Raw genomic sequence first — 57,671 nt, 5'->3', positions numbered from 1 at the left:
GTTCCGGATCGCCGAGGAGAGCCCCGACCTCACCGGCGTTCCGGCGCCGCTGCACCAGCTGATAACGAGTTGCCTGGCCAAGGAGCCCGAGGAGCGCATCACCGTCGAGCAGCTGCTGTCGGCGACCCAGCCCGAGGCCGCCTCGCGCGACCCGTGGCTGCCCGGCGCGCTGGTGGCCCAGCTGGGCCGGCACGCGGTCCAGCTGCTGGACTCGGAGAACCCGCTCAGCCGGGTGGACAACCCGGTGCTGCCCGGCCAGCCGAGGACCAACCCGAGCACCCCGCACCCGCCGGTGGCCCCCAGCCAGGACCGCACCCCGCAGCCCTCGCCCGGCGAACGGCCGTCCTCCGGCGGCTCGGTGCCGCCGCCGCCCGGGCCGCCCGGCGCGCCGTCCCAGCCGTCCTGGCCCGGGGCCAGGCCGGCGCCCCGGCCGACGCCGATCCCCTCCCCCTACTCCCAGCCCAACGGCAGCTACCAGCCGCCGAGCGGCGGCTGGTCCCCGCCCGGGACGCCCAACGCCCCCTACTCCGGCGCCGGGCCGGCCCGTTCCGGCGGCTGGCGCGACCGCAAGGGCCCGTTGACCGCTTTGCTCGCCGCCGGGCTGGCGCTGGTGGTGCTGGCCGTGGTGTTGGTCACCCAGCTCTCGGGCGGCTCGGGGGACACGATCGACGAGGCGTATGTGGGCGTCTGGCAGGGCGAGTACACCACCGCCAGCGACGAGGTCAGGGAGCTGCGCTTCGAGATCGTCGAGGGCGACGCGGGCGAACTCGTGGGTAACGCCCTCACGCTCACCCCCGTGATTCTGTGCGCCTATGATGTGCGGCTCGACTCCTTTGACGGCGAGGGTCTGCACTTCACCGAGGAGTCGAACTGGAGCGTTCCCGAGGACCAGACCACCGAGGCCTGCCGGGACAACAGCACGGTACAGACGCTGCGGATCTCGGAGAACGGTGAGGAGATGGTGTGGACGTACGAGGACCAGGAGGCGACCCTGCACCGGGGCCCGGGCCGCACGGACACCGCCGTTCCCGAGGACCTGGTGGCCGACTGGGAGCAGGAGTTCACGGATCGCGACGACAATGACTGGTCGGACGTGATCACCATCGAACAGGGCGCGGTCGGTGACCAGCTGATGCGGTACGAGAGACGCGAGCAGGACAGCGGCGAGATCGAGTGCGTCTGGGAGAACCGGCTGGTCAGGGTCGAGGGCGGGCAACTCACCTTCGGTCCGGACCAGTTGGTGGAGACCGGTGACGACGCCACCTGCAGCGTCTACGCGGCCATCCACATCAGGCTCAAGGAGGGTGATCGGGACACGATCCAGATCACCTGGCTCAACCGCCTGGAGGACGAGCCGGCCGAGCACACGCGCAACGATTAGATATGCCTCAGGTCACGAATTGACACGAGGGTGGGCCAACACGGCGGAAAGGGAACCGATCACGGTTCGGCTTCTGTCCTCATCCCTGTGCAGGGGCGACCGTATGCTCATGAGGCTTACCGGACCGAAGAGGAGTAAGACAGCATGAAACCGCTCGGGCCGACAGATCCCCAACGGGTGGGCCACTACCGGCTGCTGGGGAAATTGGGCGCCGGCGGAATGGGCAGTGTCTATCTCGCCCGCTCCGACCGCGGGCGCACGGTGGCCGTCAAGCTGGTGCAACCCGAACTCGCCCGCCAGCCGGAGTTCCGGCAGCGGTTCCAGCAGGAGGTGGATGCCGCCCGCCGCGTCGGCGGTGACTGGACCGCGCCGGTGCTGGACGGCGACACCGAGGCGGCGACGCCGTGGGTCGCCACCGGCTATGTGGCCGGCCCCTCGCTGCACGAGGTGGTCGCGCACACCTACGGCCGCCTGCCCGAGCGAACGCTGCGCATCCTGGCCAACGGCCTGGTGCGCGCGCTGCGGGACATCCACGCGGCCGGGCTGGTCCACCGGGACCTCAAGCCGTCGAACGTGATGATCACCATCGACGGCCCCCGGGTGATCGACTTCGGCATCGCGCGCGCCCTGGAGGCGACCAGCGAGGGCCTGACGAGGACCGGCGCCGCCGTGGGTTCGCCCGGCTTCATGTCGCCCGAGCAGTGCCGGGGCGAGACGCTCTCGGCCGCGAGCGACATCTTCTGCCTGGGTTCGGTGCTCACCTTCGCCGCCACCGGGCGCACCCCGTTCGGCGACGCCAACAGCGCGATGACCGCGCTGATGCTGCGGATCGTGCAGGGCCAGCAGGACCTGACCGAGGTGCCCGAGGGCATCCGGCCGCTGATCGAGGCGTGCCTGGCCGGCCACCCGGCCGAACGGCCCACGCTCGACCAGCTGTTGGAGGCCACCGAGGTCCCCGAGGACGACGACGAGCCCTGGCTGCCCGGCGCGCTGGTCGCCAAGCTGGGCCGGCACGCCGTGGAGCTGCTCGACTCGGAGGACCCGCTCCAGGCCCCGCCGCTGCCGGCCGGCTCCCCGCCGCCGGCGATGCCGGCCGCGCCGCCCACCCCGGCACCGCCGTCGGCCGCGCCGCCCACGCCCACCCAGCTGAGCGTGCCGGCGACGCCGCCGCCGAGCCCGGCGCCGAACGGCCCGGTCGACGCGATGGCGACGATGACCTCGGCCGCGCCGCCCCCCGGCTACGGCCCGCCGCCCGGTCAGGGCGGTCAGGGTGGCCAGGGGTACGGCTACCCGCAGCAGGCGCAGGGCACCCCGGCCTACGGCTATCCGCAGCAGGGCGACCCGAACAACCCCTACGGCGGCGGCTACGGCGGCCCGGGTGGCCCGGGCGGCTACGGCCCGCCGGGACCGGGCGGCCCCGGGGGTCGGAAGAACAACCAGACGCTGTGGATCGTGGTCGCCGCCGTGGTGGTGCTGGCCCTGGGCATCGGCGTCGCGGTCTTCGCCATGGGCGGGGACGACAACGACAAGGCCGGCGGGGGCGGCGGTACCGAGACCCCGACGTCGGAGCAGCCGACCGACGACCCGACCCCGACCCCGACCGAGGACCCCACGCCCACGGAGGACCCCACCGACATCGGTGGCGGCGGTCAGATACCGACGGAGATGGTCGGCGCCTGGGAAGGCGAGATGACCAGCAGCGGGGGCGACACCTGGTTCCAGCGGATCGAGATCTCCGAGGGCTACACCGGCGACATCGTCACCACCCAGTACACGGTGCTGGCCGGGACGCTCTGCATGGAGTCCTCGGTGCTGGAGAGCTACGACACGGTCGCGACGCTCAACAGCGACAGCATCGACGACCAGTGGCCGAGCGGCGCGAGTTGCAGCCCGTGGGGCGAGCAGACCCTCCAGTACAGCGGCGGCTCGCTGGTGTGGACCGCGCCGAGCTTCGGCGTCGAGTCGACCATGACGATGGCGGAGGCCGGCGCCGGCAACGACGCCATGCCGTACGACATCTACAGCAAGACCTGGGTCGGCCCCGACCTGACGGCGGAGACCGAGACCACCGCCTCGGCCGGCGAGTTGGGCGTGACGTTCAGCAACGGCACCTGCACCTGGGAGTCGACGATGGTCGCGGGCGGCCTCCAGTCCCAGCAGGTCATCATCGGCCCGGGCGACGCCACCGCCGGCGGCTGTGACCCGTTGCCCAGCTACCGCATCCACTGGTCGGTCGAGGACCCGGAGACGATCACCTTCTCGCCGATGGACGGCGGCGAGGGCGAGTTCAACGCCAACCTGTCGGACTGACGGCGGGGCGCGGGGCGCCAGACGCGTGGGCCGGGTGGTGGTCGTCACGACCACCACCCGGCCCACGGGCGTTCGGAGGGCTCCCCCGCAGGGGAACTCGGCGGAACCTCAGAGGAACGGGTGGACCTGGATGGTCTCGTCCCGGCCCGGGCCCACGCCGATCGCGGAGATCCGCGCGCCGGACATCTCCTCAAGCGCGGCCACATACGCCTGGGCGTTCTTCGGCAGGTCGGAGAGCGACCTGGCGTCCGAGATCGGCTCCTGCCAACCCGGCAGGTACTCGTAGACCGGCTCGGCGTGGTGGAAGTCGCTCTGGCTGTAGGGGAGTTCGCTGACCTCGCGGCCCTCGATCCGGTAGCCGACGCAGACCGGGACGCGCTCCCAGCCGCTGAGCACGTCCAGCTTGGTCAGGAAGAAGTCGGTGATCCCGTTGACCCGCACCGCGTAGCGGGCGATGACCGCGTCGAACCAGCCACAGCGGCGGTCCCGGCCGGTGGTCACGCCGTACTCGTGGCCCTCGCTCCGCAGCCGGTCGCCGTCCGCGTCGAACAGCTCGGTGGGGAACGGACCGGCGCCGACCCGGGTCGTGTACGCCTTGAGGATGCCGATGACCCGGTCGATCCTGGTCGGCCCGACGCCGGTGCCGGTACAGGCGCCGCCGGCGGTCGGGTTGGACGAGGTGACGAACGGATAGGTGCCGTGGTCCACGTCGAGCAGGGTGCCCTGGCCGCCCTCGAAGAGCACCACCTTGCCCTCGTCGAGCGCCTGGTTGAGGACCAGGGTGGTGTCGCAGACGTAGGGGCGCAGCGGCTCGGCGAAGCTCAGCAGCTCCTCGACGGCCTGCTCGACCTCGATGGCGCGGCGATTGTAGATCTTGGCCAGCAGCTGGTTCTTGTGGTCGAGCGCGGCCTCGACCTTCTGCCGAAGAATCGATTCGTCGAACAGGTCCTGGACGCGCACCCCCTGCCGGTTGATCTTGTCGGCGTAGGCCGGGCCGATGCCGCGCCCGGTGGTGCCGATCTTCCGCTTGCCCAGGAAGCGTTCGGAGACCTTGTCGAGCGTCTGGTGGTAGCTGGTGATCAGATGGGCGTTGCCGCTGACCAGCAGGCGGGAGGTGTCGATGCCCCGCGCGTTCAGCTCGCTCACCTCGGAGAGCAGCTTGCTGGGGTCGACGACCACGCCGTTGCCGATCACCGGCGTGCACTCGGGGCTCAGCACGCCGGAGGGCAGCAGGTGGAGCGCGTACTTCTGGTCACCGACGACGACGGTGTGACCGGCGTTGTTGCCGCCCTGGTAGCGCGCCACATAGTCGACGGAGCCGCCGAGCAGGTCCGTGGCCTTGCCTTTGCCCTCGTCACCCCACTGAGCGCCGAGCAGCACAAGTGCGGGCACAGGCGTACACCCCTTTCGAGCGGGGCATCTACGCTGTGCTGCCCCGGATCGACGAAACCCCTGCGCAATCGCGACAGGGGCTCTTGCACAGAGAGCTTACGGGAGACGCAGCCGGGAGGCGAACAGTCAGGTGCTCATCGTCATCGACCCGACGGCCCGGCGCGTGGACGGGGAGTCGGTGCGCATCGCCAGGGACGTGTTGTGCGCGGGGGCCAGCGACGAGGTCCGGGTGTGCGTGCTCGACGGGCCGGAGGCCCTGCCCAGGGTGCTGGCCAGAAGGAAGGGTCGCCAGCTGGTGATCGTCGGCGACGACCGGGCGCTGCTGCGCGCGGTGCGGCTGCTGCATCGCGAAGGCGACCTGGCCGCCCGGCCGTTGGGGCTGGTGCCGGTCGGCAGCTCGGTCGCGGTGGCGCGGGCGCTGGGGGTGCCGACCGACGCGGTCACCGCCTCGCGCGCGGTGCTGACCGGGCACAGCCGCCGCCTCGACGTGCTGAGCGACGACGCGGGCGGGCTGGTGCTGGGCGGGCTCGGCATCCCGGCGCCGGCGGGACCCGCGCGGGCGAAGGGGTGGTGGCGCGGGGTGCCGATCCCCCGGCAGTCGCGGGGGGAACGGCGGTCCGGCCCCTCGCGCCCGGCGTGGCAGCCGCGCCAGCCGTGGGCGGCGGTGCCGCTGCGGCCGCGTGCGCGTTCGGAGCAGCGGCTCCGGGTCGAGGCGGACGGCCGGCTGCTGGCCGACCCCGAGCGGCCGGTGGCCGAGGTGTCGGTGCGGCCGGCCGGCGGGCTGGCCGACGTGGTGGTGCGGACGGGACCGAAGGGGAACGAGGTGCGGGCGCGGGCGAGTTCGGTGACGGTCTCCGGCTCCACGGGGTTCAGTTACCGGGCCAACGCGGTGGATCTGGGACCCACCCGCGCGCGGACCTGGACGGTGCTGCCGGGGGCGCTGCGGCTGACGGTCCCGGACCGGGCCTGACCGCCGCGCCTGGGCGGCCCCGCTCAGGCCGGCTCCTCGGGCTCTCTCGGGTCACTGTTGTCGCGAGGCTGCGGAGATCCGCAAGAGAGGGACTGCGGGCCGGTGGCCGGTGCGGGGCAGCCCGACTGGTCGTTTGTTGGTCGACGAGACGCGCCACGGGGTCGGAAGGCTCGGGCGCGGACCACGACGCGTGGCTTACATGGCGCACGATCGGCCGGGTGCGGGCGTAACGAATACCGGCAAGGGGCTGGCTGGGAGGGGGGGCGCGGCTTCCGGGAGGTGGGGTTCGTTGCCGCTGGGGTGGTGGGTGATGGCGACCGTGCCCTCCGGGCGCGGGGACCGCGCCGAGTTCGAGGGCCGGCCGGCCGCTGGGGGCGTGCGTGGCGCGCACCGGCTTCGCCGGCCTGCCCCGGCATGTCGCCCGTCTCGGACGTGACCGATCGTCGGGCGACTGAAGGGGGACGGCCCTCGCCACTCCACTCCGCTGGCAGGACGGGGCGTTCGGTCAACGACCACGCTGCCGCGCGAACATCGCCTGCCGGTGAGGTAGTCCGCACCTTGTCCGCTTCCGGGCAGGGGGGTGGGGGCCTCTTTCTGTAGGTGCCCGTCTAGAGTTGAACGATCTGTTCACTTCCAAACGGGCACCTATAAAAAAGGTCCCCCACCCCCCGCGCGCCCGCCTTCGGGAGTCGACGGCGCGCGGACTACCAAGACGGCAGACTATGTTCGCGCGGCAGCGTGGTCGTTGACCGAACTCGACGAAGCGCCGCACTTCGAAACGACGACCGGTACGGGCCCCTCCAGTCGTCCGACGATCGGCCACATCCGAGACGGGCGACATGCCGGGGCAGGCCGGCGAAGCCGGTGCGCGCTACGCACGCCCCCAGCCGCCGGCCGGCCCTCGAACTCGGCGCGGTCCCTGCGCCCGTAGGGCACGCACCGCACTCCTGACTACCCCGACGGCAACAAACCCCACCTCCCGGAAGCCGCGCCCCCCTTCCCAGCCAGCCTCCTGCCGGCATTCGTTACGCCCGCACCCGGCCGATCGTGCGCCATCTAGGCCCAGCGTCGTAGCCCGCGCCAGAACCCCAACCCCCCACAACAAGCCTCGTCGACCAACAAACGACCAGACGGGCTGCCCCGCACCGGCCACCGGCCCGCACCTACCACCCGCACCACCCCACCCCGTGCACCCCTCCCAGACACACGGAGATCCAAGAGAAAGACCTACGGCTCCTCGGGCTCCTGCTCGACCGGGTGCGCGCTGACCGCGCGGCGGGCGTGCCAGCGCTCCATGAGCTGGTTCATCTCCTCCTCCAGGAAGACCATGAACTCGGCCGTCTCGTTCAGCCGCCGCCCGGCCGGGGTGTCGGCGCCGACGATCTCGATGCCGCCGCGCACGGTCTTCTCCCAGCGCCGCAGATACGCGTCGCGCTGGGTCATCGCCTCGTACCACACGTTCTGGTGGAGGCGGTACCGCTCGCGGCGGGAGCCGGGCTCCCGTTCGCGGCTGATGAGATGGACCTGGCCGAGGTAGCGGACGGCGCCCGAGATGGCGGCGGGGGAGATCCGCAGGCGCTCGGCCAGTTCGGCGGAGCTGAGCGCGCCGTGCTCGGAGACGGTCAGGCAGGCGAAGACGCGGGCCGCCATCCGTTGGAAGCCGGCGGCCACCAGGTCGGCGGCGAACCGTTCCACGAACGCGGCGACCTCCGGGGGGAACGGGTCCCCGCGCTCGGTCCTCTCCCTCAACTCCCGGGGTTCCTCCCCGGGTTTCTCAGGCTCGGTCTCCCCGAGGCCGGTCTGGTCCATGGTCATCCCGCCATCCTGCCAGCCGTTAACAAGATTCTGACGATTTCCTAACTTCACAAATTTCTGAAAGAAGCGTAGCTTCCCGGGTATGAAGCGCTCAACCAACGCGATCGAGATCTCCGATCTGGTCAAGACCTTCGGCCGTACCCGGGCCCTGGACGGTCTCGACCTCACCGTGCGCGCGGGCGAGGTGCACGGGTTCCTCGGGCCCAACGGCGCGGGGAAGTCCACCACCATCCGCGTGCTGCTCGGCCTGCTGCGGGCCGACTCCGGCTCCGTGCGCCTGCTGGGCGGCGACCCCTGGAGCGAGGCCGTCGCCCTGCACCGGCGGCTGGCCTACGTTCCCGGCGACGTCGAGCTGTGGCCCAACCTCACCGGCGGGGAGGCCATCGACCTGCTGGCCCGGCTGCGCGGCGGTCTCGACCCGGAGCGCCGCGCGCTGCTGCTGGACCGCTTCGAGCTGGACCCGACCAAGAAGGGCCGCACCTACTCCAAGGGCAACCGGCAGAAGGTCGCGCTGGTCGCCGCGCTCGCCTCCCGCGCCGAACTGCTGCTGCTCGACGAGCCGACCGCCGGGCTCGACCCGCTGATGGAGGCGGTGTTCCAGGAACTGATCGGCGAGGCGAAGGAGAACGGTCAGACCGTGCTGCTCTCCAGCCACATCATGGCCCAGGTCGAAAAGCTCTGTGACCGGGTGAGCATCGTCCGGCAGGGGAAGGTCGTCCAGTCCGGCACGCTGGACGACCTGCGCCACCTGACCAGGACCTCCGTCGAGGCGACCACCAGCCGGCCGGTCGCCGGGCTCGACGCGCTGCCCGGCGTGTACGACGTGCGGATCGAGCCGGCCGGCGGCGAGGGCGGGGGCGTCACCTCGGTGCGGTTCTCCGTGGACCGGCCGGCCATGGACCGGGCGATCAGCGCCCTGGCCGAGTTCGGGGTGCGCACCCTGCTCAGCCACCCGCCCACCCTGGAGGAGCTGATGCTGCGCCACTACGGCGACCGCCACAACGGCGACCGCCACGGCGGCGCGCGTGAGGCGGCCGGGCGATGAACGGGACCGCCACCACCGCCACGCCCGCCGTGGCCGCCACCGCCGCCGCGCCCTCGGGCGAACCCGCCGGGCCGCTGGTCGGCACGGGCACCATGGTCCGCTTCGCGCTCCGCAGGGACCGGGTCCGACTCCCGGTCTGGCTGGGGCTGTTGACGCTGACGACGGCCGCCAGCGTCGCCAGCTTCCAGAGCAACTACCCCGAGCCGGAGGACCGCGCCGGCGCGGCCGAGACCCTCCGTTCCCCCGCCGGCATCGCCATGTCGGGCCCCGAGCACTACCTCGACGAGGGCTACGACATCGGCGCCATGACCGGCCACCAGCTGCTCGGCTTCTTCGCGCTGGCCGTCGGCCTGATGGTGGTGCTGACGGTGGTCCGCCACACCCGGGTGGAGGAGGAGACCGGCCGCGCCGAGCTGGTGCGGTCCGGAGTGCTCGGCCGGCACGCCCAGTTGGCGGCGGCGCTGACGGTGGCCGCCGCCGCCAGCCTGCTGCTGGGCGCGCTGCTCGCCGCGACGCTGGCGGCCGTCGACGCCGACGGGCTGACCGCAGGGGGCGCGCTGCTCTACGGCGCCGCCACCGCCGCCCTCGGCCTGGCCTTCGCCGGGACGGCCGGCGTCGCCGCCCAGATCACCGCGTTCTCAAGGGGCGCCACCGGTCTCGGCCTGGCCGTGGTCGGCGCCGCCTACGCGCTGCGCTCGGTCGGCGACGTCGGCCCGACCGCGCTGTCCTGGGCCTCGCCCGTCGGCTGGGCGCAGCGCAGCTACCCGTTCGTGGACAACCGCTGGTGGCCGCTGCTGCTCCTGCTGGCGCTGGCCGGCGTGACGGCGGCGCTCGCGTTCTGGCTGAGCACCCGCCGCGACCTGAACGCCGGCCTGCGCCCACCGCGCCCCGGCCGCCCGGGGGCCGCCGCCTCGCTGGCGACCCCGCTCGGCCTGGCCACCCGGCTGGGCCGGGGGACGGCGCTGGGCTTCGCCGCCGGCGCGCTGCTGCTGGGCGCGATGCTGGGCTCGGTCCTCTCCGACGCCGAGCAGATGCTGGAGGAGGTCGAGGAGATGGCCAGTCAGCTGGCCATCGCCGGCGCCTCGATCACCGACATCTTCACCTCGGTCTGCCTGAGCATCCTCGCCATCGTGGCGCTCGCCGCCGTGGTCGCGGCGCTGAACCGGGCGCGCGCCGAGGAGACGGACGGCCGCGCCGAGCCGCTGCTGGCCACGGCGCTCTCCCGAACGGCGTGGATCGGCGGCCAGTTGGTGTTCGCGCTGGGCGCGGGGACGCTGGTGCTGCTGGTCGCGGGGCTGGCGCTGGGCGCGGCGGGCGCCGCGTCGACCGGGGACGCCTCGCTGCTGCCCGAGCTGGCGTTGGCCTCGCTGGCGTATGCGCCGGCCGTGTGGTTCACCGGGGGCTTCGCGCTGGCGCTCTTCGGCTGGTTCCCCCGGGCGATGGCGGCGGCCTGGGCCATCCCGGCCTACGCCATGGGGGTCGTCTTCCTGGGCGAGATCGTGGACCTGCCGGACGCGCTGCGCGAGCTGTCTCCGCTGGGCCATGTGCCGAGCGTGCCGGCGGCCGGGCTGGAGTGGCCGCCGCTGCTGGTGCTCACCGCCCTTGCGGCGGGCCTGAGTTGGCTGGGCGTGCTGGGCGTGCGGCGCCGCGACTTCGAGCTGCCGTAGGGCGGGCGAACGGGTCCGACGCCGGGGAGGGAAACGGGGGCGGCGGCACTGACGGGCGTTCAGCCCGGCGGCGCCGCCGCCCCCCTGACGGCGGCGTCGATACACCCGCGAGGACCCACTCCGGATGCGGAGTCGGTCACGGACTGTTCGCATGGGTGACAGCTCGTCACGCACCCCGCGTGCGGCAGTCGCCCCGGAGGTCACCCGCTCATGAAGGCAAACCGTTCCCTCCCCTACGCCCCGCCGACCAGACCGCTGGCGCTGGCGGCCGTCACCGTCGCCCTCACCCTGGGCCTGTCGGGGCCGGCGCTGGCCCAGGACCAGGACCCGGGCCGGGCCACGGCCGAGGAGGTCACCGAGATCTCGGAGGCCGTGCCCCAGGAGGGCCTGGCCGTGCTGGAGGACGCCAAGCCCGCCTGGGACAACGTCGCCCCGCTCACCATCTCCCCCGCCTCCGGCGGCCCCGGCACCTCGGTGACGGTGCGCGCCAACTGCCGCCCGGACGGCCCGGCCCGTTCCGACGCCTTCAAGGAGCCGATCAACCTGCGCCGGGGCGACTCGGGGCAGTGGGTCGGCACCGGCAAGATCAAGCACGGCCTCAAGGTCGGCCGTGGCTACCCGGTCACCGTGAACTGCGCCGACGGGGTGCAGCTCACCGCCACGTTCACCGCGACCGCCGGCACCCCGAGCGGCGGCGCCTCGGCCGGCTTCGGCGGCGCGGGCGGCGCCGGCGAGTCCGGCGCCCAGGCGACGGCGCTGGCCGTCGGCGGCGGCGTGGCGGTGGCCGGCGCGGTGGGGTACGTCTTCCTCGCCAAGCGTCGCCGTTCCGGCACCCACTCCTACTAGAGGGAGCGGAGTGCCTAGGAAGCGGCGCGCGGCCGGCCGGCCGCGCCTTCCCCGACTGCCGGACGGGCTGCGCGCCTTCGGGCGGCCCGCGCTGCCGCGCCTGCCGGCGCGCGCCCGGCGGCGCACGGGCACGCCGGGGCGGCACGCGGCCGCCTCGGCCAGGCCGGGGCCGGCGCCCGAGCCGCCGCCGGAGCCGAGGCGCGGGCGCGAGCCGGCGCCGGAGCCGTCGGAAGCGGGGCCGGAACCGTCGGAGTCGGGTCGCGGGACGGAGTCGGGTCGCCGGTCGGCGCCGGCGCCGGCGTCGAGGACGGCGCGGCGCCCGGCATCGAGAACGGCGCGGCGCCCGGTGGTTCCCGCCGCGCTGGTGCGGCAACTGGCCGCCCGGTGGCGGACGTTGACCGCGCGTTGGGTGCCGGTCGCGCGGCGGCTGACGGGCGGGCTGCGCGACGCGGGGCCGGCGACGGTGCGGCTGGTGCGGGGCCGGGCGACCACGCTCGGCCAGGCCAGGGTCGCGGTGGCCACGGCGGTGCGCGGCGCCGCCGGGCCGCCGCCCCCGCCGCCCGGGACCCGCACCCGGCACCAGCGGCAGTCCTCGCGCACCCGCCGCCTGGAGACCACCGTCGCGGTGACGGTGGTGGTGATCGGGCTGCTGGTCGGGGTGTTCGCGCCGAGCGGCGGCGGCGCCTCGGTCCGGGAGGCGCGTGCCTCCAGCAGCATCGCGGAGGGGGTGTCCCGGCCGGACGCCGTTGACGCGCCGGCCGCCGCCCCCGACGCGGGCTCCACCGCGAACCTGTCCGGCTCGGGCGCCGAGGGCGAGGTGGCGGTGGCCCCGCCGCTGGAGCGCTCGGTGCCGATCCGGGTCCGCATCCCGTATCTGGCCACGGACGTCGAGGTGTTCGGCGCCGATCTGGCGCCGGACGGCGGCCCGCCCTCGCCGTCGGAGGAGGACGCCCAGCGCGCGGCCTGGTACGCCGGCGGCGTCTCCCCCGGCGAGCGCGGCGCCGCGATCCTGGTCGGCCACCTGGACACCTACGACGGGCCGGCCGCGTTCGCCGGCCTGGGCTCGCTCCAGCCGGGCGAGACCATCGAGATCGACCGGGCCAACGGGGACATCGCGATCTTCACGGTGGACTCGGTCGAGCAGTACCCCAAGTCCGACTTCCCGGACGAACGGGTCTACGGCTCGGTGACCTCGCCCCAACTCCGCCTGATCACCTGCGGCGGCCGGTGGACCGAGGACGGCGGCTACGACTCCAACATCGTCGCCTACGCCCGCCTCACCGACTCGGTGGCCTTCGCCGACGACGCCCAGGAGCCTTACCGGGAGCCGGTGCCGGAGCCGGCCCAGGAGCAGCCCCAGGACGTACCCCAGGACAACCCCGCCCCGGACCCGCCGTTGGACGCCGGCCTCGACCCGGCGTGGGACCCCGCCCTGGACCCTGCGTGGGACCCGGGCCTGGACCCGGCGCTCGACCCGGCCTGGAACGGCGGCTGACCGCCGCGCCCCCGCGCCGCTCGACGGCTCACCCCGCGGCCGCCTCGGCCAGGCGGTCCAGCAGCCAGGCCCCGGCCGGGAGGCCGGGGACCAGCGGCGCGTAGTGGCCGACGCCCGGCAGCGACTCCAGCCGGGCGCCGTGGCGTGCCGCGAAACGGCGGGAAAGGTCGGCCGGCACCTGCCCGTCCGCCGTGCCGTGCACCAGCGTCACCGGCACCGGCGGGCGCGGCCGCCGCGCCGGGTCCGCCGCGTCGAGCGCCGCCTCGACGGCGGGCCCGGACGCGCCGCCGAGCAGCGCCCGGACGGCGCCCCGGCCCAGGTCGAGCGCGAGCGCCCGGCCCAGATCGCTGACCGCCGCCACCCCGAACACCGCGCGCACCCGGGGATGGTCGGCCGCCCACAGCGCCAGCTGCCCGCCGGCCGAGTGGCCGACCAGCACCACGGAACGTTCCCCCGGCAGCGCGTCCAGCCCGGCCCGCACATCGCGCCCGGTCGCCGGCCAGCCCCCGCCCCCGCCGACCCTGCGGTACTCCGGCAGCGCGACCGACACCCCGCGCGCCACCAACGCCCGGGCGCACGGCGCCAGATGGCGGCGGTCGAACGCCTCCCGCCAGAACCCGCCGTGCAGCAGCGCCACCGCCGGCTCGCCAGGACCGTGCAGGTCCACCAGCTGCGCCGGGTGTCCGCCATAGCGCACCGTCCGCTCGGGCGCGGCCACGGCGGACGGCTCGGGCGGCGCCAGCAGCGCGGCCAACTCCGCCGCGTCCCGGCCGCGTTCCGGCGCCCCGCTCACCGCCCGCCGTTCCCCGCCGGTCCCCGGCGGGACGCACCCAGCAGCTCGCCCAGGGTCGCGGCGGCCCGCGCCGCCTCGGCAAAGCCGGTGTAGAGCGGCGCGAAGCCGAACCGCAGCACGTCGGGCGGCCGGTGGTCGGCGACCACGCCGCGCGCGACCAGCCGGCCCAGCAGCCCGGCCGCGTCCGGGCAGCGCAACGAGACCTGGCTGCCGCGCCGGGCGTGCTCGGCCGGGGTCAACGGCTCGGCCGCCCCCTCGGGCACCAGTTCGCCCACGCACTCCAGGAAGAAGTCCGTCAGCGCCAGGCTCTTGGCGCGCACCGCCGCCAACTCCACGCCGTCGAAGGCGTCGAGCGCGGCCTCCAGCGCCAGCATCGACAGGATGTCGGGCGTGCCGACCCGCAGCCGCCGCGCCCCGGCGTGCGGCGCGTAGTCGGCGCTCATGGCGAACGGGTCCCGGTGGCCCCACCAGCCGGGCAGCGGGCTGTCGAAGCGCGGCAGGTGTGCGGCCCGCACATAGGCGAAGGCGGGCGCGCCAGGGCCGCCGTTGAGGTACTTGTAGCCGCAGCCAACGGCGAGGTCGACGGCGTGCCGGTCGAGTTCGACGGGCAGCGCGCCCGCGCTGTGGCACAGGTCCCACAGCGCCAACGCGCCCGCCTCGTGCAGCGCCGCCGTCAGCGCGGGCAGGTCGCGCAACTCCCCGCTGCGGTAGTCGACATGGTTGACCAGCGCGACGGCCGTCCGCGCGCCGGCCTCGGCGGCGATCCCGGCCGGCGGCAGTGCGCGCAGCCGGCGGCCCGTCATCCGGGCGGCGGACTCCGCGACATAGCGGTCGGTGGGGAAGGTGTCGGCGTCCAGCAGGATCTCGTCCCGGCCGTCGCCGGCCAGCCGCACCGCGCCCACCAGCAGCTTGAACAGGTTGACGCTGGTGGAGTCGCCCACCACCACCTGACCCGGGGCGGCGCCCAGCAGCGGGGCCAGCCGGTCGCCGATCCGTTCCGGCGCGGAGTCCCAGCCGGACTCCGTCCAGGACCTGATCCGCAGCCGCCCCCACTCCTCGGCGACCACCTCCGCCACCCGGTCGGGAACCGAACGGGGCAGCGCGCCCAGCGAGTTGCCGTCCAGATAGACGGCCTCGTCGAGCACGAAGCGGTCCCGGACCCCGCGCAGCGGATCGGCCGCGTCGAGCGCCTCGGCGCGACGGGCCAGCCGCGTGGCGGCGTCGGAGGGTGCGGGCGGCACGGGTCTGTTCATGCTGGCGGCACTCCGTCTGCGGTCTCGATGCGCTCGGCACGGCGGACGGCCGGCCGGCCAACACCGGCGAGGGCGCCCCGCGCACAGGGCGCCTCGCCTGGGATCTGTCGGGCTCGCCTGGGATGGGTCAGGAGAGCGTGTCCGCCGCCGTCGGCGAGGAGTCCCGGAGAAACTGGGTGCAGCGCTCGTACTCCTCCTGCTCGCCGATGGCGCCGGCGGCCCGGGCCAGGGCGTGCAGGGCGCGCAGGAAGCCCCGGTTGGGCTCGTGCTCGAACGGCACCGGGCCGTGCCCGCGCCAGCCGCTGCGGCGCAACGCGTCCAGGCCCCGGTGGTAGCCGGTCCTGGCGTAGGCGTAGGACTCGATGACCCGGCCCTCGGCGAAGGCGTCGTCGGCGAGCTGCGCCCAGGCGAGCGAGGAGGTGGGGTACTTCGCCGCCACCTCGGCCGGCGCCGTGCCGGAAGCCAGCAGCTCGCGGGGCTCGGGATCGTCGGGCAGATGGGTCGGGGGCGGTCCCCCGAGCAGATTCTCGTGCGTGACCATGGGTCCAGTCTGCCTTCCCGCCACGGCCGCGCCCAGACGCATCCGGGCGCGGCCGTGATCGTCAGGCTGTGTCGCGTGCCTACTTCAGCTTGGTGCCGGTGGACCGCAGGTCGGCGCAGGCCCTGGTGACCCGCTCGGCCATGCCGCCCTCGGCGGACTTGCCCCAACTGCGCGGGTCGTAGGTCTTCTTGTTGCCGACCTCGCCGTCGACCTTGAGCACGCCGTCGTAGTTGCGGAAGACGTGGTCGACGATGGGCCGGGTGAAGGCGTACTGGGTGTCGGTGTCCAGGTTCATCTTCACCACGCCGTTCTCCAGCGCGGTGGCGATCTCCTCGGCGGTGGAGCCGGAGCCGCCGTGGAAGACGAAGTCGAACGGGTCCTGCTTGCCGGTCACCTCGGCGACGCCCCGTTGGAGGTCGCTGAGCAGCTCGGGGCGGAGCACCACGTTGCCCGGCTTGTAGACGCCGTGCACATTGCCGAAGGAGGCGGCCAGCAGGTAGCGGCCGCGCTCGCCGGTGCCCAGCGCCTCGGCGGTGCGGAGCGCGTCGTCAACGGTGGTGTACAGCTCGTCGTTGATCTCGTGGGAGACGCCGTCCTCCTCGCCGCCGGTGGGGGTGATCTCCACCTCCAGCACGATCTTGGCGGCGGCGGCCTGCGCCAGCAGCTCGGCGGCGATCTCCAGGTTGTCCTTCAGGGTCTCGGCCGAGCCGTCCCACATGTGCGACTGGAACAGCGGGTTGAGGCCCCGGTCCACGCGCTCCTTGGAGATCGCCAGCAGCGGGCGGACATAGCCGTCCAGCTTGTCCTTGGGACAGTGGTCGGTGTGGAGCGCCACGTTGACCGGGTACTTCTCGGCGACCACATGCGCGAACTCGGCCAGCGCGCGGGCGCCGGTGACCATGTCCTTGTTGTACTGGCCGCCCAGGAACTCGGCGCCACCGGTGGAGATCTGGACGATGCCGTCGCTCTCCGCCTCGGCGAAGCCCCGCAGCGCGGCGTGCAGGGTCTGCGTCGAGGTCACGTTGATGGCCGGGTAGGCGAACTTGCCGGCCTTCGCCCGGTCCAGCATCTCGTTGTAGACCTCGGGGGTCGCGATGGGCATCTGTGCGCTCCTTGAGTGTGCGATGGGCTGCTACTCGTCATCAGGGAACGTCTTCGTTGGCGTCCCGGGCATCATCGTCGGGCCCATCCTCCCAGACGGCGACGGGCGGCCGTGACGGCCCGCCTCGGTTTCACGTGAAACCGTGACGCTGTGTAGTCTCCGCAGCTCAGTCCCGGCGGCTGCGTTCAGGCCACTCGGGCCGGGCGGCTCAGTCCAGGCGGCTCAGTCCAACCCGAGGTCGGCCAGATCGAACGCCGCGTAGTACGGCAGCCCCGCCGCCTCGACCGCCGGCCCCGCGCCGCGCTCCACGACCACCGCCACCGCGACCACCTCGGCCCCGGCCTCGCGCAGTGCCTCGACGGCGGTGAGCACGGAGTTGCCGGTGGTCGAGGTGTCCTCCACGGCCAGCACCCGCCGGCCCGTCACATCAGGGCCCTCGATCCGCCGCTGAAGGCCGTGGGCCTTGCCGGCCTTCCGCACCACGAAGGCGTCCAGCCGCTCGCCCCGCGCCGCCGCCGCGTGCAGCATGGCGGCCGCGACCGGGTCGGCGCCCAGGGTCAGCCCGCCCACCGCGTCGTACTCCAGCTCGGCGGTGAGGTCCAGCATCGTCTGGCCGACCAACGGGCCCGCCTCGCCGTCCAGGGCGACCCGCCGCAGATCCAGGTACCGGTCGCTCTCCTGCCCCGAGGAGAGGATCACCCGGCCGTGGACGACGGCCTTGTCCTTGATCTGCTGAAGAAGCTGTGCACGCGCGCTCATGGCCCCGACCCTATGCCAGCCGCCACTCCCACCGGGTGGAGACCTCCAGCGGCTCCAGCTCGGTGACCAGGCGGGGATGCGTGTTGAGCCCGTTGGGCGGCCCGGACTGCGGCTCCACGCAGACCGCCTCCGGCAGTTCGTCGTAGACCACCGCCCACTCCGAGCGGCTGGTGACGGTCAACGCCAGCTGCTCCGGCCAGTTCAGCCGGACCTCGACGCCGTCCGGCATCCCGAAGCAGTCGTCCCACGGGCCCGGCTTGGGCGCGATCCGGTGGCCGGTCGGCAGATGGTCCTCGCCGCGCTCCTCCTGCCACTCGGCGGCGAAGTCGATCTCCACCGGCCTGCCCCCCTCGGTGAGTTGCCGAAGGAACCAGGGGTGCCAACCGGCCTGCGCGGGAAAGGAGTTGCCGGCCGTCTCCACGCCCAGCGTGAGGGTGACGGAACCGCCGTCCTCGGCCAGCTCCACCAGCTGGGTGACCCGGCCCGGGTAGGGCCAGGGCTCGATCAGATCGCAGTACAGGGCGGCGGACCGCTCGTCCGCCCGCGCGGTCGTCCACGCCCGGCGGCGCACCGTGCCATGGATGGCGTGCTCACCGGCGTCCACCGGAAGCTGGTGCTCGACCGCGCCGTTGCGGAACCGGCCCTGCCGCGTGCGGCCACACCAGGGCGCCATCACAAAGGAGCCGAACCGCTCGCCCTGGCGCAGCAGCTGGAACCCGCCAACCGTCAGCGAGGAGAGCCGCGCCCCCTGGTCGGGCCGGACGACCAACTCGGCATCGCCGGCGCGGAGTCGGATTCCACGTTCCGTGTCATCGATGGTCACCCCTCGACGATAACGATCTGATGTATGAAATGACTAATGGTGACCTCATGCTGGACGGCGCGTGGTGCCGGGGCGCTGCCGCGCGATTAAGGAACGGCGGCCAGGGCCGTCGGGGCACCGGCCCGGGGCCTGGGCTGCGGCGCATGGGGCGGCCGCGTCGGCGGCGGCGAGGCCGCACGGGGCGCTGCCGCGCATCCGGTGAACGGTGGCCGGGACGGGCGCACCAGCGGCGCCGAGGGGCAGCCGGGATACCGCCGCTCGCCCGGCGAACGCGCGCCTCAGCGGCAGCAAGGCCGCCCACGTCACCAGACCGCCGACCGGTGCGGCGCCCGGAGCACGCCGCTCGCTTGGAGAACACCGCCGGGGGCCGCCGCGTCAGCGGAGGCGAGGCCGCACGGGGCGCCGGGCCGTCGAGCGGGCTGCGGCGCCCGGGGCGCTGCCGCGCGCTCGGCGAACGGTGGCCGGGACGGCCGCACCAGCGGCACCGAGGGCAGCCGGGATACCGCCGCTCGGCCGGCGAACGTGGACGGGCCACCGCCTCAGCCGGGACAAGGCCGCCCGAGTCACCGGGACTTCGAGCGGGCTGCGGCGTCAACGGGCCCAGGGGCAGCCGAGGTCCCGGCCGGGCGCCGGGGCGTTGCCGCTCGTTCGGGGAACGCGGACGAGTCCCCGTCTCAGCGGCGCCGGGGCAGCCGGTCGGGCCCCGGCGTCAGCGGCGGCGAGGCAGCCCGGGTCACGGGGTCGCCGGCCGGGCGGCGGCATCGGCGGCGCGGGGCCGTCGAGCGGGTTGCGGCGCCGGGACTCCGGGGCGCCCGGGTACCGCGTCAGCGGCGGCGGGGCGCTGCCACTCACTCGGGCAACGCGACGGGCTACGGCGCCCGGGCCGCCGGCCGGCTGCGGCGCAGGGCCGACCGAGGCCGCCGACCCGGCTGCCGCGTCAGCGAGTTGTCGCTCCAGGGCAGCCGGGGCCGCCACCGCCTCAGCGGCGCCGGGGCGCTGCCGCGCGTTCGGAGAACGCGACCCGGGCCGCCGGCCGGCTGCGCCGCGCTCGGGGAACGGCCGCCGGGGCCGCCACATCAGCGACGGCAAGGCCGGCCGGGTCACCGGCCGCCGGCCCACCTGCGGCAACAGCGGCGCCGCTACGCACTCGGGCAACGCGACGGGCTATGGCATCAGCGGTGCCAAGGCGCAGCCGCGCACTCACGGAACGCGGTCGGGCCGCCGCGTCAGCGGCGCGGAGGCCGCCGAAAACCGCCGGCCGGGATGCCGCGACAGCGGGCCACCGCGTCAGGGGCGGCAAGGCCGCCCGGATCACCGGGCCGCCGGGCCGCCGGGTCAGCGCCTACGGCCACCTGGATCGCCGGGCCGCCGGCCGGGCTGGCGCAAGAGCGGCCACCGCGACAGCGGCCCGCCGGATCAGCGGCGGCGGAGGGCGCGGCGCAGCGCCACCGCCGAGGCCACCGCGAGGGCGGCGGCCGGCGCGGCCCAACGCAACAACGCGCCGGAGCGTCCGCCCTCCTCGGGCGCCGGCTCGGGGGCGTAACGCCCGCGCGGCGGGGCGTGATCGACCTCCTCCGCGCTCCTGCCGATCATCGTGCGCCGGGCGTGGTCGGCCTCGGGCGCGGGCAGCGAGGAAGGTTCGGAACGTTCCGGGTTCAACGCCGACGGGGTGCCCTCACCCCGCCCGGCCACCCTGCCCCCCAGCGAGCCCGGCTCCGCCGCCGGCTCGGAGGCCGCCGGCTCCACGGGGGCCGAGGCCTTGCCGGCCCGGCCAGCCCCCGAAGCGGAACCATCACCATCGGCCGAATCCTCATCATCGGAGGCCCCCCGGCCGGCGGCCGGACCCTCACCGGAGCCGTCGCCGTTCGCCACCCCCTCGGAGGCAGACTCGGAGGACACCGGGCCGTCGGAGGAATCTGCGCCGGAGGCCGGACCCTCACCGGACGCGTCACCGTTCACCGAACCCCCGCCGAAGGCGGAACCCGCCGCATCCCCGCCGGCGCCCGGGCCCCCGGGCCCCGCTCCTTCACCGCCCACATCCGCACCGTCGGAGGCGCCCTCGCCCGAGGCGGACCCGGAGGACACGGAACCGCCAGCAGCACCCCGGCCGGAGGCCGAACCCCCACCGGACGCCTCACCGTTCACCGAACCCTCGCCGGACGCGGACTCCGAAGCCGGCCCGCCGGAAGCACCCGGACCCCCGGCCCCGGCTCCGTCGCCGCCCACATCCGCACCGCCGGAGGCACCGCGCCCACCCGGCTCCGCACCTTCACCGTTCACAGCACCCCCGCCGGAGGCACCCCCGCCGGAGGCCGACCCGGTCGGCTCGTCCGCCGAGCGCCCCCTCGGCACCCCCGCTCCCGAAGCGCTGCCGCCGCCAGGCGGCGCCGGCGGCGCCGGCTCACCGTCCCGAGGCTCGCCGCCAGGCGAGGACGCCGTCGGAATGCCCGGGATCACCCGCTCGTTGTCGTCCGGTTCGCCGATGCCGCCCGAGGGCGGCATCGGCGCCGCGTTCTGGGACAGTTCGTCAGCCAGCGCGGCAGCGAAACGATCCAGCAGCCGACGCCCCGTCGACTCCCGTTGCTCGTCGGTGAGTTCGGCGACCCGGCCGGTCGCGGTCAGCCGCCCCTCGACGGTCAGCGCGCAGCCCGCGCCCTCGTCCACCGGGCGCGCGGTGACCGTCAACACCAGGCTGACGGTGCCCGATCCCCTGGCCTCCTCGCCCTCGGCGCGCACCACCACCCGGTCCGAGCCGTCGTCCGACCCCGTCGCCACAACCAGCGACCCGCGATACGTGATGCTGGAGGAGCCCACCCGCAGCCGCAGCCGGCCGCGCAACGCGTCGGGCCCGGCGTCCCGGTCGGCCGGCGTCCCCGGCTGGGCCGGCTGGAGCCCCGGCACACAACGCGCCACCCGCCGGGGCTCGGCGAAGGCGCTCAGGACGACAGCGGGGGCGTACGGGAGGTAGACCTCGTGCTCCATGGCGCGGAGCCTACCCACTGATCGGCGCATATGTTACTGGTCGGGCCAAACGCACCGCGCGCCGCCGAGGGGGCACAGGAGAACGTCGCCACCCGGTCCTCCGCCGTCCGTTGGCGCAGCAGCCGCTCCGCCCGTTCGCCCAGCGAGTCGACGGTGAGCGTGCAGGCCAGCAGCACCGCCGTCACGCCCAGCACGACCAGGGTCAGCCGCGCGAGCGTCGGCCGGCTGAGGTCGCCGCGGAAGAGCCAGAGCACGACGGCGCCGCCGGCCAGCGCGTTGACGACGCCGGTGAGCAGCGCCGCGTTGAGGTGGCCGAGCAGCGGCAGCAGGAGAAAGGGGAAGGCGAGGCCGCCGAGCAGCGCCCCCACGTAGTCGGCGGCCGACAGGTCGGCGACCGCCCGCCCGGCGTCCTGCCGTCTGATGCGCTGGATCAGGGTCATCAGCAGCGGCATCTCCGCGCCGATCAGCAGGCCGATGGTGAGCGAGAACGCGATCAGCGCCGGCCGCACCTCGCCCATCCACAGGAAGCACAGGTGCAGCACGGTCGCCGAGCAGCCGCCGACGAGCGCCAACAGGGCTTCGATCAGTGCGAAGTTGACGGAGGCGCGGGCGCGCAGCCGCTTGGCGCCCAGCGAGCCGATGCCCATCGCGAAGACCATCGAGGAGAGCACGAGGGAGGTGAGGGTGACCGTGTCCCCCACCAGGTAGTCGGCGAGGGCGATCAACTCCAGTTCGTAGACGAGTCCACAGGCCGCGCAGACGAAGACCGCGGCCAGCACCAGGGCCCGCCCCACCCCCGGCGACACCGGCAGCGCGGCGGTGGAGGAGGGGCCGCCCGCGCGCTCGGCTTCGGACGTCTCGATCATGAACCGAACGTTACGTCACACCTCGAACTCGCCCTGTCACCCACAGGAGTGGACTTCCCCGTCGTCTCCACGGCGCGCAGCGCGCCCACCACGCGGGTCCTGGTGGCCACCAGCCGGCGCTCCTGTGGATAGGAGTGCCAGGTGCGCCAGTGGACCTGGCCGCCCTGCCGTTGGGCGAGCAGCGCGGTGAACGCGTTGGGGTCGCCGGGGAACAACGCGGCGAGCCCGTGGGGGTGTTCGGCCACCAGCGCCAGCAGCTCCTGGGCGCGGCCGGCGAACGAGCCGGCGCTGAGCGTCTCCACATGCGCGGCGAACTCGTAGTCGTAGTCCCCGAGTCGGCGCGAGACCCCCAGCGGCAGCGGGGAGTTGTCGCCGGCCAGGCAGGCCACCGTCTCGGCGCAGCCGCCCCTGCTGCCGTTGAGCAGTACCTGGTGGGACGCGCCGAGGACGCGCAACTGGACGGAGGTGTCGGCCAGTTCCAGGTCGAGGGTGGCCAGCGCTGGCTGTGGCCCACGCTCCAGCGACCAGGTAAGGTCACCCGCCCGGGTGTCGGTGAAGGTGGTGTTGATGGTCGTCAGCATGGAACCGCCCCCGCATGACCCGCAGTTGAGGGTGGTGTGCCCGACCCTCCCAAGAGCAACGAATCCACCGAACCACGGAACTCCCCACGCCCACAGGCGTTTTACCCAACTCCGGCGGATTTCCCCCGTCGGGGGACAGGGTAGGTCAGGTGTCCACTAATCGACTGCCCGGATAGCGGACACCCGGGGGTGGTCAACGCGCGGAGACCGGAGCGAATCGCCCCCATGTGCCACCGATTGGGCCAACTCTCGGGTCACGGAGCGGCGTTCGTCACATCTCGGCTGCACAACGGTCACGGTGACGCACTTGTTAGGACCTCCATCTATGAGGAGGCTCACGACAACTTCACCCGAAGCCATTCACGCGTGGAAGGCCAGAGATGACGCGATTCGGCAGAACGTCGAGGCTCGTCGCGGCCATGTTGGGAGGGGCTCTCGTCCTCTCCGCATGTAGCGACGACGGCGAAGAGAGCAACGAGGAGTCGAACGCCGGGGGGAGCGGCGGCACTGTCACCTACGCGATGGCCCAGCCCTGGGACAGCTACAACGGCACCACGGCTGGCGCCAACTCGGCGGCCAACGGCCAGGTCATGGAGCAGGTGCTGTCCGGCTTCTGGCGCTTCGGCAACGAGGACGGTCAGCCCATACCGAACGAGGAGTTCGGTACGTTCGAGATGACCTCCGAGGACCCGCTGACCATCGAGTACAGCATCAACGAGAACGCGGTCTGGTCGGACGGCACGCCGATCGACTGCGACGACGTGCTGCTGTGGTGGACCGCGAAGAGCGGCCGGTGGGACAGCATGTTCTCGTCGCCGGGCATCACCGGCATCGAGGACACCGCGATGCCGGAGTGCGCCGACGGCGACAAGGCGTTCACGCTCGTCTACGACCAGCCCTACGCCGACTGGCTGACCGCCGGCCCCGGCCACGGCAACGTGGTGTTCATGCCGGCCCATGTGGTGGCCGAGCAGGCCGGGTTCACCCCGGAGGAGTTCCTGGCCGCCCTCCAGGCCGACGACCCGGCGCCCCTTGAGCCGGCCGCCGAGTTCTTCAACAACGGCTGGCTGATCGACGGCGCGCTGCCGGACGAGTCGATGATCCCCTCCTCCGGCCCGTACCGGATCACCGACTATGTGGCCGACCAGTACGTGACGCTGTCCCGGAACGAGGAGTACTGGGGCGAGCCCGGGACCGCCGAGACCATCATCATCCGGATGGTCGCCGAGCCGGAGCAGGTGCAGGCGCTCCAGAACGGCGACGCGGACATCATCGAGCCGCAGCCCACGGTGGACATGGCCCAGCAGATCGAGGCCGCCAGCGGCATCGAGTCCGTGGTGGGCGAGGAGTACGTCTACGAGCACCTGGACTTCAACTTCAACGACGGCCCGTTCGCCGACTCGCACGCGCTGCGCGAGGCGTTCGCGCTCTGCGTGCCGTACCAGACGCTGGTGGACAACCTGATCGCGCCGGTGGTCCCGGACGCGACCGTCAAGCAGGTCCGCAACGTGGCGCCCTGGGACGAGGGTTACCAGGAGGCCGTGGACGCCTCGGCCGAGTGGATCGAGCAGTACGGCACCACCGACATCGAGCGTTCCCGCCAGATCCTGGAGGAGGAGAACGCGGTCGGCACCGAGGTCGTCCTGGGCACCCTGGACAACCAGCGCCGCAACGACGCGGGTCTGCTGATCCAGAGCTCCTGCAACGAGGCCGGCTTCGAGGTGGACTTCCAGCCCGCCGCCGACTTCTTCGACACCACCGGGGCGCTCTCCGAGAACCGCTTCGACGTCGCGATGTTCGCCTGGTCGGGCTCGCCGGACCGCTCCGGCTGGAACTCCACCTACCGCACGGTGGCCGAGTGCAGCCCGGACGGCAAGGGCAACAACAACGGCTGCTACGGCAACGAGGAGTTGGACGAGCTGCTGGACCAGGTGCTGCGCACCTCGGACCTCGCCGAGGCGGTGGACCTGACCGCCCAGATCGAGGCGCACCTCTGGGAGGACCTGGTCACCATCCCGCTGTACCAGCACCCGGGCATCACCGCCTGGAACAGCCAGGTGGAGAACGTGGTCTCCAACCCGTCCCAGAACGGCATCGTCTGGAACGCCCAGACGTGGAGCAAGAGCTGACGGAGCCGACGGGATGTCACCGCGCGCCGCGCTGACCTCCCGCCGCTCGAACGGCGCCCGCGCGGCGCCGTGTTGAACGGGTGCGGGGCCGGGAACTGAGACTTCCCGGCCCCGCGTCCCGTATTCCGGGAACGCCCGTCACGCCCCCGACCCGCTCCCCGCTTCCTCCTCCCGTGGAACTCACCCCGTAGCACTCCCCCCGTAGCACTCACCTCGTAGAACTCACCCCGTGAACCTCAGGAGTCAGCGCCATGCTCGTCTTCATCGCGCGGCGGCTCTTCGTCTCGATCTGGGTCTTCCTCGCCTCCACGGTCGTGGTCTTCTTCCTGTCGACCCGCATCCGCGACCCGCTGGCCGAGGCCAGACAGTTGCCGGACGGCGCCCGTGAGGCGGCGATGGCCGAGATATCCGAGCGCATGGGCCTGGACGACCCGGTCCTCGTCCGCTACCTCAACTGGCTGACCGACGTCGTCACCGGCGACCTGGGCGTCGACCGGCAGGGCCAGAGCGTCAGCGCCGCCCTGGAGGGCGCGTTCACCGCGACCCTCCAACTGATCACCGGCGCCACCGTGTTGGCCATCGTCATCGGCATCGCCGTCGGCGTGATCTCGGCGCTGCGGCAGTACACGGCGCTGGACCAGACCGTCACGTTCGTCGCCTTCGTCTGTTTCTCGCTGCCGATGTTCTGGGTCGGTACCCTGCTCAAGCAGTTCCTCGCGCTGGACTTCAACGACTGGCTGGCCGATCCGACCATCTCGCCGATCTTCGTCGGCGGCATCTCCCTGATCGTCGGCCTGGCCTGCGGCTCGCTGGTCGTCGGCGACCGGCGCAGCCGGCTGACGGCGTTCGGCTCGGCGACGGCGGCGATGGCGGTGCTGCTGCTGGTGCTCTCCGCCACCGAGTGGTTCGCCGACCCGGGGCTCGGGCCCATCGTCATCGCGCTGTCCGCTCTCGGCGGGGCGCTGGGGTTCACCACCCTGGTCAGCGGCCTGGACTGGCAGCCGCCGCTGAAGGCCGCGCTGATCACCGCCGGCATCGGGGTGGTCGCCGCGCTGGCGCTCGGCCCGGTGCTGGAGGACCCCGAACTGCTGACCGTGGTGGGCCTCGCGCTGCTCACCGTGGCGATCAGCGGCGCCGTCGGCTGGTTCCTCGGCGGCGAGCTGTACCGGAGGGCGGCCGTTCCGGCGTCGATCCTCACCGGCGTCTTCACCGCCGCGGTGATCTTCACCGACCGGATGCTCCAGTCGTTCGCCGACTACAGCGAGTCGGTGAACGGCCGGCCGATCTCCACGATCGGCGCCGAGACCCCCAACTACTCGGGAACGTTCTGGGAGTCGGGCCTGGACTCGGTGGGCCACCTGGCGCTGCCGACGCTGGCCCTGGTCCTCATCTCGCTGGCGAGCTACACGCGTTACACCCGCGCCAGCATGTTGGAGGTCATGAACCAGGACTACGTCCGCACCGGCCGCGCCAAGGGCCTGAGCGAGCGGGCCGTGGTCACCCGGCACGTGCTGCGCAACGGCCTGATCCCCATCACCACGCTGGTCGCCTACGACATCGGCACCATCGTCGGCGGCGCGGTGCTGACCGAGGAGGTCTTCGGCTGGTCGGCGATGGGCTCCCTGCTCTTCCAGGGCATCGAACAGGGCGACCCCATGCCGATCATGGCGTTCTTCCTGGTGGCCGGCGGCGCGATCGTGGTCTTCAACATGATCGCCGACATCGTCTACGCCTTCCTCGACCCTCGCATCCGGTTGTCGTAAAGGAGATCGACCCATGACGCGAAACGCGGAGAGCGGGGCTCCCGAAAAAGAGCTGAACGCGGCCCACGGCATGACCGTGGTCGCCCGTTCCCAGGGGCAGTTGGTGCGCCGCCGGTTCTTCCGGCACCGGGGCGCGCTGGCCGGCATGGTGCTGTTCGGCCTGGTGGTGATCCTCGCGGTCACCAGCATCGGCGCCGGCCCGATACCCGGCTGGTGGGACAAGGACCCCACCACCACCGGCTCGGTCGTCGGCGAGGGCCGGCCCACCCTGTCGGTGCTGCCGGGCTTCCTCGGCGGCGGCGGGGTGCACCTGGGCGAGCACCCGTTCGGCCAGGACAACGTGGGGCGCGACTACTTCGCCCTCACCATGCGCGGCGCCCAGGTGTCGCTGCTGATCGCGGTGATCGTCGGCCTGGTCGCGACGCTGGTCGGGACCGTGGTCGGCGCGCTCGCCGGCTACTTCAGGGGCTGGACCGAGTCGGTGCTGATGCGGATCACCGACGTGGTGATCGCCGTTCCGACGCTGCTGCTGGCGGGCCTGATCGGGGTGATCGTGGCCGGCAAGGGCGTGCTGCTCTTCGCGTTCTTCCTCGGCCTGTGCATGTGGACGCAGATCGCCCGGTTGGTGCGCGGCGAGGTGCTGTCGCTGCGCGAGAAGGAGTATGTGGAGGCGGCCCGTTCGGTGGGCACCTCGGCCCGGCGGATCATCTTCAAGCACATCCTGCCCAACACGGTGGGCATCATCATCGTCTCGGCGACGCTGACCATCGCGACGGCGGTGCTCACCGAGTCGGCGCTGTCCTTCCTCAACCTGGGCGTGCGCCCGCCGGACACCTCGCTGGGGCGGCTGATCACCGACTACCGCACGGCGTTGAGCGTGCGGCCCTGGCTGTTCTACTGGCCCGGCGCGTTCATCATCGCCATCGCCCTGTCGGTGAACTTCATCGGCGACGGGCTGCGCGACGCCTTCGACCCCCGACAGACCCGGGTGCGTGACTGATGTCCCTGACTCCTCCCATCAACACACCGAAGGCCCCCACGCCGCCCGTCGAGGCGGCGGTCACGGAGGCGGCCGAAGAGGTCCACGCCGCCCACACGTTGGCCGACGCCAAACCGCCGTCGGACGAGGAGATCCTCACCGTCGAGAACCTGACGGTCGAGTTCCCCACCGACGACGGCGCCGTGCAGGCGGTGCGCGGCCTGAGCTACACGCTGCGGGCCCGCGAGGTGCTGGGCATCGTCGGCGAGTCGGGCTCCGGCAAGTCCGTCTCCTCGATGGCCATCATGGGCCTGCTGCCCAAGTCGGCCCGGGTGCGCGGCTCGATCCGCTACCGGGGCCAGGAGCTGCTGACGCTGCGGCCCAGGGAGCAACAGGCGCTGCGGGGGCGGAAGATTGCGATGATCTTCCAGGACCCGATGACCTCGCTCAACCCGGTGCGCAGCGTCGGCGACCAGCTGGCCGAGGCGGTGCTGGCGCACCATCTGGTGCCGCGCCGCCAGGCGTTGGCCCGGGCCGCCGAGATGCTGAACCTGGTCGGCATCCCGCAGGCGGAACGGCGGCTGCGCGCGTACCCGCACGAGTTCTCCGGCGGGATGCGGCAGCGGGTGATGATCGCGATGGCCATCATCAACGACCCCGACGTGATCATCGCGGACGAGCCGACCACCGCGCTCGACGTGACGGTTCAGGCGCAGATCCTGGAGAAGCTCCTGGAGGTCAAGGACACGGTCAACGCCGCGATCCTGATGATCACCCACGACCTGGGCGTGATCGCCGGCATGGCGCACCGCACGCTGGTGATGTACGCCGGCAAGCCGGTCGAGATCGCCGCCACCGACGACGTCTTCTACGAGCCCCGGATGCCGTACACGGCCGGGCTGTTGGGCTCGATCCCGGCGCTGGACGGGGAGCGCGACGAGCGGCTGCGGCCGATCGCCGGCAGCCCGCCCTCGCTGATCCGGCTCCCCGCCGGCTGCCCGTTCTCGCCGCGCTGCCCGCTGGCCACCGAGGTCTGCCGCACCGACGAACCCGAACTCGCCGACGTCGGCGAGGGACACCGGGCCGCCTGCCACCACAGCGAGCGACTGGCCGAGGCCGAGGACGCCACGGCGTTCTTCCGCACCCCGGAGGAGGGGCGATGACCGCGACGACCGACCTGGACAAGAGCCGGGAGAGGGGTGGCGGCGAGGAGCTGCTGCGGGTGCGGGACCTGGTGGTCAACTTCCCGGTGCGCGGCGGGGGTCTGGTGCGCCGGACGGTGGGCCAGGTCCAGGCCGTGAGCGGGGTGTCGTTCGCCGTGGACGAGGGCGAGACGCTGGGCGTGGTCGGCGAGTCCGGCTGCGGCAAGTCCACCACGGGCCGGGCCCTGCTCCAGCTGATCAGGCCGACCTCGGGCTCGGTCCGCTTCGACGGGCAGGAGATCACCGGGCTCAAGGCGGGCGAGCTGCGCCCGGTGCAGCGCAAGGCCGGCATGGTCTTCCAGGACCCGTACGCCTCGCTCAACCCGAAGCTGCCGGTGAACGACATCGTCGCCGAGCCGCTGAAGGTGCAGGGGCTGTGGCGGAAGGGCGGCCGGGCCAGGGTCGCCGAGCTGCTGGAGCTGGTCGGGCTCAGCCCGGAGCACGGCAACCGCTACCCGCACGAGTTCTCCGGCGGGCAGCGGCAGCGCATCGGCATCGCGCGGGCGCTGGCGCTCCAGCCGAAGCTGCTGGTGCTGGACGAGCCGGTCTCCGCGCTGGACGTGTCGGTCCAGGCCGGCGTGGTCAACCTGCTGGAGGACCTCCAGGAACGGCTGGGCGTGGCCTATGTGTTCATCGCCCACGACCTGTCGGTGGTGCGGCACATCTCGGACCGGGTGGCGGTGATGTACCTGGGCAAGGTCGTGGAGACCGGCACCAGGGACGAGGTGTACGAGCGCCCCTCGCACCCCTACACCCAGGCGCTGCTGTCGGCCGCGCCGCTGGCCGACCCGAGGCGCGAGCGGCAGCGGCGGCGCACGGTGTTGACGGGCGACGTGCCCAGCCCGCTGGACCCGCCGAGCGGCTGCCGGTTCCGCACCCGCTGCTGGAAGGCGCAGGACATCTGCGCGACGGAGGAGCCGGAGCTGCGCGACCGGGGCTCCGGCCACCCGGTGGCCTGCCACTTCGCGGAGGAGGTCGGGCCGGGCGTGGCCGCCGTGGACGCCCCGGTGCCGGGCGTGACGGCGGGGCCGTCGGCGGCTGCCTCGGAGGAGCCGGCGGCGTCCTCGGATGCGGAGACAGCGGGCTGAACGGCCGGGCGGGCGCCGGCCGTTGGTCGAGACGGCCGGGCGCCCGCCCGTGCGGCCGCTCGCGCGTTGGGTCAGTCCTCGGCGAGCAGCTCGTCGACGCGGCGCACCTTCGCCGTCAGGCCATCGGTGACGCCCCGCCGGATGTCGGCCTTGAGCACCAGGCTGACCCGCCCGGCCCTGGCCTCGACGGCGGCCACCGCGTCCCTGACCACCGCCATCACCTCGTCCCACTCGCCTTCGAGCGAGGTGAACATGGCGTCGGTGCGGTGCGGCAGCCCGCTGGCGCGCACCACCCGCACCGCCTCGGCGACCTCCTCGCCGACGTCCTCACCCGCGGCGATCGGGGTCACCGAGAACGCGACGATCACGCCGGGTCCCCGGGCGTCGCGTCGCCGTTCTCGCCGGCCGCACCGCCCTCGTCGGCGCTCCCGGCGTTCTCCACGTCCTTGGCCAGGCCGAGGCGTTCGACCAGCCACCGGTCGAACTCCATGCCGGCGCGCACCCAGCTGACGATGCTCGCCACGAAGTGGTCGAACGCGACCCCGGCGCCCAGCAGCATGTGCACGTCGCCGACGAGCCGCACGGTGCCGTCGTCGTTGGTGTGGGTGTAGACCTTGGGCCACAGGGTGGTGCGGTTCCACTCGTCGACGCTCTCCAGCAGCCGGGGCTTGTCGTCGATGGAGTGCGGCCTGGCGTAGAAGGTGCGCACCGAGATGACGCGCTGCTTCTCCTCGCCCCGGAACATGAAGTACGTGCGGTACTGCTTCCAGGGCGCCACCAGGTCGCCCTGCTTGTCCTCCACGTACTTCAGCTGCATCCGGTCGAGCAGCTGCTTGATCAGGTCCTGGTTCGGCATGATCGGGCCGGTCGGCTTGGTCGCCCTCTGCTGACCTTGCTGGCCCTGCTGGCCTTGCTGACCTTGCTGCTGGCCCTGGCCGCGCTGCTGCTCGGGCTTCTCGGGCCGCCCCCCGAAGTTCGGGATGGCGGACGGGTCAACGGACACGGGTGGTCCCTTCGTACGGATTAGCGGACTCCCCATCCTCCCCCACCACCGCCCCCGGCGGGCAACCAGCAGGAAGGGGGCATGTCCGCCCAAGGTCCGCGCCCCCGGGGACGCGGGGCGCCACCCGCGCCCCGCGCGCCCCGCGCACTGCCCGCGTCAGGCGGCGTCCGACGCGACGGCGCGACCGTCGTCGGCCCCGGTGGACTCCTCGCCCTCGGCCGGCTCCACCGGCTCCACGGTCAGCTCGCCGTCGAGGGCCGCGTCCACCCGGACCGTCCCGCCGTCCCGCACCTCACCGGAGAGGATCTTCCGCGCCAGCCGGTCGCCGATCGCCGTCTGCACCAGCCGCCGCAGCGGCCGCGCGCCATACGCCGGGTCGTGCCCCTGGAGCGCCAGCCACTCCAGCGCCAGCTCGCTGACGTCCAGGGTGAGCCGCCGGTCCGCCAGCCGCCGTTGCAGCGCGTCCACCTGGAGCCGCGCGATCCGCGTCAACTCGGCGCCGCCCAGCGCCTGGAAGACCACCAGGTCGTCCAGCCGGTTCAGGAACTCCGGCCGGAACGCGGCCCGCACCGCCGCCAGCACCTGCTCGCGCTGCTGCTCCGGCTTGGCGAGCGGGTCCATCAGATGCTGGCTGCCCAGGTTGGAGGTGAGGATCAGCAGCGTGTTGCGGAAGTCGACGGTGCGGCCCTGCCCGTCCGTCAACCGGCCGTCGTCCAGCACCTGGAGCAGCGTGTCGAAGACCTCCGGGTGCGCCTTCTCCACCTCGTCCAGCAGCACCACCGTGTACGGGCGGCGGCGCACCGCCTCGGTCAGCTGGCCGCCCTCCTCGTACCCGACATAGCCGGGCGGCGCGCCCACCAGCCGGGCCACCGAGTGCTTCTCGCCGTACTCGCTCATGTCGACGCGGACCATGGCCCGCTCGTCGTCGAAGAGGAAGTCGGCCAGCGCCTTCGCCAGCTCCGTCTTGCCGACGCCCGTCGGGCCGAGGAAGAGGAACGAACCCGTCGGCCGGTCCGGGTCGGCCACCCCGGCCCGCGCCCGGCGCACCGCGTCGGAGACCGCGCGGACCGCCTCCGTCTGCCCGATCAGCCGGCGGCCCAGCTCCTCCTCCATCCGCAGCAGCTTCTCGCTCTCGCCCTCCAGCAGCCGGCCGGCCGGGATGCCCGTCCAGGCGGAGACGACGTCGGCGATCTCGTCGGGGCCGACCTCCTCCTTGACCATGGTGTCCTTCTTGGCCTCCTCCTCGGCTTCCGAGGCGGCCGCCAACTCCCGCTCCAACGCCGGGATCTCGCCGTAGAGCAGCTTGGAAGCGGCCTCGAAGTCGCCCTCCCGCTGGGCCCGTTCGGCCACGCCCCGGGTCTCGTCCAGCCGTTCCTTCAGCTCGCCGACCCGGTTCAGGCCCTGCTTCTCCTTCTCCCAGCGGGCGGTCAGGCCGCGCAGCTCCTCCTCGCGGTCCGCCAGCTCGGCGCGCAGCCGGGCCAGCCGCTCCCGCGAGCCGACGTCCGACTCGTTGGCCAGCGCCAGCTCCTCCATCCGCAGCCGGTCCACGGCCCGCTGCAACTCGTCGATCTCCACCGGCGAGGAGTCGATCTCCATCCGCAGCCGGGACGCCGCCTCGTCCACCAGGTCGATCGCCTTGTCCGGCAGGAAGCGGGAGGTGATGTACCGGTCGGAGAGGGTGGCGGCGGCCACCAGCGCGCCGTCCGCGATCTGCACCTTGTGGTGCGCCTCGTAGCGGCCCTTGAGCCCGCGCAGGATCGCGATCGAGTCCGCCACGTCGGGCTCGGCGACCAGCACCTGCTGGAAGCGGCGCTCCAGCGCGGCGTCCTTCTCGATCCGCTCCCGGTACTCGTCCAGCGTCGTCGCGCCGACCATCCGCAGCTCGCCCCTGGCCAGCATCGGCTTGAGCATGTTCCCCGCGTCCATCGCGGAGTCGGCGCCGGCGCCCGCGCCGACCACGGTGTGCAGCTCGTCGATGAACGTGATGATCTGCCCGTCGCTCGACCTGATCTCGCCGAGCACGGACTTCAGCCGCTCCTCGAACTCGCCCCGGTACTTGGCGCCCGCCACCATGGCGCCCAGGTCGAGCGAGACCAGCCGCTTGTCCCGCAGCGACTCCGGCACGTCGCCCTTGATGATCCGCTGCGCCAGGCCCTCCACCACGGCGGTCTTGCCGACGCCCGGCTCGCCGATCAGCACCGGGTTGTTCTTGGTGCGGCGGGAGAGCACCTGCACCACGCGGCGGATCTCGTGGTCCCGCCCGATCACCGGGTCGAGCCGGCCCTCCCGCGCCGCCTCGGTGAGGTCGGTGCCGAACTTCTCCAGCGCCTTGTACGTCCCCTCGGGGTCGGCCGAGGTGACCCGCCGCTCGCCGCGCGCCTTCTGGAACGCCTCCTCCAGGCGGCGGTCGCTCGCGCCCTGCTCGCCGAGCAGCGCGCCGGCCTGCCCGCCCCTGGCGGCCAGCCCGATCAGCAGGTGCTCGGTGGAGACGAAGGTGTCCCCCAGCCGCCCGGCCCGCTGCTGGGCGTCGGCGAGCACGGCGAGCAGCTCCCGGTTGGGCTGCGGCCGGGCGACGGAGGCGCCCTGCACCCGGGGCAGCTGCCCGAGCAGCCGCTCGGCCCCGGCCCGCAGCGCGGCCTGGTCGGCCTCGACGGCGGCGAGCAGATCCTGGACGTTCTCGTTGTCCCGCCCGGTGAGCAGCGCCAACAGCAGATGCTCGGGGGTGATGTCCGGGTGCCCGTCGGTGAGCGCGCGCTGACTCGCCACGCTGATGGCGTCCCGACTCCTGTTCGTCAACTCGGCGTTCACTTCGCGGTACTCCTCCGATCCCCACGGCCTGCCAGATGCTGCGTGCGATAAGTTGAGTCTAGTCCACTCAAGGGGCTACGCGCCAAACGTCCCCGGTCAACGGGCCACACACATCCCCATTCGTTCAGGTGAACGACAGGCATCCCGCGACGGCGGCGCCCGTCCGCCGACGAGACTGGCCACCGAGAACTCGGAGGTGCACCATGACGGCTATGGCGCATGAGCAACCCATGCCGATCGAGGACGACTCCCTCCTGGAGGGCTTTCTGGCGCTTGAGACGCCCGAGGGCTTCCACGCCGAACTTGTCGAAGGGGAGATCGTCGTGACCCCGCCCCCGGTCGGTGCCCACGAGGCGAACTTCAGCAGGCTCGTTCGCCAGGTGTTGCGGCACTCGGCGACCGAGATGGACGTCGCCGGAAACAAGGGCCTCGCGCTGCCCGGTGACGGCCGGCGGCTGCGCAACCACGTCATCCCCGACGCCACCTTCGCGCCCTGTGACCTCGCCCTGTTCGACGACGCACCGTCCTGGATGGCCCCGGACGGGGTCGCCCTCGTCGCCGAGATCACCGGTTCCCGGCCCGAGCTGGACCGGGGGGCCAAGCGGCGCGGCTACGCCCTCGGGGGCATTCCCCTCTACCTGCTGATCGACCGCGAGGAGCAGACCGTCACCCTGCACAGCGAGCCCGCCCGCCGGGACTACGAGGCCGTCTTCTCCTTCACCTACGGCAAGCCGGTCCCCCTGCCACCCCCGTTCGCCTTCGACCTCGACACCAGCCACCTGCTCTGACAGGGCTCATGCCTCGGCGGCGTCGTCCCCGCGAAGACCCGGCGGAACGCCTCGCCTGCGGGACCCCCGCGTCCTCGCCTCGGACGCGGCGGGCACGGTAGTGCGCCAGCGCGTGCCTCAGCCCGCATCCGCCGGTCCGCCGCCGGAGGCACCCGCATCGGCCGGCTCGCCGCCGGAGGCACCCGCCGCGTCGAAGAGGGGGCGGGCCGCCTCGGGGAAGGGGCGGCCGACGACCTGACCCTCGCCGCTGCCCACGGACATCACCGCGACCACCGTCCCCGCCTCGGCCGCCGGGTCGTAGTCCTGGAGCCAGGGCCCGCCGCTGGAGCCGGCGGTCAGGTCGCAGCCGTCCAGCAGCAGCCCGCCGAGGTTGACCGGCTCCGCCTCGTTCTCGTCCAGCACATTGGTCTCGCCCGCGCAGTACCGCAGCGACTCGCCGTCGTACGGGTCGGCCGCCGGGTAGCCCAGCACCGCGACCTCGCCGCTCTCCCGCACCGGCTCGAACGCCAACTCGTTGGCGCCCGACGCCTGTTGGACGGTGACGCCGTCCTTCGGCTCCAGCGTCAGAAACGCGTAGTCGTGCGGCAGGATCGCGCCGGTCTCCCCGAACGGGTCCCAGCCCTCGGGCAGATGGAACGAGGCCACCCGCCAGCCGTTCTCGCGGTAGCTGTCCCGCCCGTGGTCGTAGGCGGGAACGAAGTAGACGTCGCCCGGCGCCTTCGGGCTCTCCCGCGCGCTGACGCAGTGCGCCGCCGTGGCCACCACGCTGCCGTTGGGCGCGTCCACCACCGCGCCCGAGCAGAGGCCGAGGCGGCCGTCCCCCGTCTCCCAGATGATCTTGCCCACGGTGCTCACCGTGCCCTGCGCCCAGGGATCGGCCGCCACCGCCGGGGGCGCCGTGACAAACAGCGCCGCCACGACGGCGGCGATGGCTATGGGCAGGCGCGCTACGTTCATACCGACACCCTGGAATCACCCCGAGGTGAAGTCCAGCCACCGTCCGCCGAACGAGTGGGTGATCCTCCCTCAGCTCGGGGCGCGCCGCGTTGACACCACGGCAACCCGGCCGCTGCCCGCCCGGCGGCATCGCGCCGGCCCGCCCGGCCGCTTCGCCGGGCCCGGCCGTGGGTAACAGCATGTTCATGGCACCGACGACGGCATCCCGCCCGCAACTCCCGCCCCGGAGGCCAGCGTTGTCCCGCTCCCGGCCGCTCCGCTCGCCGCTCGTCCGGCGGGCGGGCCAGGCGGCGGTCGCCCTCGCGCTGTCCCTGCCGCTGCTCGCCGTCGGCGCCACCGCCCCGCCGGCGGCCGCCGGCACCGACCGGGACGCGCTCCAGCGCGCGTTCGACGAGGCGGCCGACGAGTACGGCGTGCCGGAGAGCGTGCTGCTCGGCGTGGCCTACCTCCAGTCCCGCTGGGACGGCCACGCCGGCGCGGCCAGCGTCTCCGGCGGCTACGGCCCCATGCACCTGACCGATGTCGCGATCGCGCTGGCCGAGGACGCCTCGGCCGCCGGCCACCACGGGGCCGGCCACCACGGCGTCGGGGCCGAGGACCCGCGCGGCGACGCGGCCCGCCCGCTGGCGCCGGCCGGCGCGGCCACCCGCGCCGGCGACCCGGGCCACGCCACGGAGGCGAGCCACGCCGCCGAGGCGCGGGCGGCCGTCGAACGGTCCACGCTGCCGCTGGCCGCCGAGCTGACCGGCCTGCCGGCCGAGGAGCTGCGCACCGAGGCGGCGGCCAACGTGCGCGGCGGCGCCGCGCTGCTGGCGCACGCGCAGCGGGAGTTGGGCGCGCCGCCGAGCGCGGACCCGGCCGACTGGTACGGCGCCGTCGCCGCCTACCCGGGCGCCGACACCGCGCCGGCGGCCCGGGCGTTCGCCGACGAGGTGTACCGGGTGATCGCCGAGGGCCAGCGGCGCACCACCGCCGAGGGCCAGCGCGTCGAGCTGCCGGCCGCCGAGGTCACGCCCGATACCGCCACCGCCGAGGCCCTCGGCCTGCCCGACGCCGAGCGCGACCCGGCCGTCGAGTGCCCGCGCCGGATCTCCTGCACCTGGCTGCCCGCGCCCTACGAGGAGTTGGGCGACGGCGACTACGGCAACCACGACCTCGCCGACCGGCCCGCTTCCCAGGCGATCGAGTCCATCGTCATCCACGACACCGAGGCCACCTGGGAGACCACCCTCGACCTGGTCCAGGACCCGACCTATGTCTCCTGGCACTACAGCCTCCGCTCCGCCGACGGCCATGTCGCGCAGCATGTGGCAACGAAGGACGTCGGCTGGCACGCCGGCAACTGGTACGTCAACGCCACCTCGATCGGCCTGGAGCACGAGGGCTTCCTGACCGACCCGGACGCCTGGTACACCGAGGCGATGTACCGGAGTTCGGCCCGTCTGGTGCGCTATCTGGCCGAGCGGTACGACATCCCGCTGGACCGGCACCACATCCTCGGGCACGACAACGTGCAGGGCCCGACCGAGGAGTCCGTCGCGGGGATGCACACCGACCCCGGTCCCTACTGGGACTGGTCCCACTACTTCGAGCTGCTGGGCGCCCCCTTCGACGAAAGGCGCGCCGGCGCGGACGCCACGGACGCCGGCGCGGACGCGGACGGCGCCGGCGCGGACGCGGACGGCGCCGGCGCGGCGGGCGGCCCGCGCGCCGGGGTGGTGACCATCGCGCCGGACTACGAGGAGCACACCCCCGAGTTCACCGACTGTGCCGGCGCGGGCAGCGCGTGCGCCCCGCACGGCTCGTCGGCCGTGCGCCTGCACACCGCGCCGGACCACGAGGCGCCGCTGGTCAGCGACTTCGGCACGCACCCGGACGACGGCCGGTCGACGATCGGCGTCAACGACGTGGGCGCCCGCGCCACCGCCGGCCAGCAGTTCGCGGTCGCCGGCCGGCAGGGCGACTGGACCGCGATCTGGTACCTCGGGCAGCGGGCCTGGTTCCACAACCCGGCCGAGGCGCCCACCGCGCACCCGGCGCGCGGCTGGGTCGCGACCGGCCGCCCGGGCGCCGAGTCCATCCCGGTCTACGGCCGCGCCTACCCGGAGGCCGGCGCCTATCCGGCGGGCGTGCCGGTCCAGCCGGTGGTGCCGCTGGAGTACGAGATTCCGGCGGACCAGGAGTACGTGGTCGGGCTGCGCACCGACAGCACGTACTACTGGGCCACCACCTTCGATCCGGCGGGCCATCAGGTGATCAGCGGCGAGGAGTACTACCAGGTGCAACTCGGCCACCGGGTCGCCTATGTGCGGGCCGACGACGTGACGGTGCGCCGCCGCTGACGCCGCCACGACGGCCGCCTCCCGTGGCCCAACGCCTAGGATGGCGCCCCATGGTGCCCCGACGCGCGCCCGCCGGCGCGCTGCCGCTGTGCGCGGCGCTCGCCGCCCTGCTGTGCGCCGTCGTCATCGCGGTCGTGGTGGCCGGCGGCAACGACCCGCTGGGCGTGGACCGCGCGGCGCACGACTGGGCGCTGCGCGAGCGCACCCCCGGCGGGGAGGACGTGCTCACCGTGATCACCGACTCCGGCACCCGGGTGCCGGCCGTCGTGTTGGCGATGACGGCCGGCGCGCTGGTGGCGCGGAACGTCTGGTGGCTGGGCGCCGTGACCGGCGGCGCAGCGCTGCTGGTGGCCCAACTGCTGCGCTACGGCCTGGTGTTGGCGATCGACCGGCCCAGGCCGCCGGAGTCGCACTGGGCGATGCACGTCAACAACCCGGCGCTGCCCTCGGGGCACGCCACCACCTCGGCGCTGGTCGCGATCGGCCTGGCGGTCGCGCTGTGGCCGCACTGCCGGCGCCCGCTGACCCGGGCGCTGGCGGTGGGGGTGCCCGCGCTGTGGGCGGTGGCGGTCGGCTTCAGCCGGGTCTATCTCGGCGTGCACTGGCCCACCGACGTGCTCGCCGGCTGGCTGCTGGCCACCGCGCTGAGCTGCGCGTTCCTCCCCCTGATCGGCCGCTACCTGCGCCGCGCCGCCACCGGCTGACCACAGCGCGAACGCCCGTCCGCGCCCCCGTGCGTGGGGCGCGAACGGGCGTCGCATTCGTTCTGTCGCATTCGTTCTGTCGCGTTCGTTCTGTCGCGTTCGTTCTGTCGCGTTCGTTCTGTCGTGCCGTGCGGCCGGCCCGGCCGGGGCTCAGCGGCGGCGGCGGTCGGGCCGCCAGACGACCAGCGCCGACGACTGGCTCACGTCCTGGTAGGGCACCAGGTCCCTGCGGTAGGAGGCGTGCACCTGCGCCTCCCGCTGCCGCATCGCGACCGCCGCGCCCTCCACCGCCTGCTGAAGCTCGACCACCCGCGCCTGGAGCGCGGCGACCTGGTTCTCCAGCTCGATGATCCGCTTGATCCCGGCGAGGTTGATCCCCTCGTCCTGGGAGAGCCGCTGCACCTGGCGGAGCAGCTGGATGTCGCGCGCCGAGTAGCGGCGGCCGCGCCCGGCGGCCCGGTCGGGGGAGACCAGGCCGAGCCGGTCGTACTGCCGCAGCGTCTGCGGGTGGAGCCCGGAGAGCTGCGCGGCCACGGAGATGACGTAGACCGGCGTGTCGTCGGTGAGTTCGTAGGGGTTACTGCTCTGTCCGTGCCGGCCGTCCATCTCGTTACTCTCCCTTCGCGGCCTCGAACAGCCCTGCCCTGGGGTCCTCGCCCTCGGCCGCGGCGCGGTACTCCGTCAGGGCCTTGCGCGCCTTCTCGCCCATGTCGCGTGGCACGGCGATCTCGATCGTGACCAGCAGATCGCCCCGGGTGCCGTCCTTGCGGACCGCGCCCTTCCCCCTGGCGCGCATGGTGCGACCGCCCGGGGTGCCGGGCGGGAGCTTCAGCGTGACCGGGGGGCCACCGAGCGTCGGCACCTTGATCTCACCACCGAGCGCCGCCTCTGGGAAGGTCACCGGCACCGTGATGGTGAGATTGTCGCCGCGCCGCCCGAAGACCGGGTGGTCGTCGACGTGCACCACCACATAGAGGTCGCCGTGCGGGCCGCCCCGCTCCCCCGGCGCGCCCTTGCCGCGCAGCCTGATCCGTTGCCCGTCGTCCACGCCGGCCGGGATGCGGACCTGCATGGTGCGCGAGCTGGTCGCCCGGCCGCTGCCCCGGCACGCGGTGCACGGGTCCTGGGCGATCAGGCCCCGGCCCCGGCAGTCCACGCAGGGGTCGGTCAACGAGAAGCCGCCGCCCCCGCCCCGGCTGACCTGGCCGGTGCCGACGCAGGTCGGGCACACCCGGGGGGTGCCGTTCTTGTCGCCGGTGCCGGAGCAGGTCTTGCAGGCCGCGCTCGACGACATCCGCAGCGGGACCGTCGCCCCGGAGACCGCCTCGGTGAAGCTGAGCGTCACCTCGGACTCGATGTCCTGGCCACGGCGCGGCTGGGTGCGCGTCCCAGGGCCGCCCCGGTTGAACAGCCCGCCGAAGACGTCGCCGAGCCCGCCGCCGAAGCCGCCGGCCGCGCCGCCGGGACCGGCTGGGCCGCCGGGCTGTTGCCCGGGGCCGCCGCCGAAGAGGTCGCCCAGGTCGAAGTTGAACTGGCCGGCGCCGCCGGGACCGGCGCGGAAGCCGCCGTTCCCGAAGAGCGCGCGCGCCTCGTCGTACTCCTTGCGGCGCTTGGCGTCGCCGAGCACGTCATAGGCCTCGGAGACGCTCTTGAACCGCTCCTCGGCCGCCGTGTCGCCCTCGTTGGCGTCGGGGTGGTTCTCCCGGGCCAGCTTGCGGTACGCCTTCTTGATCTCCGCCTCGGTCGCGTCCCGGGGGACGCCGAGAACCTTGTAGTAGTCCTTCTCGATGAAGTCCTTGGTGCTCATCCCCGGCGTCCCTCCTTCCGTTCAGCGATCCGCCGGTCACCGGCGCCGGTGGTCCGCGCCACCGCGTCAGCCCTCGTCCGGGCCGCCGCCGTTGTCCTGCTCCGACGCGCCCTCCTCCGGCTCGGCCGGCTTCCCCGGCTGCGGCTCGGCGACGCCGACCCTGGCGGGGCGGATGGTGCGGTCGCCGATGCGATACCCCGGCTGGAGGATCTGCACGCACGTGGTCTCGGTGACATCGGGCGAGTAGCTGTGCATCAGGGCCTCGTGCACGGTCGGGTCGAAGGGCTCGCCCTCCTTGCCGAACTGCGCCAGGCCCATCTTGGCCGCCACCGTCTCCAGCGACTCGGCGACCTGCTTGAACCCGCCGACCAGCTCGCCGTGGTCCCGCGCGCGGCCGATGTCGTCCAGCACCGGCAACAGCTCCGTCAGGAGGTTGGCGACGGCCATCTCCTTGACCGCGATCCGGTCCCGCTCCACCCTGCGGCGGTAGTTCTGGAACTCGGCCTGGAGCCGCTGGAGGTCCTGGGTGCGCTCCTGCAACGCGGTGCGCGTCTGGTCCAGTTGGGCGGTGAGCGCCACCTCGGCCGCCTGCGCGGCCTGGGCGGCGGCCTCCTCGGCCTCGGCCGCGCCCTCGGCGGTGGCGTCGCCGCCGCCCGCCTCGGACGCCGGCTTCGGCTCGGCCACGGCTTCGGGGTCCGCCGCTTCGGCGTCCGGGACCTCGGGCTCCTTGTCGAAGCCCTGGGGGTCCTGACTCACGCGGCATCACCCTTCGGCTTCTCGTCGTCGATGATCTCCGCGTCCACCACGTCGTCGTCACCCTGCGCCGCGCCGGGCTGGCCGGCGGACTCGGTGCCCTGCGCGGTGCCGGCGGCCTGGGCGTCGGCGTACATGGCCTGGCCCAGCTTCTGGCTGGTGGCGGCGACCTTCTCGGAGGCCTCGCGGATCGCGGCGGTGTCCTCGCCCTTGAGCTTCTCCTTCAGGTCGGCGACGGCCGTCTCGACCTCGGTCTTGACGTCGCCGGGGACCTTGTCGGCGTTCTCCTTGAGGAAGTTCTCCGTGGTGTAGACGAGCTGCTCGGCCTGGTTGCGCGTCTCGGCGGCCTCGCGGCGCTGCGCGTCCTCGTCCGCGTACTGCTCGGCGTCGCGCATCATGCGCTCGATGTCGTCCTTCGGCAGCGCGGAGCCGCCGGTGACGGTCATCCGCTGCTCCTTGCCGGTGCCGAGGTCCTTGGCGGAGACGTGCATGATGCCGTTGGCGTCGATGTCGAAGGTGACCTCGACCTGCGGGACGCCGCGCGGCGCCGGCGGCAGGCCGGTCAGCTCGAACATGCCCAGCTTCTTGTTGTACGCCGCGATCTCGCGCTCGCCCTGGTAGACCTGGATCTGCACCGACGGCTGGTTGTCCTCGGCCGTGGTGAAGATCTCCGAACGCTTGGTCGGGATCGTGGTGTTGCGCTCGATCAGCTTGGTCATGATGCCGCCCTTGGTCTCGATGCCGAGGGACAGCGGGGTGACGTCGAGCAGCAGGACGTCCTTGACCTCGCCCTTGAGCACGCCGGCCTGGAGGCTGGCGCCGATGGCGACGACCTCGTCCGGGTTGACGCCCTTGTTGGCCTCCTTGCCGCCGGTCAGCTCGCGCACCAGGTCGGCCACGGCGGGCATCCGGGTGGAGCCGCCGACGAGGACCACGTGGTCGATCTCGGACAGCTGGATGCCGGCGTCCTTGATCACGTTGTGGAACGGAACCTTGCAGCGCTCCAGCAGGTCGGCCGTCAGCTGCTGGAACTGCGCCCGGGTGAGCTTCTCGTCCATGTGCAGCGGGCCCTCGGCCGAGGCCGTGATGTAGGGCAGGTTGATCGTGGTCTCGGTGGACGAGGACAGCTCGATCTTGGCCTTCTCCGCGGACTCGCGGAGCCGCTGGAGGGCCATCTTGTCCTTGGAGAGGTCCACGCCGTGGGCGTTGGCGAACTGCTTGACCAGGTGGTCGACGATGCGCTGGTCCCAGTCGTCGCCGCCGAGGTGGTTGTCGCCGTTGGTGGCCTTGACCTCCACCACGCCGTCGCCGATCTCCAGCAGCGAGACGTCGAAGGTGCCGCCGCCGAGGTCGAAGACCAGGATGGTCTGGTCGTCCTTCTCCAGGCCGTAGGCGAGCGCGGCGGCCGTCGGCTCGTTGACGATGCGCAGCACGTTGAGGCCGGCGATCTCGCCCGCCTCCTTGGTGGCCTGCCGCTCGTGGTCGTTGAAGTAGGCGGGAACGGTGATCACCGCGTCGGTGACCTTCTCGCCCAGGTAGGACTCCGCGTCGCGCTTCAGCTTCTGGAGGATGAAGGCGCTGATCTGCTGCGGGTTGAAGTCCTTGCCGTCCAGACCGATCTTCCAGTCGGTGCCCATGTGGCGCTTGACCGAGCGGATCGTCCGGTCCACGTTGGTGACGGCCTGGCGCTTGGCGACCTCGCCCACCAGCACCTCGCCGTTCTTCGCGAAGGCCACAACGGACGGCGTGGTCCTGGCGCCCTCGGCGTTGGTGATGACGGTGGGCTCACCGCCTTCGAGAACACTGACGACGGAGTTCGTCGTGCCCAGGTCGATGCCGACCGCACGTGCCATTTCGGATTCCTCCAGCTGGTAGCTTGAGTGGGGCTGACTCAAGACTGCCGCAGCAAGCGCCCCTCGTCAAATGACCTGAGCGCACTCGACTCAACCTTGTTGCGGCCCGGCTCCCCCGCCGGGTCTCACGAGGAGGAACGCACGGGAGCCCGGTCCCGTTCCTGGCGGGTGTCCCGTTCCTGGCGGGCCTCCGGCTCCGGGCGGAGCGCCAGCAGCGCCACATCGTCCTCGACCGCCCGCGCGAACGACGTCATGTCCTTCCAGACGAACTCGACCAGCCGCCCCGGCTCGGGGCGCGGGTCCGTCGAGCAGCGCCGGGCCAGCCGCCGCACCAGCGGATAGAACCCGCCCGACTCGTCCCGCGCCTCCGTCACCCCGTCCGTGTAGCCCAGCAGCACGTCGCCCTCCGCCAGCCGCACCGTCAGCGGACGCGGCTCCACCGGCGCCAGCCCGAGACCCAGCGGCGGCGCCGGGTCGGCCACCAGCTCCCGCACCCGCCCGTCCCGCACCAGCAGCACCGGCGGGTGCCCGCAGGACGCCAGGCGCACCGAGGCCATGTCCGGCGGGAACTCCAACAGCACGGCGGTGGCGAACAGTTCCGACGGCGCGGCCCCTTCGGGCCTGGCCTCGATCCGCAGCCGCCGGTCCAGCCGCAGCGCGACGCCCGACAGCTCCGGCTCGTCCAGCAGCGCCTCCCGGAACGTGCCCAGCAGCGCCGCCACCGTGCCCACCGCCGCGAGGCCGTGCCCCTGCACGTCGGCGACCAGCGCCCGCACCCCGAACGGCCCCTCCCGCACGTCGTAGAGGTCGCCGCCCACCAGCGCCGCCACCTGCGCCGCCCGGTACAACCCGGCGCAGCGCACCGGGCCGACCCGGTCGGCCACCGGCGGCATCACCGCGTGCTGCGCCGCCTCGGCCACCGTGCCGACCCGCACCAGCTCCCTGGTGTAGCGCTCCCGCACCAGCGCGACCAGCACGCTGAACGCGGCGATCGCCGCCACCGCCGCCACGTCCGCGTCCTCGATGTGCGGCGGCCTGGTCATCGGCAGGACCAGCAGCGTCAACACCGCGCCGCCCAGCGTCGCCGTCCGCCACGGCCCGTAGATCAGCCCGGTCAACGGCGGCAGCGCCGCGAACGCGAAGCCCAGCTGCACCCAGCCGGGCACCAGCACCTGCATCACCGCCAGCAGCGCCAGCACCGTCCAGGGCACCAGCCAGAACTGACGCGGCACCACCTGGCCGTGCGGCGTCGGAACGCTCACCGCGCCTCGGCGACCCGCAGCCGGGCCGCCTCCTCCCTGATCGCGGGCAGCTGGGCGTAGAGCGCGTCGCCCGGGCAGTCGGTCTGCACGATGTCGCGGTGCCCGGAGACCACGTCCAGCTCCGCCGGGTCGCCCTCGGGCACCATGCTGTCGTCGTTGGTCGACACCATCCGCACCCGGTCCCTGGGGTCGGAGCCGGGGCGCAGCTTCCACGCGGCGACCTCGGCGATGGCCCGGATCAGCTCGCCCGGCACGGCCGCCGGGTCGGTGAACGCGCCCAGCGCGGCGATCCCGACGCTGTCCATGTTGAACCCGGTGGTGTGCGCGCCCAGCACATAGCGGTCGACGCCGCCGCCTCTGCCCTCGTAGACGGTGCCGCACTTGTCGACCACGAAGTTGTAGCCGAGGTCGTCCCAGCCCTGGCCGCTGACGTGGTCGTTGTGCATGGAGCGCAGCATCTCGGGCGCGTCGGCGCAGTCGTAGTCGTCGGGGTGGTTGGTGTGGTGCACGAAGACCGCCCGCGCCGGGCCCGTGTAGGTGACCGGCTCGGTGCGCAGCTCCTCGTCGGCGCCCCACGCGTCGCGGCCGACGACGTGCGGCGCCGACGTGGGCCGTTCGACGGCGGGCAGCGGGCGTTCCGGCTCGGCGGCCCCCTCGGGCGCGGTCAGTGGCGGGGCGTCCCAGGTCACCACGAGGACGATGGGCAGGACCGCTGCCCAGACGGCGAACCGGTGCACGGTCATCGGGCCCGCCTTCAGGTGAGGATCTTGACGGCGCTCGACCAGTTCAGCCCCAGGCGCTCCTGGACGGCCATGTGGAGGAAGGCGAGGGCCTCCAGCTCCCTGGCCCGGCGCAGCGGGCCCACGTCCAGCGGGTTGAGGCCGCCGGTGCCGGCGAGTTCGGCGACCTTCCGCCTGGCGTCCTCGTCGTCGCCGGCGATCAGCACGTCCAGCGGCAGGCCCTGGACCCTCCCGCCGAGCAGCGGCCCGGCGAAGCAGGTGTTGAACGCCTTCACCACCGGCACCCCGGGGGCCGCCTCGGCCGCGATTCGCTCGGCCGCCGAGGTGCCGGCCGGGACGACGAGGCCGTCGAGGGTGGCGAAGTCGACCGGGTTGCTGATGTCCACCAGCACCGAGCCGGCCAGCGCGGCGCCGTACTCGGCGGCCACCGCGAGCCCGGCGGGGTGGGGCACGGCGAGCACCACCAGGTCGGCGTCCTCGACCGCGATGGCGTCCGAGCCCCGGACGTCCGGGGTCGCGCCCGGCGGTGCGGTGGCGCGCAGCTGGTCGGCGAGGTCGGCGGCCTTCCCCGGCGAGCGGCCGACGAGCCGCACGACATGCTCGCCGGCGAGCGCCCTGGTGGCTATGGAACGGGCCATCGCGCCCGTACCCACGATGGTGACAATCACCCCTTCATGCCAGCACGGCGCCCCGGCCCCCGCATCTCGACCGGGCGCGCCCCGCGGACCCAACTCCGGTCAGCCGCCGTGCCCCTCGCGCCGGCCGCCACCGTGCCCACCACCGTGCCCGCCGTGCCCGCCATGCCCGCCGCCGTGGCCGTCGCGCATCTCGTCGAGGACCTCGGCCAGCACCGCCGGGTGCCCGTGCGCCGGGTCCTTCGCCGAGGTCAGCAGCGTCACCGTGCGGCCCTCGGCGTCCAGCAGGTGCAGCTTCTCCAGCGCGGCGGCCGGCCGCTCGGCGGTCAGCTCGGCCCGGTACCGGCGCCGGAACTCGTCGAAGTTCCCCTCAGGACCGTGGAACCAGTGCCGCAGTTCGGGTGAGGGCGTCAGCTCCTTGGGCCACTCGTCCAGCGGCAGCGCCTCCTTCTTCACCCCCCGTGGCCAAATCCGGTCCACCAGCACCCGCACGCCCTCGTCCCCCGACGGCTCCTCGTACACCCGCCGCAGTCTGATCACGGCAGTCCCCCCTCGACGCCGTGGCCGCCGCCGATCTGGTCGAACGGCGGCGCCGCCCACAGCGCCACGCCGGCGCCCACCGCGAGCAGCACGCCGACGGCGAGCAACAGCCACCACCAGAAACGCTGTTGGGGGGTCATCAGGACAGCCACCTCGGTCCACCCTTCGAAAAGCGAACGAGCGGCCGGCGCCTTCACCGACCGCTCGTCCATGGTGCGCGCCCCTCCGGACCACTTATCGGATATGGGACGCGGGCTGCCGCGCTTCCTCCGATCGGGCGCCCACCGGGGCGGCATCTGGCCGAGCCGGCGCCCGCCCGGGGAGGAACGCCGCCGGCACGGCCGCCAGCAGGATCAGCGCCACCGCCCAGACGTAGGTCCCCCGGAACGCCTCCGCCGTCGCCGCCGGGTCGCCCCCGGTGCCGCCCAGCCGGCCGGCCAGCAGCACCGCCATCACGGCCGAGCCGACGGCCGTCGCCAGCTGGGAGCCGATGTTGACCAGGGTGCTGGCCGCCGGCACGTCCGCCGGGGCGACGGAACGGGTGGCCGCCGTGATGCTGGGCATCATCGTGGCGCCCACGCCGACCCCGAGCACCGCCAGCGAGGTCCGCAGCTGCCATTCGGCCGCCCCCGGCTCGGCGACCGCCGCGAACCAGCCCATCCCCGTCGCCGCCAGCAGCATCCCCGGCAGCACGATCCAGCGCGCCGCCACCCGGTCCACCAGCCGCCCGGCGAGCTGCATGGTGACGCCGGCCGCGAGCCCCAGCTGGATCGTCATCAGCCCCGACTCCATCACCCCGTCCCCGCGCACCAGTTGGAAGTACATCGGGGTCAGCAGCATCGAGCCGAAGTACCCCATGACGAACGGCACCAGGCTCAGCAGCCCCAGCGCCAGCGGCCGGTGCCGCAGCAGCCGCAGGTCCAGCAGCGGCGCGCCGGTGGTGAACGCCCGCCGCAGGAAGCCGAGCACCAGCGCCACGCCCAGCAGCAGCGGCAGCCAGGAGTCGGGGGCGGCGAAGCCGTCGGCCGACTCGTTGGCCCGGGTCAGCCCGAAGATCAACGCGGCGAAGCCGGGCGAGAGCAGCAGCAGCCCCGGCACGTCCAGCCGACGGCCCGGGCTCGGCTCGTCGGCTGGGATGACCCGCGCCGCCAGCACCACGGCCAGCGCGCCGACCGGCACGTTGACCAGGAACATCCACCGCCACGAGACCTCGTCCACCAGCCAGCCGCCGAAGACGGGGCCCAGCGCCGGCGCGACCAGCAGCGAGAGACCGGAGACGCTCATCAACATCCCCTGCCGCCCGCCGGCCGCCGCCGCCCGCAGCACCAGCGACATCCCGACCGGCGTGATCAGGCCACCGCCGAGGCCCTGGAGCGCGCGGAACGCGATCAGCGACTCCGCGTTCCACGCCAGCCCGGAGGCCGCCGAGCCCAGCACGAAGAGCGCGATCGCGCCCAGGTACACCCGCCGCGCCCCGAACCGCCCCATCGCCCAGGGCGCGGCCGGGATCACCGAGGCCAGCGCCAGCACATAGGCCGAGGTGACCCACTGAATGGTGGTGAGCGGGGCGTCGAACTCGCGGGCGAGGGCGTGCAGCGCGACGTTGACGATGGTGGTGTCCATCACGATGGTGAACGAGGCGAGCGCGGTCACCAGGGCTATGGCGACGGGCGAACGCGTTGACGAACGGGCGGGCAGGACGGACATGGGGCGACCCTCTCGGGGGGTTCTGCGATGGTTCGTGGGTGGCGCGGCGGGCTCGGGAACGAACCCGGGAACGGCTGCGGGTACGGCTCAGGCGGCGTACGGGCTGGCGTCGCGCGCCGAGCGCAGCGCCCTGCCCCACCAGACGAGCTGGTCCAGCAGCCCGTCCACGGCCTCGGCGCAGGCCGCCGGGTCGCCGGGGTGGCCCGACTCGTCGAACCAGTTCCACGGGTAGTGGAAGCTGACCGCGCGCCGCACCGTCACCGCGTGCAGCTCGGCGAAGACGCCCCGCAGCTGCTCGACGGCGCGCAGCCCGCCGCCGACCCCGCCGTAGGAGACGAAGCCGACCGGCTTGGCCTGCCACTCGCTGAAGTGCCAGTCGATGAGGTTCTTCAACGCGGCCGGGAAGCTGTGGTTGTACTCGGGGGTGATCACCACGAACGCGTCGGCCGCCGCCAGCCGCCGGGCCGTCGAGGCCAGCGCCTCGGACGCCTCGGACGGAACCTCGCCGCCGCCCCTGGACATGTCCAGCGGCAGCGGGACGTCCGCCAGGTCGAGCCGGTCGACGGTCACGTCGCCGCGCCCGCCGGCTCGCTCCTCGGCGTGCCCGGTGAACCAGTCGGCCACGGTCGGACCGAACCGGCCGTCCCGCACGCTGCCCAGGATCACCGCCAGCCGCAGCGGCCGGTCCGCGTCGTTCCCCGGCTGGGCGTTCGCGTCGACGGCGGCTTCGGCGGACTCGACGGTGGTGGGCTCGGCGGTGGTGGGCTCCGCGATGGACATGGCTGACCTCCAGGAGTTCCTGCGATGACCGGCGCCCGAGCGCCGGATGCCCGACCGGGAACGCCCGGGCACGGCCACAAGCCTGGAATCTCAACCAAACTTGAAGTCAAGTCCCGGCGAGGAACGACCGGCCGGCGCCGGCCCCGACGAGCCGTGTTAGCCAATTGAGTTACCGCTCAGTAGGATGAGCCCTGGGCTATCGTCTAGCCTTCGCAGCCCGCCCGTCCGCAGGTACGAGGAGCCGTCATGCAACTCGCCGCGATCGTCATCTCGTTGACGCTCACCGCGGTCGCCATCGCGCTATTCAGCCGGGCCGCCGTGGAGATCGTCCGCTTCCTGCGCCTGGGCCAGCCGGTGCCGGCGGGGTCGAGGACCGACGACCCGAAGGCCCGCAGCCTCACGCTGGCCAGGGAGTTCCTCGGGCACACCCGGATGAACCGCTGGGCCGTGGTCGGCGTCGCCCACTGGTTCGTGGCGATCGGCTTCCTCACCCTGGCCCTGACGATCGTGCAGGCCTTCGGCCAGCTCTTCCAGGCCGACTGGACGCTCCCGGTGATCGGCGGCTTCCTGCCGTACGAGATGTACATCGAGTTCATCGCCGCGATGACGGTGCTCGGCATCGCCACCCTGATCGTGGTCCGGCTGCTCAGCCTCCCCAGCCGCCCGGGGCGCAAGTCCCGCTTCACCGGCTCGACGCCCTGGCAGGCGTACTTCGTCGAGTACGTGATCCTGATCATCGGCCTGGCGATCCTGACGCTGCGCGGGCTGGAGGGCGCCCTCCACCACGTCGACGGCTACGATCCGGCCTATTTCGTCACCTATCCGCTGGTGGCCGCGTTCGACGGGCTGTCCACCGCCACCCTCCAGAACCTGGTCTACCTGGTCGCGCTGATCAAGCTCGGCACCACCATGGTCTGGGCGATCACCGTCGCGCTCAACACCGACATGGGCGTCGCCTGGCACCGCTTCCTGGCGTTCCCCAACATCTGGTTCAAGCGGAACGCGGACGGCGCCCCCGCCCTCGGCGCGCTGCTGCCGATGACCTCCGGCGGCAAGCCGATCGACTTCGAGACCGTCTTCGACGACGAGGACTCCGAGGAGGAGCCCCAGTTCGGCGTCTCCCAGATCGAGCACTTCTCCTGGAAGGGCCTCCTCGACTTCTCCACCTGCACCGAGTGCGGCCGCTGCCAGTCGCAGTGCCCCGCGTGGAACACCGGCAAGCCCCTCTCCCCCAAGCTGCTGGTGATGTCGCTGCGCGACCACGCGCACGCCAAGGCGCCCTACCTGCTGCCGGCGACCGCCGGCGCCCCGCTCGCCGACGACGCGCTGACCGAAGGGACGCTGTCCGACGCGCCCACGATCCCCGAGCACGAGCGCCCGCTGGTCGGCACCGCCGAGCAGCACGGCGTGATCGACCCGGACGTGCTGTGGTCCTGCACCACCTGCGGCGCCTGCGTCGAGCAGTGCCCGGTGGACATCGAGCACGTGGACCACATCGTCGACATGCGCCGCTACCAGGTGATGATCGAGTCCGCGTTCCCCAGCGAGGCCGGCACCATGCTGAAGAACCTGGAGCGCAAGGGCAACCCGTGGGGCCTGGCCAAGAAGAAGCGCCTGGAGTGGACCAAGGAGGTCGACTTCGAGGTGCCGGTCGTCGGGCAGGACGTGGAGAGCCTCGAAGAGGTCGACTACCTCTACTGGGTCGGCTGCGCCGGCGCCCTGGAGGACCGCGCGAAGAAGACCACCAAGGCGTTCGCCGAGCTGCTGCACATCGCCGGCGTCCGCTTCGCCATCATGGGCGGCGACGAGGCGTGCACCGGCGACTCGGCCCGCCGCCTGGGGAACGAGTTCCTCTTCCAGCAGCTCGGCGAGCAGAACGTCGAGTCCCTGAAGGCCGCCGGCGCCAAGCGGATCGTCGCCACCTGCCCGCACTGCTTCAACACCATCGCCAACGAGTACCCGCAGCTGGGCGGCGAGTTCGAGGTGATCCACCACACCCAGCTGCTCCAGCACCTGATCGACGAGGGCCGGCTGGTCCCGGTCACGCCCGTCGAGGGCCTGATCACCTACCACGACCCGTGCTACCTGGGCCGGCACAACAAGGTCTACACCCCGCCCCGCGAGATCATCGGCCGCGTGCCCGGCCTGCGGAACGAGGAGATGCACCGCCACAAGGAGCGCGGCTTCTGCTGCGGCGCCGGCGGCGCGCGGATGTGGATGGAGGAGCGCATCGGCAAGCGCGTCAACGACGAGCGCGTCGACGAGGCCCTCGCCCTCGACCCGGACATCGTCTCCACGGCCTGCCCGTTCTGCCTGGTCATGCTCAGCGACTCGGTCAACGGCAAGAAGAACGACGGCAAGGCCAGGGAGGAGCTGCGGGTGGTGGACGTGGCGCAGCTGCTCCTGGACTCGGTGCGCACGCCTGGCCCCGCCGAGGAGGCCAGCGACCAGCCGGAGCCGACGCCGGAGCCGACCGGAAGCTGACGGTTCGGGGGATCGCTCCGGGAGAACCCGGAGTGCGGCGCCGCCGGGAGAAGGTACGTTCTAGGGCGTGGCCGGATTCCGAAGGAAGCGCGACGACCAGTACCCGCAGGGCGGTTACCCCTACCAGCCAGGACAGGGCCCCCAGCCCGGGCCCTACCCGGGCAACTCGCCCTATCCGCAGGGCGGTTACCCGCACGACGACTACGCGGACGGCGCCCTGCCCGGCGGCGGCCACGGCAACGACCCGTACGGCGGCGGGGGTTACCCGGGCGACGGCTACGGGGACGGACCGGGGGACGGCTACGCCCCGCCGCAGGGGGCGCCGCAGCCGCCGGCGGGACCGCCGCCGGACCCGCTGCCCTGGCGTCAGCTGCTGACCGGGATCATCTTCCGGCCCAGCCAGACGTTCTGGACGATGCGCGACTACCAGATGTGGTGGCCGGCGCTCATCGTCAGCTTCCTCTACGGGCTGGTGGCGGTCTTCGGCCTCGACGACTCCCGCGAGACCATCCTCGACACCACCGTCTCCAGCCTGATCCCCTACCTCCTGTTCACCGGCGTCGCGATGGTGCTGGGGGCCCTGGTGCTGTCCACCGTGACCCACCACCTGGCGCGCCAGTTCGGCGGGAACGGGCTGTGGGCGCCGACAGCCGGGCTCGGGATGCTGATCATGACGCTCACGGACGTGCCCCGGCTGGCGCTCGCCCTCTTCCTGGGCGGCGGCGACCCGATCGTGCAGGTCCTGGGCTGGGCGACCTGGCTGTACGCGGGGCTGCTCTTCACGATGATGGTCAGCCGCTCGCACGAGATCCCGTGGCCCCGGGCGCTGGCGGCGTCCGCCATCCAACTGCTGGGCGTGCTGATGCTGATCAAGCTGGGCACGCTCTGACGCGACGGCCAAGGGCCGGCGCCGCCTGGCGGAATCCTTTCGATAACCTCGGGGGGTGCTTCTGTCAGACAAGGACATCCGGGCCGAGATCGACGCCGGCCGTATGCGGATCGACCCGTTCGATCCCGCGATGATCCAGCCCTCCAGCATCGATGTCCGACTCGACCGCTACTTCCGGGTGTTCGAGAACCACCGCTACCCGCACATCGACCCCTCGGTCGAACAGCCGGACCTCACGCGGATGATCGAGCCCCCGGGCGAGGAGCCGTTCATCCTGCACCCGGGAGAGTTCGTGCTGGCCTCCACGTACGAGGTGATCACCCTCCCGGAGAACCTGGCGTCCCGCCTGGAGGGCAAGTCCTCCCTCGGGCGGCTGGGCCTCCTCACCCACTCCACGGCCGGCTTCATCGACCCGGGATTCTCCGGGCACGTGACCCTGGAGCTGTCCAACGTGGCGACGCTGCCGATCAAGCTCTGGCCCGGGATGAAGATCGGCCAACTCTGCGTCTTCCAGCTGACCTCCCCGGCCGAGCACCCCTACGGCTCGACCAGCGCCGGCTCCCGCTACCAGGGGCAACGGGGGCCGACGCCGTCCCGCTCATACCTGAACTTCCACCGCACCAGCGTCTGACGCGGACACCGGCACCACACTGCGCAGCCGCGCACAGCGCGGACACCTCAACAACCGCCCGGGCCCGATCCGTTCGCGGCCCAACTGCGGCATGGGAAAGCGCTCGGCACGGAACACGTGCCCCTCAACACAACGAACGACGGTAACGACGGTGGCACCAGACAACGTGGCCTTCTCCCCTGCGTCCTGACAACGCACGCCACCCTAGGCGACCGCCCCACCACCCCCGCGCCGGCACTCCGACGTCTTCGCCACCCGAGGAGATGCGGTACCCTGTACCCGTCGATCGCCCCAGGGGGGCGTCTTCGGCGGGCGTAGTTTAATGGTAGAACATGAGCTTCCCAAGCTCAGAGCGCGAGTTCGATTCTCGTCGCCCGCTCCATCTCATACCCCCAGGTCAGCGACCTGGGGGTTGTTTGCTGAGCGAGGCCGGCATGGGGTCACGTGCCAGATCCGTGCCAAATGGAGCCCCTGGGCGCCCGGGTAGCCGCACTTATGGCTCGTGCGTGACCGTCGGACACCGCTGATATCCGTTTCGCGAGACGCATATTGCATGACGTGCACCACACTCACCTGCACCGCATAGCGGTATACACAGAGACATACCAGGACAATGCCGGGTGCCCAGCGTCCCGAGCATCGGGAAGACCCCTCCTGGCCGCACCACTCCAGAGGCCGTGCCAGATCCGTGCCAGAGCGGGGCGTCGGAGAACGCCCTCACGTCGTGTCGCCATCAGCCTCCGCAGCAGCGAACGGATGCACATAGCCCCGGTCGTCGAACGGAGTGAACCAGTCCTTCGCTCCCATCGGGGCGGTACCCAGATGGGCCAGGCTCGGCTCCTCGTCGGTTCCGTCCATCGCCGGCTGATACAGCCACTCGTGGTCCGTGTCCTCATACACCTGATCGGCGAAGCACTCCCAGGCGACCTTGATCTCCTCGCTCAGCAGGCCGTTGATGTCCACCACGACAAGTGCCTCGTCGAGCAGCAGCCGCAGCAGCAGTTCCTCCGCGACACAGCTCAGCTCGGCGTGGTCGGTGCGCGTGAACTTCTCGATCATCGACACGGCCGCCACGGTGAGCCGTTTGGCGAACAGCGCCGTGTACAGGTGGGCGTATGCCGGGGGCAGCTGCTCCAGCACCATGAACACGCCGTCGCTGTCCGCGACGCTGGTCCCGCTCTCCTCATGCAGCGTCACCACATCCTGGAACAGCTCATCCACCAGGATCTCCGAGGCGTACACCAAGGCGCCCGCAGCCAGTTCGGCGTCATCCCGGCTGACGATCCGCTCCTCCTCGTCGTCGGAGTAACCGAAGCACTCCACGGGAAACGCCTTCAAACGGGGAGCGAGTCCACCGATCTTGCCGCGCATCGCTTCGATCTCCGCCGGGTCAAGCTGGGGAGTATCGACCGGCTTACGGGCCTCCGCGTGGCGCCGCGCCCGCTCCTTCGGGTCAGCGGGCGGAGCGTCCTCTCCACCCGCCGCCTCCAGGCTCCGCTGAGCGAGTTCGGGATGCAGGTCGACCGCGCACTTGGAGATCTGCCACTCGGCCAGCGGCTCGTTCTGCTCCAACAGGTCAGTCACAACCGCCCGCACGGCGTCCTCCGCGAACTCCAGGGCAGGCGCGTCCACGGACACCCCGAGGAGCACACCCTCCGGGTGTGCGCCCACGAAGCAGTCGGCAACCTCCACCTCGACCCCGTCGGGTCCGTCGATCGCCTCCACCGACTCCAGCCCCTTGGCCAGCAGCGATGCCGCACCCTCCCGCTGGAGTTCATCAAGCCCCACGGCCCCCTCGGGGGTCCCCACTTCCACCGTCACCCAGTACGTCACCCCTTCATCGTGCAGCAATCGCCCGTCCGTCGGGACGCGAATCCGGGACGCGGCCCCACGGACCGCATCCCGGATCACCCCACATCCACGCCTGGTCAGGTGCGCCCGTCGGAGTGCCTGCGGACCTCGGCGTCAATGCCGTCGGCGATCTTCCGCTGATGGCGTTCGGTGGAGTGCTGATAGATGAGCTGCGCCCGAGTGGAGGACTGGCCAGCGCGAACCATCAGGTCCTTGAGCTTGGCGCCGGTGTCGGCGGCGAGAGTGTTGCCGGTGTGCCGCAGGTCGTAGAAGCGGAAGCTTTCAGGCAGGCCGACGCCGGCCCGTGCTCGTCGCCAGCGGCGGCCGAACGTGGAGCGGCGGAACGGCGCCCCGCGCTCGCCGACGAAGAGCAGGCCGTCGTCTTCCTTCTGCGCGAACCACTCCAGGTGGCGACGGACGTCGAGGTGGACAAAGCTCGGCAACACGATCTCCCGCCGTCCCGCTCGCGACTTGGGGTTGCCGACCACCCGACGCCCCGTCGTCAGCTCGGGCGCCGCCCGCCGGACCCGCACCACGCCCTGCTCCAGGTCGACGTCGCCGCGTCGGAGTTCCGCGAGTTCCTCGGGGCGAAGGGAGGCGAAGGCGGCCAGCAGGACCATCAGGCGCCAGCGCGGTCCAACGTGGTCGGCGAGGTCGAAGACCTGCTCGACGGTGGCGATCGGCCGTTCCGCCGCTGACTCCTGGCCGGCCCCCTTGATGCGGCACGGATTGCGCCGAATCATGTCGTCCTCGACAGCCGTCTCCATGATGGCCTTCAGCAGCCGGTACGCCTTGGCTTCCGTCGTGGCACCGGTCGTCTCCAAACGCGCCGCACGCCAGGTGCGCACGGCTGCCGGGGTGATCTCGTTCACGAGCACCTCCGCGAACGTCGGCAGGAGATGGACGCGCAGCAAACGCCGATAAAGCTCGGCGGATGTGGCGGCGAGGCCTCGTTCGCCGACCCAGCGCGTCGCGAACTCGCCGAAGGGAACCTCACCCGCGTGCGGGTCGGTCCAGGCGCCCCGGGCGATATCCACCTCGGTTTCGGACAGCCAGAGGTCGGCGTCCGTCTTGGTCGGGAAGGTGTCCGGCGCCTTGCGGATCAACCCGTCTGGTGCGGTGTACCGCGCCTGGAAGCGGCCGGAGGGGAGCTTCCGCACACTGCCGAAGCGCCGCTTGCGCGGCTTGCGGCCCGGCATCAGGCGGCCCTCCGGTATCGGGATCGCTCCGGGCGGCGAATCGGTTCAACGGTGTGGTGCGCGATGAAGTCGCTCAACGCACTCTCTGGAATGCGCACGTGGCGCCCGACTCGGACGAACCTGATGCGGCGCTCGGCTATCAGCCGGCGCGGGAAACGCTCGGTGGTGCCGAGTACCTCTGCGGCTTGGTCGACATTCAGCATTCGCTCAGCCACGCGACACCACCTCCTCGGCGAAGGAACGTGAAAAAGGTATGGGTGTGGTGCGGCAAGAAGTCATGGGTCTCCTCTCAGCGGGCGCAAGGCAAGGCGACCACTGAAGTGGCAGATCGGGATAAGCGGATATCGGTTGGCGGCGTCAAGCCGTGTCGGCTCACGGTGTTCGTAGCACCGTGGCCGAGCGGGCGTGCAGACGTGCCCGCAGGTCAGGCAAGAACGTGGTCGCGGGAGAGCGCTCTTCGGCTCAAGGTCCGCGAGGAAAGAGAGGCAGGGTGCATGGTCGGTCAACGCCCTTCGTCTCAAGGGGCGTCGGAATCTAGCATCCGTTTCACGGCCGCTCCAAGAAGCAGCGACCACGGCAGGATCGAATGCGGTGATTCCGAACTGTCCCGGGTCGCCTCCCAGCATGGCCCATCGCAACTGTTTGGCAGTGCAGTGGTTTTGGGGGTAGTAATGCCCGTGCAGAAAGCCCCCGGTGCTACGAACACCGGGGCCTGAAGCCGGAATACCTTCAACCGCCCATCCCAGGACAGTCACCCACGGCGCCTCGGGTTGCCTCCCGAAATCGCCGAGCGAGGATCTTCCATGACCGAGAATACCGCCCAACCAACCCAGCACGACGCCCCGCCGTCGCCGGGTGCCGCCCTCCTGGACGAACTCCGCGACGTCATCGCCCGCTTCGTCATCCCACCCCACCACCACGCCCTGGACGCCACGGCACTGTGGGTCGCCGCGACCCACCTCCAGGCCGCGTGGCAGCACGCGCCATGCCTGGCCGTCGTCGGCCCGGCGAAGCGCTGTGGCAAGTCCCGGCTGTTGGACATGCTGACCGAGACCGTCCACGCCCCGGTCATCACCGTCAACTCCACACCGGCCGCCGTCTTCCGTTCCATCACCGAGGAACCGCCCACGCTCCTGGTGGACGAGGCCGACACCCTCTTCGGCACCCCCAGGATGGCCGAGAGGAACGAGGAGATGCGCGGTCTGCTCAACGCCGGTCACCAACGCGGCCGTTACGTGCTGCGCGTGATCGGCAACGATCACACTCCGCACCACTTCCCCACCTTCGCGATGACTGCCCTCGCCGGCATCGGCGAGCTGCCTGACACGGTCATGGACCGGTCGATCGTGATCCGGATGCGCCGCCGCGCCTACGGCGAACGCGTCAGCCCCTACCGCACCAGGCGCGACAGCTCCCGCCTGCGCGCCATCCGCGACCGAGTCGCCGCCTGGGCCCGCCCGTTGACCGCCCACGCCCTGGGCCTGGAACCCCAGATGCCCGTCGAGGACCGCGCCGCCGACACCTGGGAACCCCTGATCATCGTCGCCGACCTCGCCGGCGGCCCCTGGGCGGCCCGCGCCCGCGCCGCCTGCGCGCGGATGGTCGCCGACGAGGCACGCGCCGAAGCGGATCACCCCGACAACGCCCGCCTGCTGGCCGACGTCCGCCGCGTCTTCGCTACCGCCGGCGACCCCGACTGCTTCAGCACCGACCAACTCCTCTTCGCCCTCAACAGCGCCCCCGAGGCGCCCTGGGGCGAACACACCCGCACCGGCCTCACCGCCCGCGCCCTCGCCGGGCTGCTGCGCGACTACGACATCCGCTCCGGCAACGTCCGGATGCCCGACCACACCCAGCGCAAGGGCTACGCCCGCGCCAAGTTCACCGACGCCTGGCGCCGCTACTGCCCCACCGTCCACCCTCTCGACGCGACCGCGCCCACCACCTGAACCCGGCCAAGCGGACCAGCCACCCGCCAGGCACCCGTCTTCTGCCGTCCCAGCCGTCCCCACCCCAAAAGCCCAGCTCAGACGGGAAGCCGACAGGACGGCACCCCGTCCCGAGACGGATACCCGCCTGTCCTGGGACCGCCGCCCGGACACATCCGCTGCCGTCCCGGACACCACAACCCGCCACGGTCGTACTCGCCCTGACCT

Annotated in this window: 48 protein-coding genes, 1 tRNA gene and 1 pseudogene (1 of these 50 cut by a window edge); 20 read left to right on the top strand and 30 right to left on the bottom strand. The window is 72.8% G+C overall.

The window, feature by feature from the left end; genetic code table 11:
- On the top strand, positions 1–1,381 hold the 3' portion of the coding sequence (locus FH609_RS32315) for a serine/threonine-protein kinase (RefSeq protein ID WP_139672312.1). Its footprint begins 680 nt before the window's first position; only the last 1,381 of its 2,061 coding nucleotides appear in the window; the start codon falls outside the window, past its left edge; it ends in the stop codon at positions 1,379–1,381.
- Between the two features lie 144 nt (positions 1,382–1,525).
- Positions 1,526–3,691 carry a serine/threonine-protein kinase gene (locus FH609_RS20565; RefSeq protein WP_139672315.1) on the top strand — a complete coding sequence of 722 codons (2,166 nt, stop codon included), beginning with the start codon at positions 1,526–1,528 and terminating at the stop codon, positions 3,689–3,691.
- 108 nt (positions 3,692–3,799) lie between these two features.
- On the opposite strand, the gene FH609_RS20560 is transcribed toward FH609_RS20565, so the two are convergent.
- Positions 3,800–5,083 (bottom strand): adenylosuccinate synthase, encoded by a 1,284-nt coding sequence (locus FH609_RS20560; RefSeq protein WP_139672318.1) that lies wholly within the window; start codon positions 5,081–5,083, stop codon positions 3,800–3,802.
- A gap of 130 nt (positions 5,084–5,213) precedes the next feature.
- Here FH609_RS20560 and FH609_RS20555 point away from each other — a divergent pair, with 130 nt between their 5' ends.
- On the top strand, positions 5,214–6,053 hold the full coding sequence (locus FH609_RS20555; protein WP_319789612.1) for a diacylglycerol kinase family protein: 840 nt from the start codon (positions 5,214–5,216) through the stop codon (positions 6,051–6,053).
- A gap of 1,227 nt (positions 6,054–7,280) precedes the next feature.
- On the opposite strand, the gene FH609_RS20550 is transcribed toward FH609_RS20555, so the two are convergent.
- The gene (locus FH609_RS20550; protein WP_405379107.1) at positions 7,281–7,868 is read right to left on the bottom strand and encodes a GbsR/MarR family transcriptional regulator; all 588 of its coding nucleotides are present in this window, start codon (positions 7,866–7,868) and stop codon (positions 7,281–7,283) included.
- A gap of 82 nt (positions 7,869–7,950) precedes the next feature.
- On the opposite strand from FH609_RS20550, the gene FH609_RS20545 reads away from it, so the two are divergent.
- From FH609_RS20545 to FH609_RS32175, 4 genes are all read left to right on the top strand, one after another.
- Positions 7,951–8,913 (top strand): ABC transporter ATP-binding protein, encoded by a 963-nt coding sequence (locus FH609_RS20545; RefSeq protein ID WP_139672321.1) that lies wholly within the window; start codon positions 7,951–7,953, stop codon positions 8,911–8,913.
- On the top strand, positions 8,910–10,580 hold the full coding sequence (locus tag FH609_RS20540) for an ABC transporter permease (RefSeq protein ID WP_226961841.1): 1,671 nt from the start codon (positions 8,910–8,912) through the stop codon (positions 10,578–10,580). The genes FH609_RS20545 and FH609_RS20540 overlap by 4 nt, the downstream gene beginning before the upstream one ends.
- 210 nt (positions 10,581–10,790) lie before the next feature.
- Entirely contained in the window at positions 10,791–11,426 is a 636-nt protein-coding gene (locus FH609_RS20535) for a hypothetical protein (RefSeq protein WP_139672323.1), read from the top strand.
- 346 nt (positions 11,427–11,772) lie between these two features.
- A complete protein-coding gene (locus FH609_RS32175) occupies positions 11,773–12,921 on the top strand; it encodes a class F sortase (RefSeq protein ID WP_193318054.1) in 1,149 nt (382 codons plus the stop codon).
- A 28-nt stretch (positions 12,922–12,949) separates the two neighbouring features.
- On the opposite strand, the gene FH609_RS20525 is transcribed toward FH609_RS32175, so the two are convergent.
- The 9 genes and pseudogenes from FH609_RS20525 to FH609_RS20485 all read right to left on the bottom strand — a co-directional run bounded on the left by FH609_RS20525 (position 12,950) and on the right by FH609_RS20485 (position 22,621).
- Complete coding sequence (locus FH609_RS20525; RefSeq protein WP_139672329.1) at positions 12,950–13,714, bottom strand: alpha/beta fold hydrolase; 765 nt, start codon at positions 13,712–13,714, stop codon at positions 12,950–12,952.
- A complete protein-coding gene (gene kynU, locus FH609_RS20520; RefSeq protein WP_139672332.1) occupies positions 13,711–14,967 on the bottom strand; it encodes a kynureninase in 1,257 nt (418 codons plus the stop codon). Before kynU ends, FH609_RS20525 begins: the two co-directional genes overlap by 4 nt.
- A 127-nt stretch (positions 14,968–15,094) precedes the next feature.
- Entirely contained in the window at positions 15,095–15,508 is a 414-nt protein-coding gene (locus tag FH609_RS20515) for a DUF3151 domain-containing protein (RefSeq protein ID WP_139672336.1), read from the bottom strand.
- A 79-nt stretch (positions 15,509–15,587) separates the two neighbouring features.
- The gene (gene fbaA, locus FH609_RS20510) at positions 15,588–16,610 is read right to left on the bottom strand and encodes a class II fructose-bisphosphate aldolase (RefSeq protein ID WP_139672339.1); all 1,023 of its coding nucleotides are present in this window, start codon (positions 16,608–16,610) and stop codon (positions 15,588–15,590) included.
- A gap of 222 nt (positions 16,611–16,832) precedes the next feature.
- A complete protein-coding gene (gene pyrE / locus FH609_RS20505) occupies positions 16,833–17,369 on the bottom strand; it encodes an orotate phosphoribosyltransferase (RefSeq protein ID WP_139672341.1) in 537 nt (178 codons plus the stop codon).
- A 10-nt stretch (positions 17,370–17,379) separates the two neighbouring features.
- Positions 17,380–18,192, bottom strand: coding sequence for an aldose 1-epimerase (locus FH609_RS20500; RefSeq protein WP_226961840.1), 813 nt, complete (start codon positions 18,190–18,192; stop codon positions 17,380–17,382).
- Positions 18,193–19,608: 1,416 nt separating this feature from the next.
- Positions 19,609–21,174 carry an SRPBCC domain-containing protein gene (locus FH609_RS20495; protein WP_193318055.1) on the bottom strand — a complete coding sequence of 522 codons (1,566 nt, stop codon included), beginning with the start codon at positions 21,172–21,174 and terminating at the stop codon, positions 19,609–19,611.
- 122 nt (positions 21,175–21,296) lie between these two features.
- Positions 21,297–22,040: pseudogene (locus tag FH609_RS20490) on the bottom strand (spermidine synthase); the annotation flags it as partial.
- A complete protein-coding gene (locus FH609_RS20485) occupies positions 22,037–22,621 on the bottom strand; it encodes a DUF2617 family protein (RefSeq protein WP_139672347.1) in 585 nt (194 codons plus the stop codon). The gene FH609_RS20485 and the pseudogene FH609_RS20490, both read right to left, overlap by 4 nt.
- Positions 22,622–23,040: 419 nt before the next feature.
- Here FH609_RS20485 and FH609_RS20480 point away from each other — a divergent pair, with 419 nt between their 5' ends.
- From FH609_RS20480 to FH609_RS20460, 5 genes are all read left to right on the top strand, one after another.
- A complete protein-coding gene (locus FH609_RS20480) occupies positions 23,041–24,750 on the top strand; it encodes an ABC transporter family substrate-binding protein (protein ID WP_226961839.1) in 1,710 nt (569 codons plus the stop codon).
- A 251-nt stretch (positions 24,751–25,001) separates the two neighbouring features.
- Positions 25,002–26,513: an ABC transporter permease gene (locus FH609_RS20475; protein ID WP_139672353.1), complete on the top strand. Its 1,512-nt coding sequence runs from the start codon at positions 25,002–25,004 to the stop codon at positions 26,511–26,513.
- Positions 26,514–26,526: 13 nt separating this feature from the next.
- Positions 26,527–27,513, top strand: a complete 987-nt coding sequence (locus FH609_RS20470) for an ABC transporter permease (RefSeq protein ID WP_139672356.1) — start codon at positions 26,527–26,529, stop codon at positions 27,511–27,513.
- A complete protein-coding gene (locus tag FH609_RS20465) occupies positions 27,513–28,655 on the top strand; it encodes an ABC transporter ATP-binding protein (protein WP_139672359.1) in 1,143 nt (380 codons plus the stop codon). The genes FH609_RS20470 and FH609_RS20465 overlap by 1 nt, the downstream gene beginning before the upstream one ends.
- Positions 28,652–29,782 (top strand): ABC transporter ATP-binding protein, encoded by a 1,131-nt coding sequence (locus FH609_RS20460; protein ID WP_139672362.1) that lies wholly within the window; start codon positions 28,652–28,654, stop codon positions 29,780–29,782. Before FH609_RS20465 ends, FH609_RS20460 begins: the two co-directional genes overlap by 4 nt.
- Before the next feature lie 71 nt (positions 29,783–29,853).
- Here FH609_RS20460 and FH609_RS20455 read toward each other — a convergent pair whose 3' ends face one another.
- The 3 genes from FH609_RS20455 to clpB all read right to left on the bottom strand — a co-directional run bounded on the left by FH609_RS20455 (position 29,854) and on the right by clpB (position 33,593).
- On the bottom strand, positions 29,854–30,150 hold the full coding sequence (locus tag FH609_RS20455) for an MTH1187 family thiamine-binding protein (RefSeq protein ID WP_139672365.1): 297 nt from the start codon (positions 30,148–30,150) through the stop codon (positions 29,854–29,856).
- Positions 30,147–30,785, bottom strand: coding sequence for a YbjN domain-containing protein (locus FH609_RS20450; RefSeq protein WP_139672368.1), 639 nt, complete (start codon positions 30,783–30,785; stop codon positions 30,147–30,149). Before FH609_RS20450 ends, FH609_RS20455 begins: the two co-directional genes overlap by 4 nt.
- A 156-nt stretch (positions 30,786–30,941) precedes the next feature.
- Positions 30,942–33,593, bottom strand: coding sequence for an ATP-dependent chaperone ClpB (gene clpB / locus FH609_RS20445; RefSeq protein WP_139672371.1), 2,652 nt, complete (start codon positions 33,591–33,593; stop codon positions 30,942–30,944).
- A gap of 203 nt (positions 33,594–33,796) precedes the next feature.
- On the opposite strand from clpB, the gene FH609_RS20440 reads away from it, so the two are divergent.
- Positions 33,797–34,381: a Uma2 family endonuclease gene (locus tag FH609_RS20440; protein WP_193318056.1), complete on the top strand. Its 585-nt coding sequence runs from the start codon at positions 33,797–33,799 to the stop codon at positions 34,379–34,381.
- Between the two features lie 117 nt (positions 34,382–34,498).
- On the opposite strand, the gene FH609_RS20435 is transcribed toward FH609_RS20440, so the two are convergent.
- Positions 34,499–35,338 (bottom strand): trypsin-like serine peptidase, encoded by an 840-nt coding sequence (locus FH609_RS20435; protein WP_139672377.1) that lies wholly within the window; start codon positions 35,336–35,338, stop codon positions 34,499–34,501.
- Between the two features lie 236 nt (positions 35,339–35,574).
- On the opposite strand from FH609_RS20435, the gene FH609_RS20430 reads away from it, so the two are divergent.
- Positions 35,575–37,680, top strand: coding sequence for an N-acetylmuramoyl-L-alanine amidase (locus tag FH609_RS20430; RefSeq protein ID WP_226961838.1), 2,106 nt, complete (start codon positions 35,575–35,577; stop codon positions 37,678–37,680).
- 50 nt (positions 37,681–37,730) lie between these two features.
- Positions 37,731–38,384, top strand: coding sequence for a phosphatase PAP2 family protein (locus FH609_RS20425; protein ID WP_139672382.1), 654 nt, complete (start codon positions 37,731–37,733; stop codon positions 38,382–38,384).
- 150 nt (positions 38,385–38,534) lie between these two features.
- Here FH609_RS20425 and FH609_RS20420 read toward each other — a convergent pair whose 3' ends face one another.
- The 11 genes from FH609_RS20420 to FH609_RS20375 all read right to left on the bottom strand — a co-directional run bounded on the left by FH609_RS20420 (position 38,535) and on the right by FH609_RS20375 (position 48,461).
- Positions 38,535–38,990, bottom strand: a complete 456-nt coding sequence (locus tag FH609_RS20420; RefSeq protein WP_139672385.1) for a heat shock protein transcriptional repressor HspR — start codon at positions 38,988–38,990, stop codon at positions 38,535–38,537.
- 4 nt (positions 38,991–38,994) lie between these two features.
- The gene (gene dnaJ / locus FH609_RS20415) at positions 38,995–40,191 is read right to left on the bottom strand and encodes a molecular chaperone DnaJ (protein WP_139672388.1); all 1,197 of its coding nucleotides are present in this window, start codon (positions 40,189–40,191) and stop codon (positions 38,995–38,997) included.
- Positions 40,192–40,257: 66 nt separating this feature from the next.
- Complete coding sequence (grpE, locus tag FH609_RS20410; RefSeq protein WP_139672390.1) at positions 40,258–40,947, bottom strand: nucleotide exchange factor GrpE; 690 nt, start codon at positions 40,945–40,947, stop codon at positions 40,258–40,260.
- Positions 40,944–42,797, bottom strand: a complete 1,854-nt coding sequence (gene dnaK / locus FH609_RS20405; protein ID WP_139672393.1) for a molecular chaperone DnaK — start codon at positions 42,795–42,797, stop codon at positions 40,944–40,946. Before dnaK ends, grpE begins: the two co-directional genes overlap by 4 nt.
- A gap of 125 nt (positions 42,798–42,922) precedes the next feature.
- Positions 42,923–44,059, bottom strand: coding sequence for a PP2C family protein-serine/threonine phosphatase (locus FH609_RS20400; RefSeq protein ID WP_226961837.1), 1,137 nt, complete (start codon positions 44,057–44,059; stop codon positions 42,923–42,925).
- On the bottom strand, positions 44,056–44,802 hold the full coding sequence (locus tag FH609_RS20395; RefSeq protein ID WP_139672396.1) for a peptidoglycan recognition protein: 747 nt from the start codon (positions 44,800–44,802) through the stop codon (positions 44,056–44,058). The genes FH609_RS20400 and FH609_RS20395 overlap by 4 nt, the downstream gene beginning before the upstream one ends.
- 11 nt (positions 44,803–44,813) lie before the next feature.
- Positions 44,814–45,467 carry an NADPH-dependent F420 reductase gene (locus FH609_RS20390; protein ID WP_139672399.1) on the bottom strand — a complete coding sequence of 218 codons (654 nt, stop codon included), beginning with the start codon at positions 45,465–45,467 and terminating at the stop codon, positions 44,814–44,816.
- 69 nt (positions 45,468–45,536) lie between these two features.
- A complete protein-coding gene (locus tag FH609_RS20385; RefSeq protein ID WP_139672402.1) occupies positions 45,537–45,974 on the bottom strand; it encodes a DUF488 domain-containing protein in 438 nt (145 codons plus the stop codon).
- The gene (locus tag FH609_RS31185; RefSeq protein ID WP_193318057.1) at positions 45,971–46,114 is read right to left on the bottom strand and encodes a hypothetical protein; all 144 of its coding nucleotides are present in this window, start codon (positions 46,112–46,114) and stop codon (positions 45,971–45,973) included. The genes FH609_RS20385 and FH609_RS31185 overlap by 4 nt, the downstream gene beginning before the upstream one ends.
- Before the next feature lie 94 nt (positions 46,115–46,208).
- Positions 46,209–47,681, bottom strand: a complete 1,473-nt coding sequence (locus FH609_RS20380; RefSeq protein WP_139672405.1) for a DHA2 family efflux MFS transporter permease subunit — start codon at positions 47,679–47,681, stop codon at positions 46,209–46,211.
- 87 nt (positions 47,682–47,768) lie between these two features.
- On the bottom strand, positions 47,769–48,461 hold the full coding sequence (locus FH609_RS20375; protein ID WP_139672408.1) for an NADPH-dependent FMN reductase: 693 nt from the start codon (positions 48,459–48,461) through the stop codon (positions 47,769–47,771).
- 246 nt (positions 48,462–48,707) lie between these two features.
- Here FH609_RS20375 and FH609_RS20370 point away from each other — a divergent pair, with 246 nt between their 5' ends.
- The 3 genes from FH609_RS20370 (at position 48,708) to dcd (ending at position 52,465) form a co-directional block, all read left to right on the top strand.
- Positions 48,708–50,945 carry a (Fe-S)-binding protein gene (locus FH609_RS20370; RefSeq protein WP_139672410.1) on the top strand — a complete coding sequence of 746 codons (2,238 nt, stop codon included), beginning with the start codon at positions 48,708–48,710 and terminating at the stop codon, positions 50,943–50,945.
- A gap of 67 nt (positions 50,946–51,012) precedes the next feature.
- Positions 51,013–51,834: a Yip1 family protein gene (locus FH609_RS20365; protein ID WP_139672413.1), complete on the top strand. Its 822-nt coding sequence runs from the start codon at positions 51,013–51,015 to the stop codon at positions 51,832–51,834.
- Between the two features lie 55 nt (positions 51,835–51,889).
- Entirely contained in the window at positions 51,890–52,465 is a 576-nt protein-coding gene (gene dcd, locus FH609_RS20360; RefSeq protein ID WP_139672416.1) for a dCTP deaminase, read from the top strand.
- Here dcd and FH609_RS31820 read toward each other — a convergent pair.
- Positions 52,433–52,630, bottom strand: coding sequence for a hypothetical protein (locus FH609_RS31820; RefSeq protein ID WP_122184812.1), 198 nt, complete (start codon positions 52,628–52,630; stop codon positions 52,433–52,435). The genes dcd and FH609_RS31820 overlap by 33 nt on opposite strands.
- Positions 52,631–52,773: 143 nt before the next feature.
- Between FH609_RS31820 and FH609_RS20350 the strand changes: the two genes are divergently transcribed.
- A tRNA-Gly gene (locus FH609_RS20350) sits at positions 52,774–52,847 on the top strand.
- Between the two features lie 335 nt (positions 52,848–53,182).
- On the opposite strand, the gene FH609_RS20345 is transcribed toward FH609_RS20350, so the two are convergent.
- The 3 genes from FH609_RS20345 to FH609_RS20335 all read right to left on the bottom strand — a co-directional run bounded on the left by FH609_RS20345 (position 53,183) and on the right by FH609_RS20335 (position 55,730).
- Entirely contained in the window at positions 53,183–54,298 is a 1,116-nt protein-coding gene (locus FH609_RS20345; protein ID WP_139672419.1) for a hypothetical protein, read from the bottom strand.
- 95 nt (positions 54,299–54,393) lie between these two features.
- A complete protein-coding gene (gene xerC, locus FH609_RS20340; RefSeq protein WP_139672422.1) occupies positions 54,394–55,515 on the bottom strand; it encodes a tyrosine recombinase XerC in 1,122 nt (373 codons plus the stop codon).
- Positions 55,515–55,730, bottom strand: a complete 216-nt coding sequence (locus tag FH609_RS20335; protein ID WP_139672425.1) for an excisionase family DNA-binding protein — start codon at positions 55,728–55,730, stop codon at positions 55,515–55,517. The genes xerC and FH609_RS20335 overlap by 1 nt, the downstream gene beginning before the upstream one ends.
- Positions 55,731–56,318: 588 nt before the next feature.
- Here FH609_RS20335 and FH609_RS20330 point away from each other — a divergent pair.
- Positions 56,319–57,464 (top strand): DUF3631 domain-containing protein, encoded by a 1,146-nt coding sequence (locus FH609_RS20330; RefSeq protein ID WP_139672428.1) that lies wholly within the window; start codon positions 56,319–56,321, stop codon positions 57,462–57,464.
- Positions 57,465–57,671: the final 207 nt, after the last annotated feature.

It is taken from the genome of Streptomyces sp. 3MP-14 (assembly GCF_006334905.2).
Classification (GTDB): Bacteria; Actinomycetota; Actinomycetes; order Streptomycetales; family Streptomycetaceae; genus Streptomyces; species Streptomyces triticirhizae.
This window is presented reverse-complemented; position numbering and strand designations above follow the sequence as displayed.

Excerpts from the sequence above, each read along its gene's own strand:
- FH609_RS20565 (WP_139672315.1), top strand. The coding sequence starts at position 1,526 with ATGAAACCGCTCGGGCCGACAGATCCCCAACGGGTGGGCCACTACCGG.
- FH609_RS20550 (WP_405379107.1), bottom strand. The coding sequence starts at position 7,868 with ATGACCATGGACCAGACCGGCCTCGGGGAGACCGAGCCTGAGAAACCC.
- FH609_RS20545 (WP_139672321.1), top strand. The coding sequence starts at position 7,951 with ATGAAGCGCTCAACCAACGCGATCGAGATCTCCGATCTGGTCAAGACC.
- FH609_RS20540 (WP_226961841.1), top strand. The coding sequence starts at position 8,910 with ATGAACGGGACCGCCACCACCGCCACGCCCGCCGTGGCCGCCACCGCC.
- FH609_RS20535 (WP_139672323.1), top strand. The coding sequence starts at position 10,791 with ATGAAGGCAAACCGTTCCCTCCCCTACGCCCCGCCGACCAGACCGCTG.
- kynU (WP_139672332.1), bottom strand. The coding sequence starts at position 14,967 with ATGAACAGACCCGTGCCGCCCGCACCCTCCGACGCCGCCACGCGGCTG.
- FH609_RS20515 (WP_139672336.1), bottom strand. The coding sequence starts at position 15,508 with ATGGTCACGCACGAGAATCTGCTCGGGGGACCGCCCCCGACCCATCTG.
- fbaA (WP_139672339.1), bottom strand. The coding sequence starts at position 16,610 with ATGCCCATCGCGACCCCCGAGGTCTACAACGAGATGCTGGACCGGGCG.
- pyrE (WP_139672341.1), bottom strand. The coding sequence starts at position 17,369 with ATGAGCGCGCGTGCACAGCTTCTTCAGCAGATCAAGGACAAGGCCGTC.
- FH609_RS20495 (WP_193318055.1), bottom strand. The coding sequence starts at position 21,174 with ATGGAGCACGAGGTCTACCTCCCGTACGCCCCCGCTGTCGTCCTGAGC.
- FH609_RS20485 (WP_139672347.1), bottom strand. The coding sequence starts at position 22,621 with ATGCTGACGACCATCAACACCACCTTCACCGACACCCGGGCGGGTGAC.
- FH609_RS20480 (WP_226961839.1), top strand. The coding sequence starts at position 23,041 with ATGTTGGGAGGGGCTCTCGTCCTCTCCGCATGTAGCGACGACGGCGAA.
- FH609_RS20475 (WP_139672353.1), top strand. The coding sequence starts at position 25,002 with ATGCTCGTCTTCATCGCGCGGCGGCTCTTCGTCTCGATCTGGGTCTTC.
- FH609_RS20470 (WP_139672356.1), top strand. The coding sequence starts at position 26,527 with ATGACGCGAAACGCGGAGAGCGGGGCTCCCGAAAAAGAGCTGAACGCG.
- FH609_RS20465 (WP_139672359.1), top strand. The coding sequence starts at position 27,513 with ATGTCCCTGACTCCTCCCATCAACACACCGAAGGCCCCCACGCCGCCC.
- FH609_RS20460 (WP_139672362.1), top strand. The coding sequence starts at position 28,652 with ATGACCGCGACGACCGACCTGGACAAGAGCCGGGAGAGGGGTGGCGGC.
- FH609_RS20440 (WP_193318056.1), top strand. The coding sequence starts at position 33,797 with ATGACGGCTATGGCGCATGAGCAACCCATGCCGATCGAGGACGACTCC.
- FH609_RS20435 (WP_139672377.1), bottom strand. The coding sequence starts at position 35,338 with ATGAACGTAGCGCGCCTGCCCATAGCCATCGCCGCCGTCGTGGCGGCG.
- FH609_RS20425 (WP_139672382.1), top strand. The coding sequence starts at position 37,731 with ATGGTGCCCCGACGCGCGCCCGCCGGCGCGCTGCCGCTGTGCGCGGCG.
- FH609_RS20420 (WP_139672385.1), bottom strand. The coding sequence starts at position 38,990 with ATGGACGGCCGGCACGGACAGAGCAGTAACCCCTACGAACTCACCGAC.
- dnaJ (WP_139672388.1), bottom strand. The coding sequence starts at position 40,191 with ATGAGCACCAAGGACTTCATCGAGAAGGACTACTACAAGGTTCTCGGC.
- dnaK (WP_139672393.1), bottom strand. The coding sequence starts at position 42,797 with ATGGCACGTGCGGTCGGCATCGACCTGGGCACGACGAACTCCGTCGTC.
- FH609_RS20395 (WP_139672396.1), bottom strand. The coding sequence starts at position 44,802 with ATGACCGTGCACCGGTTCGCCGTCTGGGCAGCGGTCCTGCCCATCGTC.
- FH609_RS31185 (WP_193318057.1), bottom strand. The coding sequence starts at position 46,114 with ATGACCCCCCAACAGCGTTTCTGGTGGTGGCTGTTGCTCGCCGTCGGC.
- FH609_RS20380 (WP_139672405.1), bottom strand. The coding sequence starts at position 47,681 with ATGTCCGTCCTGCCCGCCCGTTCGTCAACGCGTTCGCCCGTCGCCATA.
- FH609_RS20375 (WP_139672408.1), bottom strand. The coding sequence starts at position 48,461 with ATGTCCATCGCGGAGCCCACCACCGCCGAGCCCACCACCGTCGAGTCC.
- FH609_RS20370 (WP_139672410.1), top strand. The coding sequence starts at position 48,708 with ATGCAACTCGCCGCGATCGTCATCTCGTTGACGCTCACCGCGGTCGCC.
- xerC (WP_139672422.1), bottom strand. The coding sequence starts at position 55,515 with ATGCCGGGCCGCAAGCCGCGCAAGCGGCGCTTCGGCAGTGTGCGGAAG.
- FH609_RS20330 (WP_139672428.1), top strand. The coding sequence starts at position 56,319 with ATGACCGAGAATACCGCCCAACCAACCCAGCACGACGCCCCGCCGTCG.